The sequence below is a fragment of the Roseateles saccharophilus genome (genome assembly GCF_004342485.1).
GTDB classification, from domain to species: Bacteria; Pseudomonadota; Gammaproteobacteria; order Burkholderiales; family Burkholderiaceae_C; genus Pelomonas; species Pelomonas saccharophila.
Window position 1 is genome coordinate 35,761 of the sequence record NZ_SMBU01000009.1, and the last position, 55,028, is coordinate 90,788.

56 protein-coding genes (1 of these 56 running past the window's edge) are annotated in these 55,028 nt (G+C 69.8%); 32 read left to right on the forward strand and 24 right to left on the reverse strand.

What is annotated here, in order from left to right:
• A partial coding sequence (locus tag EV671_RS09690) for a histone (protein ID WP_132571238.1) occupies positions 1-539 on the forward strand: 539 nt, incomplete at its 5' end.
• A 186-nt stretch (positions 540-725) separates the two neighbouring features.
• On the opposite strand, the gene EV671_RS09695 is transcribed toward EV671_RS09690, so the two are convergent.
• The 12 genes from EV671_RS09695 to EV671_RS09750 form a co-directional block, all read right to left on the reverse strand.
• A complete protein-coding gene (locus EV671_RS09695) occupies positions 726-1,679 on the reverse strand; it encodes a zinc-ribbon and DUF3426 domain-containing protein (RefSeq protein WP_132571110.1) in 954 nt (317 codons plus the stop codon).
• Entirely contained in the window at positions 1,676-2,563 is an 888-nt protein-coding gene (gene prmA, locus EV671_RS09700; protein ID WP_132571239.1) for a 50S ribosomal protein L11 methyltransferase, read from the reverse strand. Before prmA ends, EV671_RS09695 begins: the two co-directional genes overlap by 4 nt.
• A gap of 40 nt (positions 2,564-2,603) precedes the next feature.
• On the reverse strand, positions 2,604-3,953 hold the full coding sequence (gene accC / locus EV671_RS09705) for an acetyl-CoA carboxylase biotin carboxylase subunit (protein WP_132571111.1): 1,350 nt from the start codon (positions 3,951-3,953) through the stop codon (positions 2,604-2,606).
• Positions 3,954-3,962: 9 nt separating this feature from the next.
• Positions 3,963-4,430, reverse strand: coding sequence for an acetyl-CoA carboxylase biotin carboxyl carrier protein (gene accB / locus EV671_RS09710; RefSeq protein WP_132571112.1), 468 nt, complete (start codon positions 4,428-4,430; stop codon positions 3,963-3,965).
• Positions 4,431-4,486: 56 nt separating this feature from the next.
• The gene (aroQ, locus tag EV671_RS09715) at positions 4,487-4,936 is read right to left on the reverse strand and encodes a type II 3-dehydroquinate dehydratase (protein ID WP_132571113.1); all 450 of its coding nucleotides are present in this window, start codon (positions 4,934-4,936) and stop codon (positions 4,487-4,489) included.
• 138 nt (positions 4,937-5,074) lie between these two features.
• Positions 5,075-5,596, reverse strand: a complete 522-nt coding sequence (locus tag EV671_RS09720) for a TlpA family protein disulfide reductase (protein WP_132571114.1) — start codon at positions 5,594-5,596, stop codon at positions 5,075-5,077.
• Entirely contained in the window at positions 5,593-6,120 is a 528-nt protein-coding gene (locus EV671_RS09725) for a hypothetical protein (protein ID WP_132571240.1), read from the reverse strand. Before EV671_RS09725 ends, EV671_RS09720 begins: the two co-directional genes overlap by 4 nt.
• A 295-nt stretch (positions 6,121-6,415) precedes the next feature.
• Positions 6,416-7,129 (reverse strand): monofunctional biosynthetic peptidoglycan transglycosylase, encoded by a 714-nt coding sequence (gene mtgA / locus EV671_RS09730; protein ID WP_132571241.1) that lies wholly within the window; start codon positions 7,127-7,129, stop codon positions 6,416-6,418.
• Complete coding sequence (gene aroE / locus EV671_RS09735) at positions 7,129-7,944, reverse strand: shikimate dehydrogenase (RefSeq protein WP_132571115.1); 816 nt, start codon at positions 7,942-7,944, stop codon at positions 7,129-7,131. The genes mtgA and aroE overlap by 1 nt, the downstream gene beginning before the upstream one ends.
• Before the next feature lie 70 nt (positions 7,945-8,014).
• On the reverse strand, positions 8,015-8,866 hold the full coding sequence (locus tag EV671_RS09740) for an energy transducer TonB (RefSeq protein WP_132571116.1): 852 nt from the start codon (positions 8,864-8,866) through the stop codon (positions 8,015-8,017).
• 1 nt (position 8,867) lies between these two features.
• Positions 8,868-10,904: a ribonuclease catalytic domain-containing protein gene (locus EV671_RS09745; protein ID WP_132571117.1), complete on the reverse strand. Its 2,037-nt coding sequence runs from the start codon at positions 10,902-10,904 to the stop codon at positions 8,868-8,870.
• Positions 10,905-10,921: 17 nt separating this feature from the next.
• A complete protein-coding gene (locus tag EV671_RS09750; protein WP_132571118.1) occupies positions 10,922-11,512 on the reverse strand; it encodes a YqiA/YcfP family alpha/beta fold hydrolase in 591 nt (196 codons plus the stop codon).
• Between the two features lie 121 nt (positions 11,513-11,633).
• On the opposite strand from EV671_RS09750, the gene EV671_RS09755 reads away from it, so the two are divergent.
• Positions 11,634-14,288, forward strand: a complete 2,655-nt coding sequence (locus EV671_RS09755; protein WP_165917520.1) for a zinc-dependent metalloprotease — start codon at positions 11,634-11,636, stop codon at positions 14,286-14,288.
• A 304-nt stretch (positions 14,289-14,592) separates the two neighbouring features.
• The gene (locus EV671_RS09760; protein ID WP_132571120.1) at positions 14,593-15,003 is read left to right on the forward strand and encodes a PaaI family thioesterase; all 411 of its coding nucleotides are present in this window, start codon (positions 14,593-14,595) and stop codon (positions 15,001-15,003) included.
• 56 nt (positions 15,004-15,059) lie between these two features.
• Here EV671_RS09760 and mpl read toward each other — a convergent pair whose 3' ends face one another.
• From mpl to thiD, 3 genes are read right to left on the reverse strand one after another with little or no spacing between them, the layout of a single operon-like run.
• On the reverse strand, positions 15,060-16,427 hold the full coding sequence (gene mpl / locus EV671_RS09765; RefSeq protein WP_132571121.1) for a UDP-N-acetylmuramate:L-alanyl-gamma-D-glutamyl-meso-diaminopimelate ligase: 1,368 nt from the start codon (positions 16,425-16,427) through the stop codon (positions 15,060-15,062).
• Positions 16,428-16,455: 28 nt separating this feature from the next.
• Complete coding sequence (hemL, locus tag EV671_RS09770; RefSeq protein ID WP_132571122.1) at positions 16,456-17,742, reverse strand: glutamate-1-semialdehyde 2,1-aminomutase; 1,287 nt, start codon at positions 17,740-17,742, stop codon at positions 16,456-16,458.
• Positions 17,743-17,761: 19 nt separating this feature from the next.
• The gene (gene thiD / locus EV671_RS09775) at positions 17,762-18,703 is read right to left on the reverse strand and encodes a bifunctional hydroxymethylpyrimidine kinase/phosphomethylpyrimidine kinase (protein WP_132571123.1); all 942 of its coding nucleotides are present in this window, start codon (positions 18,701-18,703) and stop codon (positions 17,762-17,764) included.
• Positions 18,704-18,883: 180 nt separating this feature from the next.
• On the opposite strand from thiD, the gene EV671_RS09780 reads away from it, so the two are divergent.
• The 7 genes from EV671_RS09780 (at position 18,884) to EV671_RS09810 (ending at position 30,109) form a co-directional block, all read left to right on the forward strand.
• Entirely contained in the window at positions 18,884-19,036 is a 153-nt protein-coding gene (locus EV671_RS09780; RefSeq protein WP_132571242.1) for a rubredoxin, read from the forward strand.
• A 48-nt stretch (positions 19,037-19,084) separates the two neighbouring features.
• The gene (locus EV671_RS09785; RefSeq protein WP_132571124.1) at positions 19,085-19,474 is read left to right on the forward strand and encodes a response regulator; all 390 of its coding nucleotides are present in this window, start codon (positions 19,085-19,087) and stop codon (positions 19,472-19,474) included.
• Between the two features lie 26 nt (positions 19,475-19,500).
• Positions 19,501-19,866, forward strand: coding sequence for a response regulator transcription factor (locus EV671_RS09790; RefSeq protein ID WP_132571125.1), 366 nt, complete (start codon positions 19,501-19,503; stop codon positions 19,864-19,866).
• An 83-nt stretch (positions 19,867-19,949) separates the two neighbouring features.
• Positions 19,950-20,480 carry a chemotaxis protein CheW gene (locus EV671_RS09795; RefSeq protein ID WP_132571126.1) on the forward strand — a complete coding sequence of 177 codons (531 nt, stop codon included), beginning with the start codon at positions 19,950-19,952 and terminating at the stop codon, positions 20,478-20,480.
• 72 nt (positions 20,481-20,552) lie between these two features.
• Positions 20,553-22,907, forward strand: coding sequence for a methyl-accepting chemotaxis protein (locus EV671_RS09800; protein WP_132571127.1), 2,355 nt, complete (start codon positions 20,553-20,555; stop codon positions 22,905-22,907).
• 171 nt (positions 22,908-23,078) lie between these two features.
• Positions 23,079-29,060 carry a hybrid sensor histidine kinase/response regulator gene (locus EV671_RS09805; RefSeq protein WP_132571128.1) on the forward strand — a complete coding sequence of 1,994 codons (5,982 nt, stop codon included), beginning with the start codon at positions 23,079-23,081 and terminating at the stop codon, positions 29,058-29,060.
• An 8-nt stretch (positions 29,061-29,068) separates the two neighbouring features.
• Positions 29,069-30,109, forward strand: coding sequence for a GGDEF domain-containing protein (locus EV671_RS09810; RefSeq protein WP_132571129.1), 1,041 nt, complete (start codon positions 29,069-29,071; stop codon positions 30,107-30,109).
• A 31-nt stretch (positions 30,110-30,140) separates the two neighbouring features.
• Here the strand turns inward: EV671_RS09810 and EV671_RS09815 are convergent, their stop codons facing one another.
• The gene (locus EV671_RS09815) at positions 30,141-31,571 is read right to left on the reverse strand and encodes a cryptochrome/photolyase family protein (RefSeq protein WP_132571130.1); all 1,431 of its coding nucleotides are present in this window, start codon (positions 31,569-31,571) and stop codon (positions 30,141-30,143) included.
• Between the two features lie 104 nt (positions 31,572-31,675).
• Between EV671_RS09815 and EV671_RS09820 the strand changes: the two genes are divergently transcribed.
• Genes EV671_RS09820 through EV671_RS09845 form a run of 6 tightly spaced genes read left to right on the forward strand, consistent with a single transcriptional unit; the run spans position 31,676 to position 36,151 of the window.
• On the forward strand, positions 31,676-32,263 hold the full coding sequence (locus EV671_RS09820) for a YqgE/AlgH family protein (protein ID WP_415840429.1): 588 nt from the start codon (positions 31,676-31,678) through the stop codon (positions 32,261-32,263).
• Positions 32,260-32,667, forward strand: coding sequence for a Holliday junction resolvase RuvX (gene ruvX, locus EV671_RS09825; protein ID WP_132571132.1), 408 nt, complete (start codon positions 32,260-32,262; stop codon positions 32,665-32,667). Before EV671_RS09820 ends, ruvX begins: the two co-directional genes overlap by 4 nt.
• Positions 32,664-33,149 carry a bifunctional pyr operon transcriptional regulator/uracil phosphoribosyltransferase PyrR gene (gene pyrR / locus EV671_RS09830; protein WP_132571133.1) on the forward strand — a complete coding sequence of 162 codons (486 nt, stop codon included), beginning with the start codon at positions 32,664-32,666 and terminating at the stop codon, positions 33,147-33,149. The genes ruvX and pyrR overlap by 4 nt, the downstream gene beginning before the upstream one ends.
• Positions 33,149-34,111, forward strand: a complete 963-nt coding sequence (locus tag EV671_RS09835) for an aspartate carbamoyltransferase catalytic subunit (RefSeq protein ID WP_132571134.1) — start codon at positions 33,149-33,151, stop codon at positions 34,109-34,111. The genes pyrR and EV671_RS09835 overlap by 1 nt, the downstream gene beginning before the upstream one ends.
• Positions 34,112-34,115: 4 nt before the next feature.
• Positions 34,116-35,420, forward strand: coding sequence for a dihydroorotase (locus EV671_RS09840; protein ID WP_132571135.1), 1,305 nt, complete (start codon positions 34,116-34,118; stop codon positions 35,418-35,420).
• Entirely contained in the window at positions 35,417-36,151 is a 735-nt protein-coding gene (locus EV671_RS09845; RefSeq protein ID WP_132571136.1) for a lysophospholipid acyltransferase family protein, read from the forward strand. Before EV671_RS09840 ends, EV671_RS09845 begins: the two co-directional genes overlap by 4 nt.
• Here EV671_RS09845 and EV671_RS09850 read toward each other — a convergent pair.
• Together EV671_RS09850 and gpmA are read right to left on the reverse strand one after the other, a co-directional pair.
• Positions 36,132-36,902 carry a hydroxypyruvate isomerase family protein gene (locus EV671_RS09850; RefSeq protein ID WP_243655668.1) on the reverse strand — a complete coding sequence of 257 codons (771 nt, stop codon included), beginning with the start codon at positions 36,900-36,902 and terminating at the stop codon, positions 36,132-36,134. The two genes, EV671_RS09845 and EV671_RS09850, sit on opposite strands and share 20 nt — an antisense overlap.
• Positions 36,903-36,909: 7 nt before the next feature.
• A complete protein-coding gene (gene gpmA / locus EV671_RS09855; protein ID WP_132571138.1) occupies positions 36,910-37,653 on the reverse strand; it encodes a 2,3-diphosphoglycerate-dependent phosphoglycerate mutase in 744 nt (247 codons plus the stop codon).
• Between the two features lie 87 nt (positions 37,654-37,740).
• Between gpmA and EV671_RS09860 the strand changes: the two genes are divergently transcribed.
• From EV671_RS09860 to EV671_RS09875, 4 genes are all read left to right on the forward strand, one after another.
• On the forward strand, positions 37,741-38,151 hold the full coding sequence (locus EV671_RS09860; protein ID WP_132571139.1) for a rhodanese-like domain-containing protein: 411 nt from the start codon (positions 37,741-37,743) through the stop codon (positions 38,149-38,151).
• A gap of 10 nt (positions 38,152-38,161) precedes the next feature.
• Positions 38,162-38,422: a glutaredoxin 3 gene (grxC, locus tag EV671_RS09865; RefSeq protein ID WP_132571140.1), complete on the forward strand. Its 261-nt coding sequence runs from the start codon at positions 38,162-38,164 to the stop codon at positions 38,420-38,422.
• Positions 38,423-38,552: 130 nt separating this feature from the next.
• Complete coding sequence (gene secB, locus EV671_RS09870) at positions 38,553-39,035, forward strand: protein-export chaperone SecB (protein WP_132571141.1); 483 nt, start codon at positions 38,553-38,555, stop codon at positions 39,033-39,035.
• A 76-nt stretch (positions 39,036-39,111) separates the two neighbouring features.
• A complete protein-coding gene (locus tag EV671_RS09875) occupies positions 39,112-40,110 on the forward strand; it encodes an NAD(P)H-dependent glycerol-3-phosphate dehydrogenase (protein ID WP_132571243.1) in 999 nt (332 codons plus the stop codon).
• On the opposite strand, the gene trmL is transcribed toward EV671_RS09875, so the two are convergent.
• Both trmL and EV671_RS09885 read right to left on the reverse strand, forming a co-directional pair.
• The gene (trmL, locus tag EV671_RS09880; RefSeq protein ID WP_132571142.1) at positions 40,111-40,581 is read right to left on the reverse strand and encodes a tRNA (uridine(34)/cytosine(34)/5-carboxymethylaminomethyluridine(34)-2'-O)-methyltransferase TrmL; all 471 of its coding nucleotides are present in this window, start codon (positions 40,579-40,581) and stop codon (positions 40,111-40,113) included. It abuts the gene before it with no gap.
• Between the two features lie 21 nt (positions 40,582-40,602).
• Positions 40,603-41,358: a ComF family protein gene (locus EV671_RS09885; RefSeq protein ID WP_132571143.1), complete on the reverse strand. Its 756-nt coding sequence runs from the start codon at positions 41,356-41,358 to the stop codon at positions 40,603-40,605.
• A gap of 23 nt (positions 41,359-41,381) precedes the next feature.
• Here EV671_RS09885 and EV671_RS09890 point away from each other — a divergent pair, with 23 nt between their 5' ends.
• The 7 genes from EV671_RS09890 (at position 41,382) to EV671_RS09915 (ending at position 47,283) form a co-directional block, all read left to right on the forward strand.
• Complete coding sequence (locus tag EV671_RS09890; RefSeq protein ID WP_132571144.1) at positions 41,382-42,305, forward strand: class I SAM-dependent methyltransferase; 924 nt, start codon at positions 41,382-41,384, stop codon at positions 42,303-42,305.
• A 201-nt stretch (positions 42,306-42,506) separates the two neighbouring features.
• Positions 42,507-43,697, forward strand: a complete 1,191-nt coding sequence (gene coxB, locus EV671_RS09895; protein ID WP_132571145.1) for a cytochrome c oxidase subunit II — start codon at positions 42,507-42,509, stop codon at positions 43,695-43,697.
• A gap of 27 nt (positions 43,698-43,724) precedes the next feature.
• Entirely contained in the window at positions 43,725-45,371 is a 1,647-nt protein-coding gene (ctaD, locus tag EV671_RS09900) for a cytochrome c oxidase subunit I (protein ID WP_132571146.1), read from the forward strand.
• 10 nt (positions 45,372-45,381) lie between these two features.
• Complete coding sequence (locus EV671_RS27345; RefSeq protein WP_243655669.1) at positions 45,382-45,495, forward strand: cytochrome oxidase small assembly protein; 114 nt, start codon at positions 45,382-45,384, stop codon at positions 45,493-45,495.
• A gap of 1 nt (position 45,496) precedes the next feature.
• Positions 45,497-46,111 (forward strand): cytochrome c oxidase assembly protein, encoded by a 615-nt coding sequence (locus tag EV671_RS09905; RefSeq protein ID WP_132571147.1) that lies wholly within the window; start codon positions 45,497-45,499, stop codon positions 46,109-46,111.
• Positions 46,108-46,350 (forward strand): DUF2970 domain-containing protein, encoded by a 243-nt coding sequence (locus tag EV671_RS09910; protein WP_132571148.1) that lies wholly within the window; start codon positions 46,108-46,110, stop codon positions 46,348-46,350. Before EV671_RS09905 ends, EV671_RS09910 begins: the two co-directional genes overlap by 4 nt.
• Before the next feature lie 48 nt (positions 46,351-46,398).
• Positions 46,399-47,283: a cytochrome c oxidase subunit 3 gene (locus tag EV671_RS09915; RefSeq protein ID WP_132571149.1), complete on the forward strand. Its 885-nt coding sequence runs from the start codon at positions 46,399-46,401 to the stop codon at positions 47,281-47,283.
• Positions 47,284-47,340: 57 nt separating this feature from the next.
• On the opposite strand, the gene EV671_RS09920 is transcribed toward EV671_RS09915, so the two are convergent.
• Positions 47,341-47,559 (reverse strand): DUF2909 domain-containing protein, encoded by a 219-nt coding sequence (locus EV671_RS09920; protein ID WP_132571150.1) that lies wholly within the window; start codon positions 47,557-47,559, stop codon positions 47,341-47,343.
• A gap of 30 nt (positions 47,560-47,589) precedes the next feature.
• Between EV671_RS09920 and EV671_RS09925 the strand changes: the two genes are divergently transcribed.
• The 5 genes from EV671_RS09925 to EV671_RS09945 are packed head-to-tail and all read left to right on the forward strand — an operon-like array spanning position 47,590 to position 51,529.
• The gene (locus EV671_RS09925) at positions 47,590-48,294 is read left to right on the forward strand and encodes an SURF1 family protein (protein WP_132571151.1); all 705 of its coding nucleotides are present in this window, start codon (positions 47,590-47,592) and stop codon (positions 48,292-48,294) included.
• The gene (locus EV671_RS09930) at positions 48,251-48,943 is read left to right on the forward strand and encodes an SCO family protein (protein WP_132571152.1); all 693 of its coding nucleotides are present in this window, start codon (positions 48,251-48,253) and stop codon (positions 48,941-48,943) included. The genes EV671_RS09925 and EV671_RS09930 overlap by 44 nt, the downstream gene beginning before the upstream one ends.
• Positions 48,940-50,028, forward strand: a complete 1,089-nt coding sequence (locus EV671_RS09935) for a COX15/CtaA family protein (RefSeq protein ID WP_132571153.1) — start codon at positions 48,940-48,942, stop codon at positions 50,026-50,028. Before EV671_RS09930 ends, EV671_RS09935 begins: the two co-directional genes overlap by 4 nt.
• Positions 50,029-50,030: 2 nt before the next feature.
• Positions 50,031-50,936, forward strand: a complete 906-nt coding sequence (gene cyoE / locus EV671_RS09940; RefSeq protein WP_132571154.1) for a heme o synthase — start codon at positions 50,031-50,033, stop codon at positions 50,934-50,936.
• On the forward strand, positions 50,933-51,529 hold the full coding sequence (locus EV671_RS09945) for an SCO family protein (RefSeq protein WP_132571155.1): 597 nt from the start codon (positions 50,933-50,935) through the stop codon (positions 51,527-51,529). The genes cyoE and EV671_RS09945 overlap by 4 nt, the downstream gene beginning before the upstream one ends.
• Before the next feature lie 133 nt (positions 51,530-51,662).
• On the opposite strand, the gene rpoH is transcribed toward EV671_RS09945, so the two are convergent.
• The 3 genes from rpoH to EV671_RS09960 all read right to left on the reverse strand — a co-directional run.
• The gene (gene rpoH, locus EV671_RS09950; RefSeq protein ID WP_132571156.1) at positions 51,663-52,580 is read right to left on the reverse strand and encodes an RNA polymerase sigma factor RpoH; all 918 of its coding nucleotides are present in this window, start codon (positions 52,578-52,580) and stop codon (positions 51,663-51,665) included.
• A gap of 166 nt (positions 52,581-52,746) precedes the next feature.
• Entirely contained in the window at positions 52,747-53,247 is a 501-nt protein-coding gene (locus EV671_RS09955; protein ID WP_132571157.1) for a chemotaxis protein CheW, read from the reverse strand.
• Positions 53,248-53,278: 31 nt separating this feature from the next.
• Positions 53,279-55,028, reverse strand: the 3' portion of a protein-coding gene (locus tag EV671_RS09960; RefSeq protein ID WP_132571158.1) for a PAS domain S-box protein. It continues 1,451 nt past the right edge of the window; only the last 1,750 of its 3,201 coding nucleotides appear in the window; the start codon falls outside the window, past its right edge; it ends in the stop codon at positions 53,279-53,281.

Below are 55,028 nucleotides of genomic sequence, written 5' to 3' on the forward strand. Positions count from 1 at the left end.
CCGCCGCCAAGAAGGCTGCCCCGGCGAAGAAGGCCGCTCCGGCCAAGAAGGCTGCGCCCGCCAAGAAGGCCGCCGCGACCCCGGTGAAGAAGGCTGCCGTCAAGAAGGCTGCGCCCGCCAAGAAGGCCGCTCCGGCCAAGAAGGCTGCGCCCGCCAAGAAGGCCGCCGCGACCCCGGTGAAGAAGGCTGCCGCCAAGAAGGCTGCCCCGGCGAAGAAGGCCGCTCCGGCCAAGAAGGCTGCGCCCGCCAAGAAGGCCGCCGCGACCCCGGTGAAGAAGGCTGCCGCCAAGAAGGCCGCCCCCGCCAAGAAGGCCGCTGCACCGAAGAAGGCTGCTGCACCGAAGAAGGCCGCTGCGCCCAAGAAGGCTGCCGCCAAGCCCGCTGCGAAGCCTGCCGCCAAGAAGGCCGCCGCGCCCAAGAAGGCCGCCGCCAAGCCTGCCCCTGCGGCCAAGCCTGCCGCTGCTGCGCCCGCTCCCGCGGCCAAGACCGCGCTGAGCCCGCAAGCCGCCTGGCCCTTCCCGACCGGCAACAAGCCCTGAGCGTTTGTCTGAGCGGGCGGCTCGCGCTGCCCGTTCTGCAGTCGCGAAACCCGGCCCGCTCTGCGGTGCCGGGTTTTTTTTCTTGCCCTGCGTTCGGTCGGTCCCGCCTCATGCCAGGCATGCCTGCATGCAGCCTGGCCTTCGGCGGGCGTCGCGAAGTCCTCAAGGACTTCGCCCGGTCCCGCCTCAGGGATAGAAGATGTTGACGCTGTAGCCGCTGACGCGCTGGTTGCCGGTGGTGCTGAAACTGAAGGACAGTGCCTGCTCGGACTCGGCGCCGACCTGCCTGAGCATCGGGCTCAGCGCCTGCGGCCCGAGCACGCGGCGCGAGAAGGGCGTGCCACTCGCATCCGTCAGGCTCAACTCAATCCAGGGCGGCGCCACCTCCACACCCGTCTTGTTGCGCAGCGACAGGTTGAGCCTGTAGCCGCTGTTGCCGATGGGGTTCAGCGATGTCGAATCGATGCTCAGGGCCTCGATGTGTCGCCAGGGCTTGATCTCGCAGCCGAAGCTGCTGCACAGGGCCTGCAGCGGCCCGCGCATCGGCGGGTACAGGGCGGCGATGGCGTCGCGGAAGTGCAGCGTGATCTGCAAGGCCATCAAGGCCGCCAGCAGCAGCGAGGCAAGGGCGAGGGCGACGCGAACGCCCGGTCGGTTCCAGCGCGCATTGCTCTCGGCGCGGCGCATGAACTCGGGCACGACGACGCCTTGCGGCGCGGGCTCGGCAGCCACAGCAGGTGGTGATGCCGGGCCGGGCGCCTCATCTTCGACCCAACGCGGCTCCTGCCGCGTCACGTCCTCTGGCCAGCCGGTGGGCAGCGCGTCGACATGGGGCTCGGGCTCGGGGGGCGGCGTCCAGTCGGGCTCGAACACCGGTGGCGGCGGGGGCGGGGGCGGTGGCGGTTGAGGGGGCGGTGGAGGGGGCGGTGGAGGGGGCGGCGACTCGATGGCCGCTGCCGGCTGTGCGATGCTGGCGGGCCAGGGCGGCGGCGCGTCGCGTTCGATGTCGAACAGCAGTTCACGGGCATCGAAGATCTCGGCGCAACGGCCGCAGCGCACCCAGCCGTCGGAAACGCGCAGCTGGTCTTCGACGATCCTGAAGATCGTGCCGCAGGCGGTGCAGCGCGTCGCGAGGCTCATGCCGGGCGCCGGGCGGTCATCAGGATCCAGCCGTCCTCTTCATCGCTGACCTCCAGCGCCAGCCAGGGCGCGTAGGCGGCCTTCAGGTCGTCCGCCTGGCGCGACAGGATGCCGGCCAGGATCAGGTGGCCGCCCGGCGCGACATGGGCGCTCAGCAGCGGCGCCAGCAGTTTCAGCGGCGTGGCCAGGATGTTGGCGATGACCAGCGGGTATTCGCCCTGCGCGAGCTCGGGCAGGCCGGGATTCAGCGTGACGCCATTGGCTGCCGCGTTGTCGCGCGACGAGGTCACGGCCGCCGGGTCGATGTCGACCGCGTCGATGTTCTTCGCGCCGTGCAGGGCCGCGCCGATGGCGAGGATGCCGGAGCCGCAGCCGTAGTCCAGCACGCGTGGCCAGGCCTGGTTCTGCCTGGCGATCCAGCGCAGGCACATGCGCGTGGTCGGGTGCGTGCCGGTGCCGAAGGCCAGGCCCGGGTCCAGGCGCATGATGCGCTGGGCCTGCGGCGGCGCCTCGTGCCAGCTCGGCACGATCCAGAACTCCGGCGTGATCTCGACCGGCGCGAACTGGCTCTGCGTGAGCCGCACCCAGTCCTGCTCGGGCACGGCCTGGATGGCCTGGACGTGCACGTCTTCGGCCCAGTCCTGGGCCAGGATCAGCGTCGCGGCCTCGGTGGCCTCGGGCTCGCTGGGGAAGAGGGCCTTGACGATGGAGCGGTCCCAGCCGGCCTTGGGAGCCGGCATGCCGGGCTCGCCGAAGAGCGCGTGCTCGGCATCGGTGTCGGCATCGGCGTCCTCGACGGACACCGCGAGGGCATCGATCTCCATCAGCGCGTCGCTGACGATCTCGACATCGGCCTCGCGGCAGACGAGGGCAAGTTCAAACAGATGACTCATGCCTCGTATTGTCCCGCGAGACGCAGCACGTTCAGCGCTTGTGCGCGGCCATCCAGCCTTCGAGGTAGTGGATGGACGTGCCGCCCTCGATGAACTTGGCATCGGCCATCAGCTCGCGGTGCAGCGGGATGTTGGTCTGGATGCCTTCGACCACCGTCTCGCTCAGCGCGATGCGCATGCGGGCCAGGGCCTGCTCGCGCGTGTCGCCGTGCACGATGATCTTGCCGATCATGCTGTCGTAGTTGGGCGGCACGAAGTAGTTCGTGTAGGCATGCGAGTCGACCCGCACGCCGGGGCCGCCGGGCGGGTGCCACATCGTGATGCGGCCCGGCGAGGGCACGAACTTGACTGGGTCTTCCGCGTTGATGCGGCATTCGATCGCGTGGCCGCGCATCTCGATCTGACGCTGCGTGAACGGCAGCTTCTCGCCGGCCGCGATCTTGATCTGCTGCTGCACGATGTCGATGCCGGTCACCAGCTCGGTCACCGGATGCTCGACCTGCACGCGCGTGTTCATCTCGATGAAGTAGAACTCGCCGTTCTCGTACAGGAACTCGAAGGTGCCGGCGCCGCGGTAGCCCATCTTCTTGCAGGCGGCGGCGCAGCGGTCGCCCACCTTCTCGATGGTGCGGCGGGGGATGCCGGGGGCCGGCGCCTCCTCGATGATCTTCTGGTGGCGGCGCTGCATGGAGCAGTCGCGCTCGCCCAGCCAGACGGCGTTCTTGTAGGTGTCGGCGAGGATCTGGATCTCCACATGGCGCGGGTTCTCCAGGAACTTCTCCATGTAGACCTCGGGGTTGCCGAAGGCCGCACCGGCCTCGGCGCGGGTCGTCTGCACCGCGTGCACCAGGGCCGCCTCGGTATGCACGACGCGCATGCCGCGGCCGCCGCCGCCGCCGGCCGCCTTGATGATGACCGGGTAGCCCACCGTGCGGGCGATGCGGATGATCTCCTTCGGGTCTTCGGGCAGGGCGCCCTCGGAGCCCGGCACGCAGGGCACGCCGGCGCGGATCATGGCCTGCTTGGCCGAGACCTTGTCGCCCATCATGCGGATGGACTCAGGGCTGGGGCCGATGAAGGTGAAGCCGCTGCGCTCGACGCGCTCGGCGAAGTCGGCGTTCTCGCTCAGGAAGCCGTAGCCAGGGTGGATGGCCTCGGCATCGGTCACTTCGGCCGTTGCGATGATGGCCGGCATGCTGAGATAGCTCTGGGCCGAGGGCGCGGGGCCGATGCAGACGGCCTCGTCGGCCAGGCGCACGTACTTGGCGTCGCGGTCGGCCTCGGAGTAGACGACGACGGACTTGATGCCGAGTTCACGGCACGCGCGCTGGATGCGCAGCGCAATCTCGCCTCGGTTGGCGATAAGAACCTTCTTGAACATCAGAAGTCCTTATTCGATGACGAACAGCGGCTGACCGAATTCAACAGCCTGGCCGTTCTCGCACAGGATCTTCGTGATCGTGCCGGACTTGTCGGCCTCGATCTCGTTCATGATCTTCATCGCCTCGATGATGCAGATGGCCTCGCCTTCCTTGACCTGTTGGCCGATGTCGGCGAAGGGCTTGGCGTTGGGGCTGGAGGCGCGGTAGAAGGTGCCGACCATGGGCGACTTGACGACATGGCCGGTTTCCACCGGGGCGGCGGCAGCGGCCGGTGCGGCGGCAGCGGCGGCCAGCGGGGCGGCAGCGGTCACGACCGGCATCGCGGGCGCAGCGGCATAGACCGGCTGCATGGCGACGGCGGCGGCCGGGTCGGACTTGACGATGCGGACCTTGCCGTCGGCCTCGGTGATTTCCAGTTCGGAGATGTTCGATTCCGAGACCAGGTCGATCAGGGTTTTGAGCTTGCGCAGGTCCATGGTGGCTCCAGGCTGTTGTTGTTTTGAGGGAAGGAAAAGGAAGACCGGCGACGCGTTCAGGCGCCTGCCGATCCCAACGATTCGAGGGCGTGGCGCAGTGCGAGGCGGTAGCCGTTGGCGCCCAGGCCGCAGATGACGCCGACCGCCAATTCGCTCATATAGCTGTGATGGCGGAAGGCCTCGCGGCGGTGGATGTTCGAGAGGTGGACTTCGATGAAGGGCAGGGCCACGGCCGCCAGCGCGTCGCGGATGGCGACGCTGGTGTGGGTGTAGGCGGCCGGGTTGATGATGATGAAGCGCGTGCCATCGCCACGCGCAGCCTGGATGCGGTCGACCAGGGCACCTTCGTGGTTGCTCTGGAAACTGCTCAGCGTTGCGCCGGCATCTTGGGCGATCGTGCCGAGTTCGGCGTCGATCTGGGCGAGGGTCTGCGCGCCGTAGACCTCGGGCTCGCGGGTTCCGAGCAGGTTGAGGTTGGGGCCATGCAGGACGAGAATTTGCATCAAACGCGTGGCTGGGGACCGGGCCCGGAGACCTAGAGAGCCGCCACTAAATTGAGGAAGGGCGAACTTTACGCGTTTTGGCGCTGATTTCCCGCCGGATAGGGAAATTCTCGGGGGTGGGGCGCTTTGCCGTGCGGGCGCCTAGCTTTTGGCCAGTTGGCGCAGCTCATCGAGGCGGCTGACGCCCAGGCGTCGCCAGCTGATCTCGCCCGTTTCGTCGAAGATGACGGAGAAAGGCAGGCCGCCGGCCGGGTTGCCGAGCTCGCGCACCAGGCCCAGGCCCTGCGGGCCGGCCAACGCGACGGCGAAGTCCAGCGGGGTTTTCTGCAGGAAGGCCTTGACCGGTTCGGCCTGGTCCACTGCCAGGCCGAGAACCTGCCAGCCCCGGCCTTTGGCTTCGCCGTAGAACTGATTGATCTCGGGCAGCTCCTTCACGCAGGGTGCGCACCAAGTGGCCCAGAAGTTCACGAGCAGGGGCTTGCCGCGCCAGCGGGCGACGTCCAGCTCGCTGCCGTCCAGCGCGGGGAAGCGGTGGGCCCAGAAGGCCTGGGCGACGGCCGAGGCCACCGGCGGGTTTGCCCGGCGCCAGGCGAAGGAAGCGCCCAGGGCCGCCGCGCCGACGGCGGCGCCGGCCAGCACGAGGCGGCGTGAGGTGGTGGTCATGCGTCGGAGTCCAGCAGGGTTTGCAGCGCGGCCAGGTCGCCGCGCTCGGTCTTGCCGCGGGCGTCGGGCTTCAGCGCGCCGCGCAGGTCGTCGAAGTCCAGGATGGTCAGGCAGAGTGTGACGCGTTCGCCGAAGGCGGGGCAGGGCGCGTGGAGGATGAGCATGTCCACCGTCCGGCCTTTGCCGGCCGAGGTCTCGGCCACGTCGAAGCTCAGGCCGCGGTCCAGCAGCGCGATCTCGGCGGCCTTGCTGTCGTCGCAGTAGAGCTGCAGATGCAGGTTGGACAGCCTCGTTGCCGTGCCGCGCCAGACGGCGCCGCTCAGGTGGGGGCGGAACTCGGCCAGCCGCGCCATCCACTGCGCTGCGAGCTCGCGCAGCGCGCGCAGCTCGGCCGGCTGGGTGTCGGCGTGGAAGATCGCGATGTGCTCGCGCACGGCGTCTTCGACCTCGTCGTTGCCCGGCAGGGCGGCGCGCTGCAGGCCGAGGTCGCGCGCGGCGCGCTGCTTGGCCGGCCCCCAGTCCATGCCCTCGTCGACGATGAGGCGGGCGGCGGCGGCGGCGATTTCTTGGGTGCTGCTCACGGCAGGCAAATGAGGAAAATCGTGCGCGGCTTTCGGGCCGAGCGCCGGGCCGCCCCAAGCCGGCCCGCTGGGGCGATGTGCGAGTGGGGTATCCCCCGCAAGCATCGCCGTCCCCGCGGGGGCTGAGGCCGGACACAAGGCGCCCAGTGGGCGATTTGTGCCTGCCGAAGAGCTGCGGCGCAAGCCGCGGCGCGGTCTGCAAGACCGGCCAAGGTAATCCTTGGACGAGGGGCTTCAGTCATGGCAGTTCCGCGCTGTTCATGCGGCCGACGATCAGGCCCGCGCGCCCCATGACATAGGGCGAGCCGGGCTGGCGCTCGAAGCGCTTGGGCGCCGGCAGCATCACGGCCAGGCGCGCGGCCTCGAAAGGGCCGAGCCGTGCCGCGTCGACGCGGAAGTAGTGCCGCGCGGCGGCCTGGGCGCCGAACAGGCCTTCGCCCCACTCGACGTTGTTCAGATAGATCTCGAGGATGCGGCGCTTGTCCAGCAGGCCCTCCAGCATCAGCGTGATGACCAGTTCCTGGCCCTTGCGCAGCAGCGTGCGCTCGCCGGACAGGAAGAGGTTCTTGGCCAGTTGCTGCGTGATCGTCGAGCCGCCGACGACCTTGGCCACGCCCTTGCCGCGGGCCTCGACGCGGGCCTGCGCCTTCTCGTTCTTCTTCCAGGCGCCCTTGAGGGCATCCCAGTCGACGCCGCCATGTTCGGCGAAGCCGTCGTCCTCGCTGGCGATGACGGCGCGCTTGAGCGTGGCGGGCAGCTGGGCGTCGTCCACCCACTGCTGGCTCCAGCTGACCTGGTGCTTTTCGCCCAGCAGCCGCACGATCTCGCTGCGCTGGAAGCTGGTGGATTGCGGCGCGACGAAGCGCATCAACAGGATGCGGCCCGCAAACCAGAGCTGCAGGCACAACAGGGCCAGCGCCAGCAGGGCGAGCAGACGGCCGACGTGGCGCATCACAGCGACGCCCTCAGGGCTGCGAGCACCGGCGCGGTGTCGGGGCGCACGCCGCGCCAGAAGAAGAAGGCCTCGGCCGCCTGCTCGACCAGCATGCCGAGGCCGTCGCGCGGCTCCGCACCATGGGCGGCGGCCCAGTCGAGAAAGCCCTGTGCCTTGGGGCCGTACATCATGTCCAGCGCCAGCGTGCCGGGCTTGAGCACGCGGGCGTCGACGGGCGAGGCGGCGCCGGCCAGGCTGGTGCTCGTCGCGTTGATGACCACGTCCTGTGCGGCTGGCGCGTCCGGCAGCGTCGCGGCGCTCAGGGCCACGCCCAGATGGGCATGGCTCGCGACCAGGGCCTCGGCCTTGTCGACGCTGCGGTTCACGATGGTGATCTGCGCCGGCTTCGCAGCGATCAGGCTGCCCAGCACGCCCGCGCCCGCGCCACCCGCGCCGACCAGCAGCACCTTCAGCCCCGCGAGCGGCCGGCCCGCGTTGTGCTGCAGGTCGTTGACCAGGCCGGCACCGTCGGTGTTGTCGGCCGCCCAGCCGTTGGCGTCGAAGCGCAACGTGTTGGCTGCGCCGGCCAGTTCGGCGCGTTCCGTGCGCACGGCGGCCAGCCCGAAGGCCTCGAATTTGAAGGGCACGGTGATGTTGCAGCCCTTGGCACCGCCGGCCGCAAAGGCGCGCAGCGAGGGCTCGAAGCCGTCAAGCGGCGCCAGCAGGCGCTGGTAGACGATGTCCTGGCCGGTCTGCTCGGCAAACATCGCGTGGATGGCTGGCGAGCGGCTGTGCTCGACCGGGTTGCCGACGACGGCGTATCTGTCTTTCATCTTGCACCCTTCGCGCGTCGCGCTGTCCCGCCATGCGGGAGCTGAGCTCCTTCGGGCGGCCGCGCGGCGCTCATTCCTGTCCCGTCAAAGTCGTCTCCAGCCCCTCGTCGCGCGTGAACTTGAAGCGCGACGTGATGACCAGCACCTCCGCGCCGCGCAGCATCTCGTGGCTGAAATTGCCGAAGGGCGAGGCGGCCTGCACGATGGCGATGGCACGGCGGTCCAGCGTCGGGTTGCCGCTGGAGGCCACGATCTCGGTCTCGATGACCCGGCCCCGCTGGTTGACGCTGATGTTCATGACCAGTTCGCCGTAGAGCTTCCTGCCGCGGTACTCGGGGAAGTTGCGCGTGCCGCGCTCCTCGATGCGGCGGCGCAGGCCGTCGTAGTACTGCGCGTAGACGACCTCTCTCACGGCAGGGCTGACGTAGCGCTTGCGCGGCCGGGCGCTCTCGTCGTTGACGCGCTTCTCGATCTCAGCGAGCAGCTCCACGAGCTGGCGGCGCTTCTCAGCCTGGGCGCGCTCGTTCGCGTCGGTCTTCTCACGCTTGGGGTCCGGCGGCGGCAGCAGGGCCAGTTCGCGGCGCACCACGGTCAGCAGTTGCTGCTGCTGCTCCTGCAGCTGCGCGATCTGGGTGTGCTGAGCCTCGGCCGCGTCGCCCGTCTCGTTGTGCCGCGCCGGCGGCAGCGGCGAGGTGGCTCGGCCGGTTTCCATGTTGCCGCCGCCGGCCAGATTGGCCTGGGCCAGTGCCGCGGCCTTGACCGGCGCCTCGTTGGAGCGGGTGTTGACGAGCACGACCTCCAGCGGCGTGTCCTGGAACACGCGGTTGAAGGAGTCGGGCGAGCCCGCGCGCCAGGCCAGCAGCACGCCGTGCACGCCGAGCGAGCACGCGAGCGCGATCTCCAGCGTGTTCGGCTTGCGCATCTCAGTTCGATGGCGCGGGTTCGACCGGTTCGGATTCGTCGACGTCGATGGCCAGCGCAATCGGTGCTGCGGCGGCCTCGAGTTCGTCGTCGTCGCCCTCGGGCTCCTCGGTGGCGGCCACCTCGTCCAGGCGTTCGACCAGCGTCGCGTGCACGTCCAGCGTCATCTCGTCCAGGCCGGTGATGCGCAACTTCACATGGCTGCCGCGCGGCAGGCTCTCGCAGCCCAGGGCCTTGAAGACCAGCGGCAGGTCATCGGCGCGCACCAGGCCTTCCTTCATGACGGTGGCGGTCAGCTCGGTGATGCCGTTCTGGGCCAGGTGGCGCAGCGTCCAGAAACGCTCGATGCCGTTCTGGAAGCCGTTGTAGGCCGCGTAGGCGGACTCGAAGGCCGAGATGATGGAGAAGAGCTGGGCATCCTTGGGCTTGAAGGGCGCCACCAGCGCCGCCGTCTTGCCGTGGCGGGCGGCCGCGATGATCTGCCACTGGTTGGCCAGGTCGACATAGCGGCGCAGCGGCGAGCTGGCCCAGGTGTAGCTGGCCACCCCCATGCCGGCATGCGGCAGGGCCTTGACGCCCATGCGCACCTTGATGCCGGGCGCCAGGCTGGCCTGGCTGCGGTAGATGCCGGGCAGGCCCAGTTCGGCCAGCCAGCCACCCCAGGCGGAGTTGGCCAGGATCATGGCCTCGGCCACGATCAGGTCCAGCGAGCTGCCGCGGGCGCGCACGCTGATCTCGACCGTCTCGTCGCCCTTGGGCGGCTCGTTGCGTTCGCCGGCGAGGCGGAAGTTGTAGTCGGGCCGGTTGAAGTTCTCCGGCTTGCCGCGCACGACCTCGCGCTGTGCCTTCAGCTGCCTGGCCAGGCGCCAGGCAAAGGCGAGCTCGGGCGCGAAGGCGTAGTCCGCCGGGGCCTGGCCCGACAGGCTGGCGTCGGTGACGATGCCGTCCAGCCGGTCGTGGCGCAGGTTGGCGGCGATGTGCACGCGCTCCAGCTTCGTTTCCTTCGCGCGGATTTCCAGCGTCGCCTCGTCCATCGTGAAGTAGATGGACACGGCCGGGCAGTCGCGGCCCTCGATCAGCGTGTAGGCCTGCACGACCTCGTCGGGCAGCATCGTGATCTTCCAGCCTGGCATATAGACCGTGGACAGGCGCTCGCGGGCGACCTTGTCGATGGCCGAGTCCGGCGTGATGGCCAGGCCCGGCGCCGCGATGTGCACGCCGAAGACGACGGTGCCCGTGCCCAGGCCCTGCACGGACAGCGCGTCGTCGATCTCGGTGGTCTGCGAGTCGTCGATGGAGAAGGCCTGCACCGGGCTCAGCGCCAGCTCGTCCTTGATCTCCGGCGCGGTCAGCGCGGGGAAGCCCACGCCCTTGGCGAAGTTCTCGAACAGGAAGCGCTTCCAGTGGAACTGGTAGGCGCTGGTGATGGCGCCCGCCCCCTGCAGCAGGTCCAGCGGCGCCTTGTGCGAACGCTTGGCCGCCTCGACGACGGCCTTGTACTCGGGGCCGTTCTTGTCGGGCTTGAACAGGATCTTGTAGATCTGGTCCTGGATGGGCTGGGGGCAGGCGCCCTGGACCAGCTCCTCGGCCCAGGCTTCGATCTGCAGCGCCTGCTGGCGCTTGCGCTCGATGCCGAGCAGCGCGGCCTTGACCGTCTCCTCGGGGGCCTTCTTGAACTGGCCCTTGCCGGCGCGGCGGAAGTAGTGCGGCGCGTCGAAGAGGCGCAGGAGCGCGGCGGCCTGCTGCACGACGCCGGCCTTGGCGTCGAAATAGTCGCGGGCCAGGTCGGCGAAGCCGAACTCGCCCTCGGGCGCGAACTCCCAGGCCAGGTCCAGGTCGATGTCGTCGGCCAGCGCGCGGGCGTCGGCCAGCAGCACGGCGGGCGCCGGCTGCTCGAACTTCAGCAGCACATTGGCGGCCTTGACCTTGACCCGCTTGCCCGAGTCGAGTTCCACCTGCATCGAGGCATCGGCCTCGCTCATCACACGGCCGGCGAGGAATTTCCCGGCGTCATCGAACAGCGCAAAGGTCACAGACATAGGGTCGTGATTGTCCCTTACGCCAGCAGGTGCGCCGCGACGCCGGGCAGGTGGGCCTCGAAGTCGCTCAAGCCGTGGTCGCTGCCGTCCAGCACCTCGCCGTCGCAGCCGCTGTAGCGGGCCAGCATCTCGCGCCAGTCCAGCAGTTCGTCGCCCTTGGCGATCAGCGCGTAGTAGCGCGCCGGGTTGGCCAGCCGCGCCGGCGGCGCCAGCGCGGCCAGTTCGGCCACATGCCGGGCCGTGAAGTCGAACTTCAGCGTCGGGTCGTGCCAGGCCGTCTGCGGGCCGATGTGGTGCGACAGGTCGCGGGCCGGGTCGACGGCCGGGTTCAGCACGGCCACGCGCCAGCCATGGTGGGCGGGCTGCTCGGCCAGCGAGGTCGCGTAGAAGCCGCCCAGCGAGCTGCCGATGACGGCCGATCCGGAGGCCGGCCAGCCGGCGACGAGTTCGGCCGTTAGGGCCATGGCCTCGCGCGGCGAGGGCGGCAACTGCGGGCAGGCGAAAACGAGGCCGGGTTGCCCGGCTGCCCAGGCGGCCATGCGGCGCGCCTTGGCCGAGTTCGGCGAGGAGCGGAAACCATGCAGATAGAGCAGATACGTGAGGGCCATGACGGAAGTTTTTGCGTGGGGTTTTGTGCGCCGCCGACGGGGGCGGGCGCCGATTGACGCGAGTGTCGCCGCCCGCCACAGTGGCCGCCTTTCGTTTCCCCTGGACACCTCAATGATCCCGATGTCCCGCTCCGCGCTCGCCGTGGCCGCGTTGCTCGCCCTGTCCGCGCTGGCGCAGGCCCAGCCGCCCGCCGCACCCGGCGCTGCCGCGTCGGCGCCCGCGGCCCGCCCGCCCGTCGACCCGACCGCGCCCAAGCCCTTTGCCGACGTCATCAAGGGCGCGAAGGAACAGCCGGGCCTGTTCCCGATCTGGCGCAAGGACGAAAAGGTCTGGATCGAGATCCCGAAGGAGTACTTCAACAAGCCCTTCCTGTTCAGCGTCAACGTCGCCAACGCGGTCGGCGAGCGCGGCCTCTACGCCAGCCAGATGCTGGGCGACGAGCTGGCCGAGTGGCGCCGCGTCGGCAACCATGTGCAGCTGATCGCGCTGAACACCAAGTTCCGCGCCGACAACGCGTCGAGCAAGCTTGCCGTCGAGCAGGCCTTCTCGCCCAGCCTGATCGCGGCCGGCCCGGTGGCCAGCGCCGACCACCCGGACCGCAAGTCCGTGCTGGTGGATGCCAGCGGCCTGCTGCTGAACGACATCCCCGGCTACTCGACGCGCCTGGAGCTGGCCTACCGCCTGCCCTATGCGCCCGACCGCGCCAACTCCTTCATCGAGGCCAGCCGCGCCGACGCCCAGGTCTCCACGCTGACCGCGCGCGTGCATTTCGCGACGGCCCGCATCCCCGCGCCGCCGCTGATCCCGACGCCCGTGCCGATGCCGTCGCCGCCCCAGGCCACGCCCGATCCGCGCTCGATGTTCTTCAGCTTCGTCTACAGCCTCCGTGCGCTGCCCGAGGCGCCCGCGGCCATCCGCCTCGCCGACCCGCGCCTGGGCCATTTCTCCGAGACCTACAGCAACCTCGGCGACGATCTCAAGGCCAACCCGCGCGTGCACATGATCGCCCGCTGGCGCCTGGAGAGGAAGGACCCGGCGGCGGCCCTGTCCGAGCCCGTGCAGCCCATCGTCTACTGGCTGGACAAGAACATCCCGGCCAAGTACCGCGAGTCGGTCAAGGCCGGCATCCTGGAGTGGAACAAGGCCTTCGAGAAGATCGGCTTCAAGGACGCCGTCGTGGTCAGGCAGCAGCCCGACGACGCTGACTGGGACAACATGGATTCGACCCACGCGTCCATCCGCTGGTTCACCGGCGCCGACGTCGGCTTCGCCATCGGCCCGAGCAACCGCGACCCGCGCACCGGCGAGATCCTGGACGCCGACATCGGCATGAGCGACGTCTTCGGCCGTGGCAGCCGCCGCTTCGCCGTGGACGACGTGCTGTCGGGGGGCCAGGCCCAGGCCCTCGGCGCCTGGATGGGCGAGCGCAGCAGCCAGGCCCTGGCCGAGCAGCAGTGCAGCTATATGGCCGACCAGGCCGACGAACTCGGCTTCGCGCTCGACCTGCTGGCCTTGCGCGATGGCATGGACATGAACGGCCCCGAGGCCGAGGCGCTGGCCCAGGCCGTCGTGAAGGACGTCGTCATGCACGAGGTCGGCCACACGCTCGGCCTGAAGCACAACTTCCGTTCGTCCACGACTGTCACCCAGGCCCAGCTCAAGGACAAGGCCTGGACCGAGGCCCACGGCATCTCCAACTCGGTGATGGACTACAACGCCTACAACCTGCCGCTCAAGGGCGAGCCGCGCGCCAGCCTGACGAACACGACGCTGGGTGCCTACGACTACTGGGCCATCGAGTACGCCTACAGGACCCTCCCGGCCGAGCAGGAGGCGGCCGAGCTGGCCAGGATCGCCGCGCGCTCGACCGAGCCGCAGCTGGCCTATGGCGACGACTTCGACCAGGGCGTCGGCGGCCCCTACGACGGCTTCGACCCGCGCACCAACCAGCGCGACCTCGGCGACGACCCGCTGGCCTATGCGAAGAAGCGGCTCAAGCTCAGCCAGGAGCTGTGGGAGCGTGTGCAGGGCCGCCCGGCCTCGGTCGGCGACGACCCGCTGCGCAACCGCCGCTCCGTCTTCGAGAGCTTCCGCCAGCTGGCGCTCACGGCCAACAACGTCAGCAAATACGTGGGCGGCATGTATGCCGAGCGCGTGGTGCCGGGCGTCACGTCGGGGCCGGCCTTCAAGCCGGTGGACAACGCCCAGCAGCGCGAGGCCCTGCGCTTCATCGCCACCGGCCTGCTGTCCAGCGACTCGTTCAGGTTTCGCCCCGAGTTCCTGACCAGCCAGACGCTGGACTACAACGAGTCGGACCGCGGCCTGCCGCTGTCCATCCCGGATGCCGTCGCCGCGCTGCAGGGCCGCGTGCTGGACCGGCTGATGTCGCCCAACACCGCGCGCCGCCTCATCGAGATGGGCGGCTACCTGCCCGAGGCCCAGCGCAAGGGCGCGGTGTCGCTCAGCGAGGTCTACGGCACGCTGCAGGCGGCCATCTTCAGCGAGGTCAAGGCCGGCGCCGAGGTCGACCGCATGCGCCGCAGCCTGCAGCGCGAATACATCAAGCGCCTGCAGGCCCAGCTGAACCGCTCGACCAATGGTGCAACGGTCTATGCCGACGCCTTCTCGATGGCCCGCTGGCACGCGAGTCAGCTCGCCAACGAGCTGCGCGCGGCGGCGGCCAAGCCGGGCCTGTCGGTCGAGACCCGCGCCCATCTGGCGGAGCTGCAGGACATGCTGAACAGCATGCTCAAGGCCTCGCTGGTGAGGAGTTGACCCCTCGCCTGGCCTCGCGTCGCTGAACGCGAGCGAGTCTGGTCGGTCTTGCAGACCGCGCTGCGGCTTGCGCCGCAGCTCTTCGGCAGGCACAAGGCGCTCACTGGGCGCCTTGTGTCCGGCCTCAGCCCTCGCGGGGACGGCGATGTCCGCGGCATCGAACCGCGAACACATCGCCAGCGCGGGCCGGCTTGGGGCGGCCCGGCGCTCGGCCCGCAATCCGAGGGCATGCGCCAGAGCAAGGCCGACTGCGATGCCGGTTTTTTGGTCGCTAGGATCGGCGCAGTTTCAACAGGAGAGATGCATGGCCGATGCGGCGCACTGCAATCAATCGGGAGTCGGCATGCTGCCGGGTCATCTGGGCATCGTCGTCACGCACGTGGGCAATGGCGAGGCGCATGCCGAGCTGGCCGTGCGGCGCGAGCTGATGGCGTCCAACGGCTTCCTGCACGCCGGCAGCGTCGTCACACTGGCCGATACCTGCGCCGGCTACGGCTGCCTGGACAACCTGCCCGAAGGCGCGGTCGGCTTCACGACCGTGGAGCTGAAGTCCAATTTCCTCGGCACCGCCCGCGAGGGCAGCATCGCCTGCGTGGCCAAGGCCGTGCACCTGGGCCGGACGACCCAGGTCTGGGACGCGGTCGTCACGAACCAGGACACGGGCAAGACCATGGCCTTGTTCCGCTGCACGCAGATGGTGCTTTACGGCAAGTGAGCGGCTATCTGGCCAGTGCGGCCAGCAGCCTGTCGTGGATGCCGCTCTTCGGGCCTTCAGGCCCGGGCGGCCAAGCTTTGCAATAGCTTGTCGTGAATGCCGCCAAAGCCGCCATTGCTCATGCACAGCAGATGGTCGCCCGGCTTCGCGGCCTTGACGACGGCTGCCACCAGCGCGTCCACATCCGCGCCGACCACGGCCTGGGCGCCCATCGGCGCCAGCGCTTCCTTGGCGTCCCAGCTCAGCCCCTGCTGATTGCAGAAGGCCAGGTCGGCCTCCTCCAGCGCCCAGGGCAACTGGGCCTTCATCGTGCCCAGCTTCATCGTGTTGGAGCGCGGCTCGAAGATGGCCAGGATGCGTTCGGCCGGCGCGATGCGGCGGCGCAGGCCGTTGATGGTCGTGCGGATGGCCGTGGGATGGTGGGCGAAGTCGTCGTAGACCTTGATGCCGCCCACCTCGCCGCGCAGCTCCATGCGGCGGCGCACGTTCTGGAATTCGGCGAGGGCCGCAGCCGACTGCTCGGGTGACACGCCCACATGCTCGGCCGCCGCGATGGCGGCCAGCGCGTTGAGCTGGTTGTGCTCGCCGATCAGGCCCCACTCCACGCGCGCGACCTTGAGGCTGCCGCGCAGCACGTCGAAGGCCTGCGGTTCGCCGCGGGCGCGCAGCATGCCAGCCTCTTCCTTCTTCGCGCCGAAGCGCTGCAGCCCGCTCCAGCAGCCGCGCGCGATGACGCGCTGCAGCGCCTCCTCGCGGGCGTTGACGACGAGCAGGCCGCTGGCCGGCACCGTGCGCACGAGGTGGTGGAACTGGGTCTCGATGGCGGCCAGGTCCGGAAAGATGTCGGCGTGGTCGTGCTCGAGATTGTTCAGGACGGCCGTGCGCGGCCGGTAGTGCACGAACTTGCTGCGCTTGTCGAAGAAGGCGGTGTCGTACTCGTCGGCTTCAATCACGAAGGCCTTGCCCTCGCCGAGCCGGGCCGACACGCCGAAGTTCTGCGGCACGCCGCCGACCAGGAAGCCGGGCTTCTGACCAGCGTGCTCCAGGATCCAGGCCAGCATGGACGTCGTCGTCGTCTTGCCGTGCGTGCCGGCCACGGCCAGCACATGCCGCCCCTGCAGCACATGCTCGGCCAGCCACTGCGGGCCCGAGACATAGGGCAGGCCGGCGTCGAGGATGGCCTCCATCAGCGGGAAGCGCTCGCCGCGCGTGACGACGTTGCCGATGACGAAGACGTCGGGCTTGAGCGCCAGCTGCTCGGCGCCGAAGCCCTCGATGAGGGCTATGCCCAGCGCTTCGAGCTGGGTGCTCATCGGCGGGTAGCCGTTGGCGTCGCAGCCGGTGACCTTGTGGCCGGCCTCGCGTGCCAGCGCCGCCAGGCCGCCCATGAAGGTGCCGCAGATGCCGAGGATGTGCAGATGCATGTCGGTCCGCCCCAAAGGGCGTGAGAGATCAGCGCAAGGCGGTGCGCGCGGCCGCGAGGGTGGCGTCGATGTCGGCCTGGCTGTGCGCCGCCGAAACGAAACCTGCTTCGTACAAGGCCGGAGCAAGATAGATGCCCGCGTCGAGCATCGCGTGGAAGAAGCGGTTGAAGCGCTCCTTGTCCGTCGTCATGACGGTGGTGTAGTTCTGCGGCAGCTCGGGCAGCAGGAAGAAGCCGAACATGCCGCCTTCGCAGTCGGCGCTGAAGGGCAGGCCGTTCTCGGCCGCCACGGCCTTCAGTCCGTCGACGAGCTGCTGCGTCTTGGCGGACAGGGACTCGAAGAAGCCCGGCTTCTGGATCTCCTTCAGGGTCGCCAGCCCGCAGGCCGTCGCCACCGGGTTGCCGGACAGCGTGCCGGCCTGGTAGACGCCGCCCAGCGGCGCCAGGTGCTGCATGACCTCGCGCTTCGCGCCGAAGGCCGCCAGCGGCATGCCGCCGCCGATGACCTTGCCGAACACCGAGATGTCGGGCGCGAAGCCGGGGATGAGCCTGGCGTAATGGCCCTGGGCCGACGCGAGGCCGACGCGAAAGCCCGTCATCACCTCGTCCAGCACCAGCAGCGCGCCGTGCTGCGTGCACAGGCGGCGCAGCGCGGTCATGAAGGGCAGGGACGCGCGCACGAAGTTCATGTTGCCGGCAATCGGCTCGACGATGACGCAGGCCAGCTCGGCGCCGTGCTCGGCGAAGGCGGCTTCCAGCTGCGCGACGTTGTTGTATTCCAGGACCACCGTGTCCGCCGCCGCGCCGGGCGTGACGCCGGCGCTGGTCGGGTGGCCGAAGGTGGCCAGGCCCGAGCCGGCCTTCACGAGCAGGGCGTCGGTGTGGCCGTGGTAGCAGCCCTCGAACTTGATGAACTTGGGTCGACCGGTGGCGCCGCGAGCGAGCCGGATGGCGCTCATCGTCGCCTCGGTGCCCGAGCTGACGAGGCGGACCTGGTCGATGCTGGGCACGAGGTTCAGGATCTCCTCGGCCAGCTCGATCTCGCGCTCGGTCGGCGCGCCGAAGGAGAAGCCCTCGGTGGCGGCCTTCTGCACGGCCTCGAGCACGGCCGGGTGGCCGTGGCCCAGGATCATCGGCCCCCAGGAGCCGATGTAGTCGATGTAGCGCCGGCCTTCGGCGTCCCAGATGTAGGCGCCCTCGCCGCGGGCGATGAAGCGCGGCGTGCCGCCGACGGCGCGGAAGGCGCGCACGGGGGAGTTCACGCCACCGGGAATGACGCGCGCGGCGCGCTCGAACAACTGCGAATTGGTAACCATCGGAAACGAATGAAGGGGTTCAGTGCATGCGCCGCGGCGACTTCGGCGGCTGCTCGGGCTCGGGTTCGTCGAAGGCGGGCTCGGCACCTTCCTCGTCCGCCGCGGGCAGGGCCCAGAAGAAGCGGTCGGGGATGACATTGCCCATGCCGGGGCGGAAGCCCGCGTCCAGCGACTGGTCGAGGAAGGACAGGGCCTCGCTGACGGCCGAGTGCAGCTCGGCGCCGACCGACAGCAGCGCCGCCAGCGCGGCCGACAGCGTGTCGCCGGCGCCGACGAAGGCGGTCTCGAAGCGCTCGAACTTCTCGCCCGTGATCGGGCCCTGGGAATTGGCCAGCACGTTGTCCACGTACTGGTTGGGCAGCTGGATGCCGGTCACCAGCACATGCTGGGCCCCGGCCTGGGCGGCGGCGACGGCCAGTTCGCGCGCGGAGGGGCTGCGCTCGCTGTCCCAGTCGGGCAGCAGGAAGTCGGTCAGCGTCTTGTGGTTGCCCACCAGCACGGCCGTCTGCGGCAGCACCAGTTCGCGCAGCGCGTCCAGGTATTGCTGCTGCTCGTCTTCGTCGATCCAGGCGACCGAGGGCAGGTAGGTGACCAGGGGCACGTCAGGGTAGTCGCTCAGCACCTCGGCGACCGCGCTGACGCCCTCGGCATTGCCGAGGAAGCCGACCTTCCAGGCGGTGATGGGCACGTCCTCGAGAATGTGGCGGGCCTGCTCGGCCAGCACGTCGGCGTCGAGGTTGTGGTGCTCGAAGACCTCGGCCGTGTCGCGCAGCACGATGGCGGTGACGACGGGCAGGCAGTGGGCGCCCATGGCGGCGATGGTGGACACGTCGCCGGCCAGGCCGCCGGCGCCGGAGGCGTCGCTGGCATTGAAGCTCAGCACGCAGGCCGGCGGCGGGCTCTCCTGCTCGTCTTGGGCTTGATCGACCTCGGGGTCGGCGGGGTGGGATGTTGGGCTCATGGGGGTCGTGGCGGTCGCGGCCAAAGAGCTGCCGCAAAGCGTGGAGTCTGCCGCTAAAAGGGTGCTCCTGAGGCCCTGGGCACAGGCGTTTGCCCTCAGCATTGCGCTCTCGGGCCCTGGCTAGAATGATTCGATTGTAGTGAGCAAACTCTGAGCACCGTGAGCGAACCCAGTACCTGGATGTGCCTGATCTGTGGATGGATCTACGACGAAGCCGCGGGAGATCCCGAGCATGGCATTCCCGCCGGCACCGCCTGGGCGGATGTCGACATGAACTGGGTCTGCCCCGACTGCGGCGCGCGCAAGGAAGATTTCGAGATGGTGCGCATCTGACTCGGCCCACCGGCCCGGCCCCGAGCTGAAGTTCCGAGGAGACAAGGTTTGAACGAGCAAGTTTCCGCAGCGGCGCCGACCCGCATCCTGGTCATCGACGACAGCAACACCATCCGCCGCAGTGCCGAGATCTTCCTGAAGCAGGGCGGGCACGAGGTGGCGCTGGCCGAGGACGGCTTCGATGCGCTGGCCAAGCTGGGCGACTTCCATCCCGATCTGGTCTTCTGCGACATCCTGATGCCGCGCCTGGATGGGTATCAGACCTGCGCCATCATCAAACGCAACCCGCAGTTCTCGGCGGTGCCGGTGATCATGCTTTCGTCGAAGGACGGCCTGTTCGACAAGGCCCGCGGCCGCATGGTGGGTTCGCAGGACTACCTGACCAAGCCCTTCACCAAGGACCAGTTGCTTCAGGCCGTGCTGCAGCACCGGCCCTGACAAGCAGCCATTGAAAGAGAACTGCCATGAGCATCCACAACATCCTGCTGGTTGACGACTCCAAGACCGAGCTGCACGCGCTGTCGGAGATGCTCGTCAAGCGCGGCTACAACGTGCGCACGGCCGAGAACGGCGAAGAGGCGATGAAGCGCCTGGCCGAGGCCAAGCCCGACCTGATCCTGATGGACGTCGTCATGCCCGGCCAGAACGGCTTCCAGCTGACCCGCGCGATCACGCGCGACGAGCGCTATGTCGGCGTGCCCGTCATCATGTGCACGAGCAAGGGCCAGGAGACCGACAAGGTCTGGGGTATGCGCCAGGGTGCCAGCGACTACGTCGTCAAGCCCGTCAAGGCCGAGGAACTGATCGCCAAGATCAAGGCTCTGGGCTGATATGACGAAGCCCCCACGCTCATTCCATTCACTGCCCCCCGAGGGGGTGCTTCAGCGCCTTCGGGCGGCCGGGCGGCGCTGACATGGCGAACCGGACGGCACTCCGTGAATTGCAGCAGCGCCTGGCCGAGCGCATGCAGGCGGCGCGCGAGCAGACGCTGATCGCGACCTGGCTTGCCGTCGAATGTGCCGGCGTCGGGCTGCTGTTTCCGCTGAAGCAGGCCAGCGAGATCTTCGCGCCCGTGCCGATCAAGCCGGTGCCCTATGCCAAGCCCTGGCTGGCCGGCGTTGCCAACCTGCGCGGCGGCCTGTTCACGGTGGTCGACCTGGCCGTCTACCTCGGCCTGCGCGAGCCGGTGCATGGCCGCGGCTTCGCGCCGCAGAGCCGCCTGGTGTCGCTGGGTGCCGACCTGAACCTGAATTGCGCGCTGCTGGTGGACCGGCTCGCCGGCCTGCGCAGCGACGAGCAACTGCCGCTGGCGGCCCAGCAGCCCGCCGGCCCGCTGCCGCGCTTCGCCGGCGCGCTGCGCCGCGACGAGGCCGGGCGTACCTGGCAAGAGATCAATCTCGAAGCATTGTCGCGCCAGGAGAACTTCCTGCATGTCGTCGCCTGATGCGGACCGCATCAAGACTGACAGCCCGCCGCCTGCGTGCGGACATCACGAACATTGAAGGACGAGGGTGAGATGAACCTGCTGGACAAGATCAGGGGAAAGTCCGAAACCGAGGCGCTGGGGCCGACCCCGCCCGAGCCAATGGACACGACCATCGACACGCGCGGTCCGGGCTTCGACACGACGCGCGCCGCGGAGTCGACGCTGGCGGGTGTCGAGGGCATGGCCCACGGCGATGTGCCGACGTCCATCATTTCGCAGGCCCTTCCCACCGATCCGGGCCCGGCCAGCGAGTTCGCGCCCAGCACGATGAGCTTCGCGCCGACGACGCAGGCCGCCGACCCGACCACGGTGCTGGACGGGCAGTCGGCCACCGGTGCCGACAAGCTCGGCGAGCTGTTCGGCCGCCACCGGCAGCGCGTGCTGACCGGCCTCGTCGTGCTCGGCCTGGTCGGCACGGCCGTCTCGGTCAGCCTGGTGCTGGCGAGCTCCAGCCGCAGCGCGGCCCAGGTGCGCGCGGCCGGCCAGGCGCTGATGCATTCGCAGCGCATGGCCAAGTCCGTGTCCGCGGCCCTGGTGGGCAACCCGGCGGCCTTCGGTGAGCTGAGGGAGTCGGTGGGCACGCTCGGCAGCGTCGTCACCAACCTGCGCACCGGCGAGGGCCCGCTGGCCATCGCGCCGGCCGCCGTGCAGCCGACGCTGGAGTCCATCAAGCCCCTGGTCGAGCGCGCCGAGAAGAACGGCAAGGTCGTGCAGTCGCAGGAAAAGATCCTGACCCAGGTCGGCCAGGCGCTGCGCGCCATCAACCGCCAGTCCAGCGACCTGCTGGAGTCCGCCGAGGCTGTGTCGTCGCAGGCGCTGCAGATCGGTTCCTCGGCGGGCGAGGTCTCCGCGGTCGGTCAGCTGGTCATGCTGACGCAGCGTATCGGCAAGAGCGCCAACGAGTTCCTGACGCAGGAAGGCGTCAGCCCCGAGGCCGTGTTCCTGCTGGGCAAGGACCTGAACTCCTTCAAGCTCATTACCGAGGCCCTGATCAGCGGCAGCCCCGAGCTGCGCCTGAACGCCGCGAAGGACCCGCAGCTGAAGGAACGCCTGCAGACCCTGCTGAAGCAGTACGAGCAGACCCGCACCCAGGCTTCGGCCATTCTGGGCAATCTGCAGGGCCTGGTGTCGGCGCGCGAGGCGCAGACGGCCATCCTGAACGACTCCGAGCCGCTGCGCAAAGGCCTGGAGCAGGCCGCTGCCGACCTCGAAAAGTCCGGCGGCGCCGGCTGGGGCCTGATCGCCTTCATGGTGCTGTCGCTGATCGCGCTGGTCGCAGGCGCCATCGGCTTCCTGCGCCTGTTCGTGGCCGACCAGTCCGAACGCGCCGCGCACGCCGAAGCCCAGCGCCGCGAGGCCGAGGCCCAGGAGCAGGAGGCCAAGCGCGTCAACGACGCCAACCAGGCGGCCATTCTGCGGTTGATGAACGAGCTGTCCACGGTCGCTGAAGGTGACCTGACGCAGCAGGCCACGGTGACGGAGGACATCACCGGCGCGATCGCCGACTCGGTGAACTACACGGTGGAGGAGCTGCGCAACCTCGTCGGCCAGGTGCAGACGACGGCGGCCCGCGTGACGGACACGACCGGAGCGGTGGACCAGACCTCCACCGACCTGCTGGCCGCGTCCAAGGAGCAGCTGCACGAGATCCGCGCGACCGGCGAGGCCGTGCTGGGCATGGCGAGCCGAATCACCGACGTGTCCGCGCAGGCGCAGACGACGGCCGAGGTGGCGCGCCAGAGCCGTCAGGCCGCCGAACAGGGCCTGGCCGCGATGCAGAACAACATCGCCGGTATGAACACCATCCGCGACTCCATCCAGGAGACGTCCAAGCGCATCAAGCGCCTGGGCGAGTCCTCGCAGGAGATCGGCGAGATCACGGAGCTGATCTCGGACATTACCGAGCAGACCAACGTGCTGGCCCTGAACGCCGCCATCCAGGCGGCGTCCGCCGGCGAAGCCGGCCGCGGCTTCTCGGTGGTTGCGGAAGAAGTGCAGCGGCTGGCCGAACGCTCCGGCGACGCGACCCGCCGGATTGCCGCCCTGGTCAAGACCATTCAGACCGACACCCACGACGCCGTGGCCGCCATGGAGCGCTCGACGCGCGGTGTGGTGGAAGGTACGCAGCTGTCCGACGCGGCGGGCAAGGCGCTGGAAGACATCGACAGCGTGTCGCGCCAGCTGGACGACCTGATCGTGCGCATCTCCTCGCAGGCCAAGCAGGAGGCCGACCACGCCAACGAGGTCGCGTCCAACATCCAGCACATCTTCGCGGTGACCGAGCAGACTTCCGAGGGCACGCGCTCCACGGCCCAGATGGTGCATGAGCTGTCGCGTTCCGCCGAGGCGCTGCGCGCATCCGTGTCCCGATTCAAGGTCGCCTGATGAAGCGCCCCTCGTCCAGTCTTGCCGCGCTGAACGCGGGCAATCCCGACCGGTCCCCCGAGGGGACGGCGATGCATGCGGCGTTGAGCCGCACGGACATCGCCTGCGGGCCGGCTTGGGGCGGCCCTGCGCCGGTCCGCCGCAATGCAACCGTTTCAGCCGCTCACTGACATGGACAGCTCCTTGCGAGACGCCGAACTCCCGGCCGACCTCAGCCCCCTGGCCTGGGTGCAGGAGGAATTGCGCCGGTCACTGGAATCGGTGCACAAGACCTTGCGCCGCCTCGTGCGCGACGGCGCCGACAACCGGGTCACGGCCTTCGGTGCCGACACCCAGCCCAGCCCGCCGCTGCAGCAGGCCGCGGCCCAGCTGCACCAGGTCAGCGGCGTGCTGTCCCTCGTCGGCCTGCCGGCGGGCGCCAGCGTGCTGCGCGCCGCCGAGGTCGCGGTCGAGCGCCTGGCCCAGCATCCGCTGGAGGTCGAGTCCGGCACCGTCGACATCATCGAGCGCGCCGACTTCGCGCTGCTCGCCTATGTCGCCCGGCTGCTGGCCGGCAACAAGACCTCGCCGCTGGCCCTGTACCCGAGCTACCGCGACCTGCAGCAGCTCAACGGCATCGAACGCATCCACCCCGCCGACCTCTGGCCCTACGAATGGGCCTGGCGCAGCCTGCCGCTGGAGGCCGACGTCGCGCCGCGTTCCCCCGAGGCCGTGCGCGCGCCCTTCGAGGCAGCGCTGCTGCGTCAGATGCGCGAGCCCAGCCCGGCGCATGCCGCCAACCTGTCCGGCCTGTGCGCCGGCCTGGCCGCCGCATTGCCGGCCGGTAACGGCCGCACGCTGTGGCAGCTGGCCGCCGCCGTCTTCGAGGGCCAGGCCCTGAAGCTGCTGGGCAGCGACGCCTACACCAAGCGCCTGGGCTCCAAGCTGCTGCACGAGCTGCGCCTGGTGGGCCAGGGCGAGCAGGACGATCCGCAGCGCGACCGTCTTGCCCAGGACCTGCTGTTCTTCTGCGCGCAGTGCCGCGTCACGCCAGGTGTCGGCCCGCGCCTGACGGCTGTGCACGAGGCCTACCGCCTGACCGACGAGCAGGCCGGCAATTACGAGGATGCCAGCCTTGGCCGTATCGACCCCGCCTGGGTCGCCCAGGCCAAGCGCCGCGTGCTGGCCGCCAAGGACAGCTGGTCCAGCGCCGCCGAGGGCGACCAGCATCGCCTGGCCAGCCTGGACGAGCAGTTCGCCGCCCTCGCCGAATCCTTGACCCGCCTCTTCCCCAGTGGTGAGGTGCTGGCCCAGACGCTGCAGCGCGCCGTCGTCGCGACGCTGCGCTCGCGCACCACGCCCCCGCCGGCCCTGGCGATGGAGGTCGCTACCAGCCTGCTCTATGTCGAGGCCGCGCTGGAAGACGCCGCCTTCGACCAGCCCGAGCAGGCCGACCGCGTGCGTCGCCTGGCGCGCCGTGTCGAGGCCGTCGCCCATGGCCAGCCGGCCGAGCCGCTGGAAGACTGGATGGAGGACCTGTACCGCCGGGTCTCCGACCGCCAGACCCTGGGCAGCGTCGTGCACGAGCTGCGCGCCAGCCTGTCCGAGGTCGAGAGGCAGTGCGACGAATACTTCCGCAATCCGACCCAGCGTGAGCTGCTGATCCCCGTGCCCGGCCAGCTGCAGGCCATGCGCGGCGTGCTCAGCGTGCTGGGCCTGGACCAGGCGGCCCTGGCCACCGTGCGCATGCGTGACGAGGTCGACGGCCTCGCCAATACCGAGATCGACTTCGAGCGCGCCGGCGCCAAGGGCGTCTTCGAGCGCCTGGCCAACAACCTCGGCGCCCTGGGCTTCCAGATCGACATGCTCAGCGTGCAGCCGGCCCTGGCCAAGCGCATGTTCCAGTTCGACGAGAGCACCGGGCGGCTGGACGCCGTCATGGGCCGCCGCGAAGGCGCCGTCGAGCTGCCCGACTTTGTGGCCAGCGGCTTCCAGGCCGACCTCGAACCCGAGGCGGCACCGGCGTTCGCGCACGAGGCGACCCAGCCTCTGCGCGTGGACCTGGGCTCGCTGGAGCTGCCCGACCTCAGCCTGCCCGACGTCGACCTGTCGCAGCCGGTGGCCGCGCCTGTGCCGGCTCCCGTGCCGCCAGTGCCAGCACCCGCTGCGCCAGCCGTCGCCGAGCCCAGCGTGGCCGACGACCCGGAGATGCGCGAGATCTTCCTGGAAGAGGCCGACGAGGTCATCGCTAACGCCCGCGCCGCGCTCGAGGCGCTGCGCTCGGAGCCGGCCGATCACGCCCAGCTCACCATCGTGCGCCGCGCCTTCCACACGCTCAAGGGCAGCGCGCGCATGGTCGGCCTGAACGACTTCGGCGAAGGCGCCTGGGCCTGCGAGCAGCTCTACAACGCCCGGCTCGCCGAGGCCCATCCCCACGCCGATGCGGCGCTGGCAGGCTTCACGGCCGAGGCGCTGGATTATTTCGCCCATTGGCGCGAGCAGATCGCCGGCACCGTGCCCGGCCACAGCCTGCCCGACCCGCTGCGCCGCAGCGCCGATTCGCTGCGCCTGCAGGGCCAGCCGCTGGCGCTGGACTGGCCGGCCGCCGAGGCACCGGCCGAGCCGGTGCAGCCCGCCGAATCCCTGGCCGAGGCCCTGCCGGTGGCCGAGACCGTCGAGGCTGCCGCGCCGCTGGACCTCGGCTTCGCCGACACGCAGCCGCCGCCGGTCGAAGAGGTGGTGCCGCTGGAGCCCGACTTCGTCCTCGAGCTCGCCGCGCCGGCCGCCGCGGCCAGCCCGGCCGAGCCCGCCCGCGCCGAGCCCGTGCTGTCGCTGGACTTCGGCGCCACCGAGCTGCTGCCGGACACCCACGCGCCGACCGAACCCCTGCCGCTGGCGCCGGCCGTCCCGCACGAGGAAGCGCCGCTGCCCAGCCTCGGCGTCGAGCTCGACCTCGGCGAGCTGCCCGAAGTGGCCGAGGTCATCGAGACCCCGGCCCTGCCCGACGACGAGCCGACGCTGCAACTGCACGTGCCGGAGCACGAGCACCTGCACGCGGCCGAGCCTGTTGCCGCGGCTGAAGCGGCGCCGCTGCTCAGCCTGGTCGAGCCGGTGGCGCCGACCGAGCCCGAGCCTGCGCCGGTCGACCCCGACGAGGGCTTCAAGCTCATCGGCCCGCTGCGCATCAGCATCGCGCTGTTCAACATCTTCCTGAACGAGGCCGACGAGCTGTCGCGCCGGCTCTCCATCGAGCTGGCCGAATGGGCGTCCGAGCTCAGCCATCCCGTGCCTGCCAGCAGCGAGGCCCATGCCCACAAGCTGGCCGGCAATGCGGCCACGGTCGGCTACGACGAGCTGTCGGCCCTGGCCCGCGAGCTGGAGCACACGCTGGGCCGCGCCCAGCGCGCCGTGCGCTACGAGGAGGCCGATGCCGAGCTCTTCCTGCGTGCCGCCGACGACATCCGCCGCCTGTTGCATCAGTTCGCCGCCGGCTTCCTGAAGCCGCACGACCCCGAGGTCATCGAGCGCCTGCATGCCTACGAGCCGCAGGAAGAGCCGCTGACCGCCGCGGCGCCGCTGGACGAGCTGTCGCTGCCCGCCGCCGCTCACGGCTTCCTTGCCGAAGAGCCCGCTCTGCCGGCCCACATCGTGGCGGCCGTGCCCGAGCCTGAACCCGAACCCGCGCTTGTGCCCGAGCCGGTCAGCCAGGCCGCCGCGCCCGCCGAGCCGCCCCCTGTGGCCGAACCGGTGGCGCTGCTCGAGGCGGCGGCCGAGGCCGAGCCCGAAGCGGGCCTGCCCGACAACATCGAGCCCGACCTCTACCCGATCTTCGAGGAGGAAGGCCGCGACCTTCTGCAGCATCTGCACGGGGCGCTGCGCGAATGGCTGGCCGAGCCTGCCGACCTGGGCCGCTCCGACGCCTGCATGCGGGCCCTGCACACCTTCAAGGGCGGTGCCCGCCTCGCCGGCGCGATGCGCCTGGGCGAGCAGGCCCACCACCTGGAGTCGTCCATCGAGGCGCTGCTGCGCGCCGGCAGTGCCGACTTCGGCCAGGTCGAGGCCCTGCAGCACGAGGGCGACGCCCTCGAGCATGCCTTCGAGCAGCTCGGCCGCAGCCTGATGGCGCCGGCAGCTGCCGCGCCCGTGGCCGCACCGGTACCGGCGCCCGCCGTGGCCGCCGAACCCAGGCCCGAGCCGCTGGCCCGCTTCGCCACGCCGGCCCCGGTGGCCGACGCGGCGGCAGCCGAGCCGAGCCGCGAGATCGACTGGAGCCGCTTCACCGACACCGCCGAGATCGAGCCCGGCAGCGACAGCCTCGCCATCGGCCAGGCCCAGGTCCGCGTACGCGGCAGCCTGTTGGAGCGCATGGCCACCCAGGCCGGCGAGGTCAGCATCCGCCGTGCGCGGATGGAGTCCGAGCTGACCCAGATGAAGGGCGCCCTGCTCGACCTGGACGACAACCTGGAGCGCCTGCGCGCCCAGCTGCGCGAGCTGGACCTGCAGGCCGAGGCCCAGATGCATGCCCAGCAGGAGCTGGCGCAGCAGGGTGGCCGCGAGTTCGACCCGCTGGAGTTCGACCGCTACACCCGCTTCCAGGAACTGACCCGCATGCTGACCGAGTCGGTCGGCGACGTGGCCACGCTGCAGCGCGCGCTGGGCCGCAGCGTGCAGTCCGGCGAAGACGAGCTGGCCGCGCAGTCGCGGCTGACCCGCGAACTGCAGGACGACCTGCTGCGCACCCGCCTCGTGGAGTTCGACTCCATCGGCGAGCGCATGCACCGTGTCGTGCGCCAGGCCGGCCGCGACACCGGCAAGCAGGTCAGGCTGGAGATCAGCGGCGGCCATACCGAGCTGGACCGCTCGGTGCTGGAGCGCATGTCCGGCGCCTTCGAGCATCTGCTGCGCAACAGCGTCAGCCATGGCATCGAGACGCCCGAGCTGCGCACGGCGGCGGGCAAGGATGCGACCGGCACGCTGCGCATCGAGGTGCGCCAGCACGGCAACGAGGTGCTGCTGAACTTCGCCGACGACGGCGCCGGCCTCAACCTCGCCCGCATCCGCGAGCGCGGCCTGCAGTTGGGCCTGATCGCGCCCGACGCCGAGCCCGACGAGGCCCAGCTCAAGCGCCTGATCTTCGCGCCCGGCTTCTCCACGGCGAGCCAGATCACCGAGCTCAGCGGGCGCGGCATCGGCATGGACGTCGTGCGCGCCGAGGTCGGCACGCTCGGCGGCAGTATCGAGACGGCCTCCATGGCCGGCGAGGGCACCAACTTCCTGCTGCGCCTGCCGCTGACGACGGCGCTGACGCAGATCGTGCTGCTGAAGAGCGGCGACCAGGTCGTCGCCGTGCCGGCGGCGCTGATGGAGTCCGTCCAGCGCGTGCCGGTCGACGCGGTCGAGGCGGCCTATGCCACCGGCAAGCTCAAGCATGGCGGCGCCGAGCTGCCCTTCTATTGGTTGGGCGGCCTGCTCGGCAGCCACGGCCGCGGCCACACGCATGGCAAGCACGCGCCGGTCGTGCTGGTGCGCAGCGCCCAGGCCGCGCTGGCCCTGCACGTCGACGAGGTCATCGGCAACCAGGAAGTCGTCGTCAAGAACCTCGGGGCCCAGCTCAACCGCGTGCCGGGCCTGGCGGGCATCAGCTTGCTGGCCTCGGGCGATGTGGCGCTGATCTACAACGTCGTCGCGCTGGCCGACTGGTACGGCATCGACGCCCAGGCCCGCCTTGCGGCGGCCCATGCGCAGTCGCTGTCGGCCCAGCCGGTCGCGCCGGTGGCCGAGGAGGTCGCGCAGGCGCCGCTGGTGATGGTGGTCGACGATTCGCTGACCGTGCGCCGCGTCACCCAGCGCCTGCTGGAACGCGTCGGCCTGCGCGTGATGCTGGCCAAGGACGGTCTCGATGCGATGGAGAAGCTGGCGGGCGACGAACTGCCGGCCGTGGTGCTGTCGGACATCGAGATGCCGCGCATGGACGGTTTCGACCTGGTGCGCAATATGCGCGCCGACTCGCGCCTGGCCGGCCTGCCGGTCATCATGATCACGTCGCGCATCGCACAGAAGCACCGCGACTACGCGGCCCAGCTCGGCGTCGAGCATTACTTGGGCAAGCCCTATGACGAGGAACACCTGCTGGGCCTGATCCAGCAGTTCACCCGTCACGCGGCGAGGGCCTAGGCGCCGCCATGTCCCAGGTTGTCGACCATCTCGCCGAGCTGACGGGCTTCCGTGACCGCGACGTCATGGACGTCACCCTCGTCATGGCCTTGCGCGACCTGCTGGAGCCGGAGTCGGTGGCCATCTACCGCACCGTCGGCGAGCCGGACCAGGAGCGCTGGCTGACGCGGGCGCATCTGCGTGCCGGCGATGCCGTGGCCTCGGCCGACCCGCTGTGGGCCAAGCCCGAGGCGCTGCCGCTGGTGAGCGCGCATCCGCTGCGGCTGGAGGCCATGCGCAGCCGCAGCGTGACCCAGGTCGCCCAGGGCGGGCAATGGCTCTACCTGTTCCCGATCGCGACCGACCGCGACGTCGTCGGCGTCATCGAGATCCTGTCCACGCGCCGCCTGGGCGCCGGTTCGCAGCGCATGGTCAGCAGCGTGCTGCGGATCTATCACAACTTCCAGGGCCTGCTCGACTACTCCGAGCGCGACACGCTGACCGGCCTGCTGAACCGCAAGACTTTCGACGAGAGCTTCCTGAAGGTGCTCGGCGACATCCCGGCCAAGCATGCGCTGCCTGAGCATGGCGCCGAGGACCGCCGTCACGAGGCGGCCGTGCCGCACTACGTGCTGGGCGTCATCGACATCGACCACTTCAAGTCCGTCAACGATCGCTTCGGCCACCTGATCGGCGACGAGGTGCTGCTGCTGCTGTCGCGGCTGATGCGCGGCTCCTTCCGCTTCCACGACCTGCTCTATCGCTTCGGCGGCGAGGAGTTCGTCGTGCTGATGCGCTGCGACGAGGAGATCCACGCCGGCGAAGCCTTCGAGCGCCTGCGCCTGAACACCGAGCGCTACGCCTTCCCCCAGGTCGGCCGCATCACGGTCAGCATCGGCTTCACCGAGGTGCGGGCCGGCGATGCGCCGGCCGCGGCCTTCGAGCGTGCCGACAAGGCCGTCTACCACGCCAAGGCCCACGGCCGGAACCAGGTGCACAACTACGCGGCCCTGGTGGCCAGCGGCCTGATTCAGGAAATCGCCCAACTGTCCGACATGGAGCTGTTCTGAGCCGGCTGCTTCAGGCTGCCCCGCCGGCCGGCTAGGCCCGTTTCTTCACGACGGCATAGCGCGCCAGTGTGCGTTCGCGCGCCAGCGCATGATTGACGACGGGCTGCGGGTAGTCCATGCCCGGCATCGCCAGCGGCGCGCGCTCCCAGGGCGCGTGGATGGCCTTGGCATCCAGCCCGGCCAGTTCGGGGCAGTAGCGTCGGATGAAGCGACCCTCGGCATCGAACTTCTCGCTCTGCGTGGTCGGGTTGAAGATGCGGAACCAGGGCTGGGCGTCGCAGCCACTGCTGCTCGCCCACTGCCAGCCGCCGTTGTTGGCGGCGAGATCGAAGTCCAGCAACTGCTCGGCGAACCAGGCCTCGCCGCGCCGCCAGTCCAGCCCCAGGTCCTTGCACAGGAAGCTGGCCGTCACCATGCGCAGTCGGTTGTGCATATAGCCGGTCTGGCGCAGCTGGCGCATCGCGGCGTCCACCAGCGGGAAGCCGGTGCGGCCCGCGCACCAGGCCGCGAACAGCGCATCGGCCTGCTCGCCCGTCTCCCATTGGATCGCGTCGTACTCGGGCCGGAAGGCGGCCGTCATCGCGCGTGGGTGGTGGTGCATGAGCTGGTGGTAGAAGTCGCGCCAGATCAGCTCCGACAGCCAGGCCTCGGCGCCGCGTTCGCCGCCCTGCATGCGCTCGTGGGCGAGGCGGGCCAGCCGGCGGATGGAGACGGTGCCGAAGCGCAGGTGCACGCTGAGGTAGCTCGGCCCCTTGGTGGCCGGGAAATCGCGCCTCGCGTGGTATTGGTCGATGCGCTCGAGAAAGTCGGCCAGCAAGGCCTCGGCGCCGCGGCTGCCCTGGCCGACGAAGGCGCTCAGGCCGGCCGGCAGGAAGCCGATGTCCTGTAGTGTGGGCACGCCGTGCGCCAGCGGGCTGGGGGCCAGCGCCGCGGCGTGGCGCTCGACCGGGTAGCTGCCCAGGTAGAAGGCATCCAGCTTGCGCAGCCAGGCGTTCTTGTAGGGCGTGAACACGCCGTAGGGGCCGCCTACGGCCGTCATCAGCTCGCGGCGCTCGAAGACGATGTGATCCTTGAAGCTGTGCAGCGCCACGCCGAGGCCGGCCAGGCGCTGGGCCACGAGGGCGTCGCGCGCCAGCGCCTGGGGCTCGTCGTCATGGTTGCAGAACACCGCCTGCACGCCCAGCTCGGCCGCCAGGCGCGGGATCTCGTCCGTTGCGCTGCCGAGGCGCACGATCAGCGCGCCGCCCCGGGCACGCAGCTCCTCGTCCAGCACCTGCAGCGCGCCGAGGATGAACTCGACGCGCCGGTCCGCGCGAGGCAGGACGTCGAGGATGTCGCGGTCCAGCACGAAGGCGCAGAACACCTGTCGGGCGCCGGTCAGGGCCCGGTACAGCGCGGCCTGGTCGTCCACGCGCAGGTCGCGGCGGAACCAGACGAGTGCGCGGTCGAGATCGGGATTCATGCCCGCAGATTAAGGTCTTTGCGCCTGCCACGAAGCGGCCTGATCCGGCCAAATGCCCACCTCCCAGGCGATCAGGGACCGGAGCGCAAAGAGCCCAGAATAAAATGCCGGCCATGCCCGCCGACCGGATCGTCCTGACCAACCAGTTCCTCATCGCCATGCCCGGCATGGCCGACGAGGCCTTCGCAGGCACGGTGGTCTACCTCTGCGAGCACAACGACAACGGCGCCCTCGGCCTCGTCATCAACAAACCCATCTCGCTGACGCTGGGGAATCTGTTCGAGAAGGTCGAGCTCAGCCCGCCCTCCGACTCGCTGGCCGAGACGCCGGTCTTCTACGGCGGCCCGGTGCAGACCGACCGCGGCTTCGTGTTGCACGAGCCGCTGGACGAGGAGGGCGGCCACTACAACGCCACGCTCGCGGTGCCCGGCGGCCTGGAGATGACGACCAGCCGCGACGTGCTGGAAGCGCTGTCCAACGGCGCCGGCCCGCGCAAGATCCTCGTCACGCTGGGCTACAGCGGCTGGGCCGCCGGCCAGCTCGAGGAGGAAATCGGCCGCAACGGCTGGCTGACGGTGGACGCCTCGCCGGCCATCATCTTCGACACGCCGGTGGAGCAGCGCTACGAGAAGGCCCTGGGCCTGCTGGGTATCGACCCGCGCATGCTCAGCTCGGATGCTGGACACGCATGAGGCCTGACGTGGCCTCCGCCGATCCCGCCCGACTTCATTCCTTTCTCGCTTTTGATTTCGGCCTGCGCCGCATCGGCGTGGCCAGTGGCACGCGCCTGCTCGGCGCGGCCGAGCCGCGCGGCACGATCCGGGGCGGCGACTTCGACGCCATCGCCGCCCTCATCAAGACCTGGCAGCCCGACGCCCTCGTCATCGGCGTGCCGCGCCACCCCGACGGTGCGCCGCACGAGATGACGGCCAAGGCGCAGAACTTCGGCCGCCGCCTGTGCGGGCGCTACCACCTGCCCGTCTTCGAGGTGGACGAGCGCTACACCAGCGTCGAAGCTGAAGCCGAAGGCGCCCATGACGTGGATGCCGCCGCTGCCGCCCTGATCCTGGAACAGTTTTTTAGAGAGCACCCATGAGCGACCTCAAGCTGGATGCCGAGGCCCTGTACCTCGAGCTCAAGAAAGGCGTGCAGCGACTGCTGAGCGCCGACACCGCCCTGGTGGGCATCTGGAGCGGCGGCGCCTGGCTGGCCGAGCGCCTGGCGGCCGATCTCGGCCTGCCCTCCGGCACCATCTCCAGCGCGCTGCACCGCGACGACTTCGGCTCGCGCGGCCTGGCCAAGGCGGACCACACGACGCTGCCCTTCGAGGTCAACGGCCGCGACATCCTGCTGATCGACGACGTGCTCTACACCGGCCGCACGACCCGCGCCGTCCTCAACGAGCTGTTCGACTTCGGCCGCCCGGCGCGCGTGCAGCTCGCCGTGCTGGTGGACCGCGGCGGGCGCGAGCTGCCCATCGAGCCGGCCTTCTCGGCCGCGCGCGTGACGCTGGGCGCCGAACAGAAACTCCGCCTGGCCCGCTCGGAGGCCGGCACCTTCAGCTTCGAGGTGAAGTGATGCTGTCCAAACGAAATCCCCAGCTGAACAAGCATGGCGAGCTGATCCACCTGCTGTCCATCGAGGGCCTGCCGCGCGCGGTCGTCGAGCAGATCCTGGACACCGCCGGCAGCTTCCTGTCCGTCAACGACCGCGAGGTCAAGAAGGTGCCGCTGCTGCGCGGCAAGTCGGTGTTCAACCTGTTCTTCGAGAACAGCACCCGCACCCGCACCACCTTCGAGATCGCCGCCAAGCGCTTGTCGGCCGACGTCATCAACCTCGACATTGCGCGCTCCTCGACGGCCAAGGGCGAGACCCTGCTCGACACGGTCGCCAACCTCAGCGCCATGCATGCCGACATGTTCGTCGTGCGCCACAGCGAGAGCGGTGCGCCCCACCTGATCGCCCAGCACTGCGCGCCCCATGTGCACGTGGTGAACGCCGGCGACGGCCGCCACGCCCACCCGACGCAGGGCCTGCTGGACATGTACACGATCCGGCACTTCAAGAAGGACTTCCGCAACCTGACGGTGGCCATCGTCGGCGACATCGTGCACTCGCGCGTGGCCCGCAGCGACATCCATGCGCTGAACATCCTGGGCGTGCCCGAGATTCGCGCGGTCGGCCCCAAGACCCTGGTGCCCGGCGACCTGCGCGACATGGGCGTGCGCGTCTGCCACGACATGGCCGAGGGCGTGCGTGACGCCGACGTCGTCATCATGCTGCGCCTGCAGAACGAGCGCATGAATGGCGGCATGCTGCCCAGCAGCGGCGAGTTCTTCAAGCATTTCGGCCTGACGCCCGACAAGCTGGCCCTGGCCAAGCCCGATGCCATCGTCATGCACCCGGGGCCCATCAACCGCGGCGTGGAGATCGCGTCCGAGGTGGCCGACGGCAAGAGCAGCGTGATCCTGCCCCAGGTCACCTTCGGCATCGCGGTGCGCATGGCCGTCATGGCCATCCTGGCCGGCAACGAGGCTTGAGAACATGAAGATCCTGATCAAAGGCGGCCGGCTGATCGACCCGGCATCCAATCTTGACCGCATCGGCGATCTCGCCGTCGCCAACGGCCGCATCGTCAAGCTCGGCGATGTCGGCGAGTTCGCCGCGGAGCGCACCGTCGATGCCACCGGCCTCGTCGTTGCCCCCGGCCTCGTCGACCTCTGCGCGCGGCTGCGCGAGCCCGGCCACGAGCACGAAGGGCTGCTGGAGAGCGAGCTCGCCGCGGCGGCAGCCGGCGGCGTGACCAGCCTGGTCTGCCCGCCCGACACCGACCCGGTGCTGGACGAGCCCGGCCTCGTCGAGATGCTGAAGTTCCGCGCTCGCAAGCTGAGCCGCTGCCGGCTCTTCCCGCTCGGCGCGTTGACCCGCAACCTCGAAGGCAAGGCGCTGACCGAGATGGCCGAGCTGACCGAGGCCGGCTGCATCGGCTTCTCGCAGGCCGAGGTGGCGATCAAGGACACCGTCGTGCTCAGCCGCGCGCTGCAGTACGCCGCCACCTATGGCTACACCGTCTGGCTGCGCCCGCAGGACGCCTGGCTCGGCGGCGGCGTGGCGGCCAGCGGTTCGGTCGCGACGCGACTGGGCCTGTCCGGCGTGCCGGCCGCGGCCGAGACGATTGCACTGCACACCATCTTCGAGCTGGTGCGCGCCACCGGCGCGCGCGTGCACATCTGCCGCCTCTCCAGCGCCGCCGGCGTGGAGCTGGTGCGTGCGGCCAAGCGCGATGGCCTGCCGGTCACGGCCGACGTGTCTATCAACTCCCTGCACCTCAGTGACGTCGACATCGGCTACTTCGATTCTGCGATGCGGCTGACGCCGCCGCTGCGCCAGGGCCGCGACCGCGACGCGCTGCGCGCCGGCCTGGCCGATGGCGCCATCGACGCGCTGGTGTCCGACCATATGCCCGTCACCGTCGACGAGAAGGCCGTGCCCTTCGCCGAGGCCACGCCGGGCGCGACCGGCCTGGAGCTGCTGCTGAGTCTGGCGCTGCGCTGGGCTCGCGATGCCGAGCTGCCGCTGGCGCGCGCGCTGGCCGTCGTCACCGCCGAGCCGGTGCGGGTGCTGGGCGCCGCGCTGGGCTCGCTGTCGGCCAGCGCCGGCCGCCTGGTGGAGGGCGGTGTCGCCGACGTCTGCGTGTTCGACGCCGGTGCCAGCTGGGCCGTCACGCCGGAACTGCTGGCCAGCCAGGGCAAGCACACGCCCTTCGAGTTCTCGCGCAGCGGCTTCGAGCTGCCGGCGCGCGTGCGCACGACGCTGGTCGCCGGGCATATCGCCTACGAGGCTGAATGAAGCAGGCGCTGGTCGCCAGCTGGCGCCTCTTGCGCCTGGTGCCCCATGTGCTGCATGGCCTCTGGCTCGTCAGGCGCCGCTTCGAGCTGCTGACGGCGGCCGAGAAGCACCAGCTCATCCAGTGGTGGTCGCTGAAGACGTTGGCCATCCTCGGCATCGAGTTGAAGGCCGCGGGCGCGGCCCTGCCGGACGGCCATCTGCTGGTGGCCAACCACGTCTCCTGGCTGGACATCGCGGCCGTGCATGCCGTGCTGCCGCAGGCGCGCTTCGTGTCCAAGTCCGACGTGAGGCACTGGCCGCTGGTCGGCGCTCTGGTCGAGGGGGCTGGCACGCTGTTCATCGAGCGCAGCAGCAAGCGTGACGCGCTGCGGGTCGTGCACCAGACGGCGGCGGCCCTGCGGGCGGGCGACTGCGTGGCCGTCTTCCCCGAGGGCACGACCGGCGCCGGCCCCGCGCTGCTGCCCTTTCACGCCAACCTGCTGCAGGCCGCGGTGTCCACCGAGGCGCCGGTGCTGCCGGTCGTGCTGCGCTGGCACGAGCCGGGCGAGCGCTTCAGCAGCGCGGCGCAGTTCATCGGCGACACGACGCTGGCGCAGAGCCTTTGGCGCATCGCGTCGGCGCGGGGCCTGGGCATAGACCTGCAGATCCTGTCGACGGTGACGCCCGATGGCCGGGACCGGCGCGCGCTGGGCGACTCCCTGCGCGAGACGATCAGCCTGAGGCTGGGCTGAGCCAGGACAGGCCGGTCGAGGTGCTGCCGCGCGGCCGGTATTCGAGGCCGACGGCGCCCGGCCAGCCGCGCGCGCCCAGCAGCGCCAGCTCGGCCGAATACTCCTGCGCGCCGGGCTCGTGCCGGCCATCCACGCCCGCGACCTGCACATGGCCGAGCAGGCCGAGGTCCAGCGTGCGCGCCAGGTGGCTCAAGGATTCGCCGCCTTCCGTGACGCGGCAGTGGTAGAGGTCGAGCTGCAGCAGCACGCGCGGCGAGGCCAGCGTGGCGAGCAGGGCCAGTGCCTGGGCCTGGCGGTGCAGGAAATAGCCGGGCATGTCGCGGCGGTTGATGGGCTCGACGGTCAGCACCAGGCCCGCGGGCGCCTGGTTCGCGGCCCAGGCCAGGTTGGCCAGCCAGGCCGCGCGGGTCTCGGGGCCGTCGTCGGCCAGGCCCGACATCAGGTGCAGGCGCGGCGCACCCAGGCGCGCTGCCAGCGCCATGCCGCGCAACGCCGCCGCGCGGAACTCGGCCTCGCGGCCAGGCAGGGCCATCAGGCCGCGCTCGCCCGCGGCCCAGTCGCCGGCCGGCGCATTGATGAGGGCGACGCGCAGGCCCGCCAGCCGCTCGGCCAGGGCCGCTTCGTCCTGCAGATGCGGCTGCAGCATCTCGACGGCCTGGAAGCCGTCCGCCCGTGCCGCGTCGACGCGGTCGAGATAGGCCAGCTCCGGGTAGAGCCAGTCGAGATTGGCGGCGAAGCGGGCCGGGATCAACGGGCGCTCAGGCCTTGCCCTGGGCGGCCACCGCGGCGGCGGCCTTGGCTGCGGCCTCGGCGTCGCCGAGGTAGTAGCTCTTGATGGGCTTGAGGTCGGCGTCCAGCTCATAGACGAGCGGGATGCCGTTGGGGATGTTGACGCCGACTATTGCCGAGTCCGCGATGTTGTCGAGGTACTTCACCAGCGCACGGATGCTGTTGCCGTGCGCGGCGATCAGCACGCGCTCGCCGCCCTTGATGGCCGGCGCGACGGTGTCGTTCCAGAACGGCAGCACGCGGGCGACGGTGTCCTTCAGGCATTCGGTCAGCGGCACGTCGGCCTCGTCCAGGCCGCGGTAGCGGCGGTCGCTGCGTTCGCTGCGCGGGTCGGTCGCTTCGAGCGCCGGCGGCGGCGTGTCGTAGCTGCGGCGCCAGATCAGCACCTGCTCGTCGCCATACTGCTTGGCCATGTCGGCCTTGTTCAGGCCCTGCAGCGCGCCGTAGTGGCGCTCGTTCAGGCGCCAGGCGTGTCGCACCGGCAGCCAGGTGCGGTCCATCTGGTCCAGGCAGTGCCACAGCGTCCAGACGGCGCGCTTCAGGACCGAGGTGTAGGCGATGTCGAAGTCGTAGCCGGCTTCTTTCAGCAGCCGGCCGGCCGTCTTGGCCTGCTCGACGCCGGTGGGCGTCAGGTCCACATCGGTCCAGCCGGTGAAGCGGTTTTCCAGGTTCCAGGTCGATTCGCCGTGGCGGATGAGGACGAGCTTGTACATGGGGCAGGGCGCACAGGTGGTGGAAGGCGGGGGATTATCGGACGCGGCGATAATCACCGGCTTCGTTGAATCTCACGGGATGCTTGCTTGAACTTCCTGCTCCAGAACTGGTATTTGGTCGTCGCCGCCCTTGTCTCCGGCGGCATGCTGCTGTGGCCCCTGCTGGTGTCGGGCTCGCAGGGCTCGGCCATCAGCACCGCCGAGGCGGTGCAGCTCATCAATCGCGAGAAGGGCGTGTTGATCGATGTCAGCGAGCCCGAGGAGTTCGCCAAGGCCCATGCGGCCGGTGCGCGCAACATCCCCTTCGGCCAGATCGAGGGCCACAAGTCGCTGCCGTCCAACAAGGCCCTGCCGCTGGTGCTGGTGTGCCCGTCGGGCGCGCGCGCCGGCCGTGCCGCGGGCATGCTGCGCAAGCTGGGCTACGAGAAGGCCCAGGCGCTGGCCGGTGGCCTGAAGGCCTGGCGCGAAGCCAGCCTGCCGGTCGAGAAGACCGCCTGAGGGGACGACGATGGCGACCGTCAAGATGTACACGACCCTGGTCTGCCCCTACTGCGTGCGCGCCAAGGCACTGCTGAAGCAGCGCGGCGTCGAGCAGATCGACGAGGTGCGTGTCGATCTGGACCCGGCCGAGCGTGCGGCGATGATGAGCCGGACCGGCCGCCGCACCGTGCCGCAGATCTTCATCGGCGACACCCATGTCGGCGGCTGCGACGACCTCGTCGCGCTGGACCAGAAGGGCGGCCTGATGCCGCTGCTGCAGGCCGCCTGAGCACGCTTCGGGCGACCGCCCCGATTTCAAGGCCGGGCAAGCCCCACCGGGCTGTCACGGCCGAGCGCAGATAATGCGCCGCCGCCCGCAGCAAGCCGCTCGCGGGCTTCTTGTTTGAAAGAACTGCCCCATGGCCGACGAGCTCCAAACCGCCCAAACCGCCGACAGCGGCACGCCCGTGTTCCAGATCCAGCGCATGTACCTGAAGGATCTGTCGCTGGAGCAGCCCAATGCGCCGCAGATCCTGCTCGAGCAGCAGCAGCCCCAGGTCGACATCAACCTGACCCTGTCGGCCGAGAGCGTCACCGACGGCATCTACGAGGTCTGCGTGACCGCGACGGTCAACACCAAGGTCGGCGACAAGACGCTGTTCCTGGTCGAGGCCAAGCAGGCCGGCATCTTCGAGATCCGCAATGTGCCGCAGGACCAGGTCGAGGGCATCCTCGGCATCGTCTGCCCGCAGATGGTCTACCCCTATCTGCGCGCCATCGTGTCCGACGTCTGCACCCGCGCCGGCTTCCCGCCCGTGCTGCTGACCGAGGTGAACTTCCAGGCCATGTTCGAGGCCCAGCAGGCCCAGCGCGCGGCCCAGGGCGGCCAGGCCGTCAACTGAAGCGACTCGCCTCGGCAACGACGCCCCGCCTCGAGCGGGGCGTTTGCTTTGGGGGACACTTCTCCGCATGACGACGATGAAGATCAGCGTGCTCGGCGCCGGGGCCTGGGGCACGGCGCTGGCAGTGCAGGCCGCCCATGCCGGCCATGACGTGAGCCTGTGGGGGCGGGACGTCGCGGCCGTCGACGCGATGCGCGCGACCCGCCGCAACACGGCCTATCTGCCCGACAGCGAACTGCCCGCGGCGCTGGCTCTGACGGCCGATCGCGACGCCGCCATCGCCCACGCAGCCAACGGCCTGAGCATCGTCGCGACACCGATGTCCGGCCTGCGCGAGACGCTCGCCGCCCTGCCGCCGACGCAGCGCGTGCTGTGGCTGTGCAAGGGCTTCGAGGCCGGCACGGGCCGTCTCGGCCACGAGATCGCGCGCGAGCTGCAGCCCGCGATGCGGGTGGGTGTGCTGTCCGGCCCGAGCTTCGCGCAGGAGGTCGCCGCCGGCCGGCCGACGGCCCTGGTCGCGGCCAGCGAGGACGCCGGCCTGGCCCGCGCGGCCGTCGAGGCCTTCCACGGCGAGCGGCTGCGCGTCTACACCTCCAGCGACCCGGTGGGCGTCGAGGTCGGCGGCGCGGTGAAGAACGTGATGGCCATCGCCGTCGGCGTCTGCGACGGCCTCAGCGGCTCGGCGCCCGATGCGCCCGGCTTGAATGCGCGCGCCGCGCTGATTACGCGCGGCCTGGCCGAGATGCTGCGCCTGGGCCTGGCCCTGGGCGCGAAGGCCGAGACCTTCATGGGCCTGTCGGGCCTGGGCGACCTCGTGCTGACGGCCACCGGCGACCTGTCGCGCAACCGCCGCGTCGGCCTGCTGCTGGCCCAGGGCCTGGGCGTGCCGGAGATCCTCGCCCAGCTCGGCCATGTGGCCGAGGGTGTCTACAGCGCGCCGACCGTGCTGGCGCGCGCCCGCGGCGCCGGCGTCGAGATGCCGATCACCGAGGCTATGGTGGCGCTGCTGGACGGCCGGCTGCGCGCCGGCGAGGCGGTCGAGCGGCTGATGAGCCGCGACGCGCGCGCCGAGTAGTCAGACGCTGCCGGCGTAGCCGTTCTGCCGCCAGGCCTCGAACACGGCCACGGCGACCGCATTGCTGAGGTTGAGGCTGCGCTGGCCCTCGCGCATCGGCAGGCGCACGCGCTGCTGTGCCGCGAAACCGTCGCGCAATGCCGGTGGCAGGCCGGCCGTCTCGCTGCCGAAGACCAGCCAGTCGCCCGCCTGCCAGGCCACCTCGCCGAAAGGGCGGCTGCCGCGCGTCGTGAACGCGAACATGCGTGCCGGGTCGGGCGATTCGGCGGCGAGGAAGGCGGCCCAGTCGGCATGGCGCTGCACGCGGGCGTACTCGTGATAGTCCAGGCCGGCGCGCTGCAGCAGCCGGTCCTCCATCGAGAAGCCCAGCGGCTCGATCAGGTGCAGGGCGCAGCCGGTGTTGGCCGCGAGCCGGATCACATTACCCGTGTTGGGCGGGATTTCGGGGTGGACAAGGACGATCTGGAACATGGGCGGGATTGTCCCCGCGGCTCAATCCTCGTCCGGCGCCGGCGTGCGCGCGATGACCCAGGCCTGCACGCTCATCACGCCGGCCTGCAGCAGCACGCGGGCCAGCTCGAACAGCGTGGCGCCGCTGGTCATCACGTCGTCCAGCAGGGCCACGTTGCTGCCGCGCAGCACGCCGGCGCGCAGCGGTTCGACGGCGAAGACGCCGCGCACATTGGCGGCGCGGGCTTCCAGCTTGAGGCCGGCCTGGGCGGCGTTTTGGCGTACGCGCAGCAGCATCTCGGGCTCGCAGCGCAGGCCGCGCCGCCTTGCCAGCGCCTTGGCCAGCTCATGCGACTGGTTGTAGCCGCGCTCGCGCAGCCGCCCGGGGGACAGGGGCACGGGCAGCAGCCAGTCGGGCTCGACGACCTCCGCCGCGTTCAGCGCCGAGTTCAGTCGCTCCAGCAGGCTCTCGCGCAGGTCCAGGGCCTGGTGGTATTTGAAGTGCTGCAGCAGGCCGTCCCAGGGGAAGCGGTAGTCCAGCGCGGCCACCGCGCGGTCCAGTGGCGGCGGCTCGGTCAGGCAGCGCCCGCACTGCGGCTGCGGGCGACCCATCAGCTCGGGCGGCAGCCGGGCCGCGCAGGTCCAGCAGCGCGGCTGGGGGCGGGCGTAGAGGCCGAGGCAGCTTTCGCAGATGGTCCGGTGGCTCCAGCTGCGGCAGACCGAGCACTGCCCGGTGCAGCGCATCAGCACCTTCTCGACCAGTGCGGGCTTGGCGGCCGCCAGGGAGCGTTCGGGCATCGGCTCAATATACTGACCGGCCCATGAGTGAGCCGGTATCGACCCCTAGTTCAAACAAGGGGTCGCGCCCCCAGGACATCGACCCCGCCGCGTCGCGCCATCAGGCGCGGCGCCTGGCCGCCGCGGCCGAGCCGCCCTGGCTGCACGCCGAGGTCGCGCGACGCATGGCCGAGCGCCTGCCCTTCATCAAGCTGCAGCCCGCGCGCGTATTGGACGCCGCGCCCGCCCTGGGCGCGAGCGCGGAGCTGCTGCGCCAGGCCTATCCCGGCGCCGAGATGCTGTGGCACGAGGCCGATCCGGCGCTGGCCGAGCGTGCCGCCCGGGCCCGGCCCCAGGGCTGGTGGCAGAAGCTGCGCGGCGCGTCGTCCGGCCGTGTCGATGCGCTGCCGGCCCGGCCAGAGGTCGAACTGCTCTGGTCCAACATGGCGCTGCACGCCGGCGCCGACCTTCCGGCCCTGCTGGCCGGCTGGCAGGCCAGCCTGGCGGTGGGCGGCTTCGTCATGTTTTCCTGTCTGGGGCCGGACAGCTTCCGCGAGTTGCGTCCGCTCTACACCCGCCGTGGCTGGGGCCGGCCGGCGCCGGACTGGTGGGACATGCACGACGTCGGTGACCTGGTGCTGAAGGCCGGCTTTGCCGATCCGGTCATGGACCAGGAACGGCTGACGCTGACCTGGGCCAGCCCCCAGGCCTTGCTGGCCGACCTGCGCGCATTGGGTGGCAATCTGGCGCCGGCGCGCTTCGCCGGCCTGCGCGGCGGTGTCTGGCGGCAGCAGTTGCTGGCCGAACTGGAGACGCTGCGCGATGCCGACGGCCGGCTGGCGCTGACGGTGGAACTGGTCTACGGCCATGCCTTCAAGGCCGCGCCGCGGTTGACGGTGGCGGCGCAGACCGAAGTGTCGGTGGACGCGATGCGCGCGCAACTGCGCAAGGCACGGCCCGGAGCCTGAGTCCGCGGCCTGCGGCGGAGCGCCGTCCTAGGTGATTCCGAGGGGCTGGCCCGGGCCAGGGCCATGGGATCGCTGGGCTAAACTTTCGGGCCGCGAAGCAAGCCTAGGGCAAAACCCGAGGTCGCCCCTTGAGCGGCGTCAAATTCGGCCTTTCTGGCGGATTGCAAGCCCCGCTCCTCAAAGAACCAAGTGACGACAACCATGACGATGATGAACGCACGAGTGCATAGCGCCTCACGCGGCTGGGCCCAGCGGGCCGCCGTGGCGGCGACGGCGGCCCTGGCTACGGGTTCGGCCCTCGCGGTGAACGATCTCAAGGGCGGCCCTGGCGTCAATCAGCTCAACCTGCCCGAGCCGGTGACGCGCATCGCGGCGGATCAGATCTGGCTGCACAACTTCATGCTGATCATCTGCCTGGCGATCTTCATCGCCGTGTTCGGCGTGATGTTCTATTCCATCTTCAAGCATCGCAAGTCCAAGGGCGCGGTGTCGGCCAACTTCCACGAGAGCGTGGCGGTCGAGATCGCCTGGACCGTCGTGCCCTTCCTGATCGTCATCGGCATGGCCCTGCCGGCCACCAAGGTCGTCGTCGCGATGAAGGACACGACCAATGCCGACCTGACTATCAAAGCCACCGGCTACCAGTGGAAATGGGGCTACGACTACCTGAAGGGCGAGGGCGAGGGCATCGGCTTCCTGGCGACGCTGGACGCCGAGCAGCGCGAACAGTCCAACTCCGGCCATCCCGAAAAGGTCGACAACTACCTGCTGAAGGTGGACAACCCCGTCGTCGTGCCCGTGGACAAGAAGGTCCGCATCATCACGACGGCCAACGACGTCATCCACTCCTGGATGATCCCGGCCTTCGGCGTGAAGCAGGATGCCATCCCCGGCTTCGTGCGGGACACCTGGTTCCGTGCCGAGAAGGTCGGCGACTACTATGGCCAGTGCGCCGAGCTCTGCGGCAAGGAGCACGCCTACATGCCCATCCACGTCAAGGTGGTGTCCGCCGAGGACTACACCAAGTGGGTCGACGGCAAGAAGAAGGAAATGGCCGCCAAGGCCGATGACCCGAGCAAGGTCTGGGAGCAGGCCGCGCTGATCGCCCGCGGCGAGAAGGTCTATGCCAACAACTGCGCCGTCTGCCACAAGCCCGACGGCAAGGGCGCCGGTCCGATCAAGCCGCTCGACGCCTCGCCCGTCGTGACCGCCGAGGACAAGCTGGCCCAGGTCGCCGTCGTGCTGAGCGGCCGCATGGACAAGGGCATGCCCTCCTGGAAGCAGCTCAGCGACACCGAGATCGCCGCCGTCGTGACCTACACGAAGAACAGCTGGTCCAACAAGACGGGCCAGACGGTGCAGCCGTCCGAAGTCGTCGCCGCCCGCAAGTAAACCGAACGCCGAATCAGAGGAAATCACATGAGTGCAGTTCTCCCCCCCCACGGCGTTCATGGTGGCCATGACGGCGACCACGCCCACGACGACCATCATGACCACCACGCACCCACCGGCTGGCGCCGCTGGGTGTTCGCGACCAACCACAAGGACATCGGCACGCTCTACCTGCTGTTCAGCTTCACGATGCTGATGATCGGCGGCATCCTGGCCTTGTGCATCCGTGCCGAGCTGTTCCAGCCCGGCCTGCAGTTCTTCAACCCCGAACTCTTCAACCAGTTCACGACCATGCACGGTCTGATCATGGTGTTCGGCGCGATCATGCCGGCCTTCGTCGGCTTCGCGAACTGGATGATCCCGCTGCAGATCGGCGCCAGCGACATGGCCTTCGCGCGGATGAACAACTTCAGCTTCTGGCTGCTGATCCCGGCGGCCATCATGCTGGTGGCGAGCTTCTTCATGCCCGGCGGCGCGCCCGCAGCGGGCTGGACGCTGTACGCGCCGCTGACGCTGCAGATGGGCCCGTCGATGGACGCCGGCATCTTCGCGATGCACATCATGGGCGCCTCGTCCATCATGGGCTCGATCAACATCATCGTGACCATCCTCAACATGCGCGCCCCCGGCATGACGCTGATGAAGATGCCGATGTTCGCCTGGACCTGGCTGATCACGGCCTATCTGCTAATCGCGGTCATGCCCGTGCTGGCCGGCGCCATCACGATGACGCTGACCGATCGCCATTTCGGCACCAGCTTCTTCAATCCGGCGGGCGGCGGCGACCCGGTGATGTACCAGCACATCTTCTGGTTCTTCGGCCACCCCGAGGTCTACATCATGATCCTGCCGGCCTTCGGCATCATCAGCCAGATCGTGCCGGCCTTCGCCCGCAAGCGCCTGTTCGGCTATGCGTCGATGGTCTACGCGACGGCCTCCATCGCCATCCTGTCCTTCATCGTCTGGGCCCACCACATGTTCGCCACCGGCATGCCGGTGACGGGCCAGCTCTTCTTCATGTACGCGACCATGCTGATCGCGGTGCCCACCGGCGTGAAGATCTTCAACTGGCTGGCGACGATGTGGCGCGGCTCGATGACCTTCGAGACGCCGATGCTGTGGGCCGTGGGCTTCATCTTCGTGTTCACGATGGGCGGCTTCACCGGCCTGATCTGCGCGATGGCGCCGATCGACATCCAGATCCAGGACACCTACTACGTCGTCGCCCACTTCCACTACGTGCTGGTGGCCGGCTCGCTGTTCGCGCTGTTCGCCGGCGTCTACTACTGGGGTCCGAAGTGGACCGGCGTGATGTATTCGGAGACGCGCGGCAAGATCCACTTCTGGGGCTCGCTGATCTTCTTCAACCTGACCTTCTTCCCGATGCACTTTCTCGGCCTGGCCGGCATGCCGCGTCGCTATGCCGACTACCCGATGCAGTTCGCCGACTTCAACATGGTGGCGTCCATCGGTGCCTTCGGCTTCGGCTTCATGCAGGTCTACTTCTTCCTGGCTGTCGTCGTGCCGATGATGCGCGGCAAGGGTGAGAAGGCCCCGCAGAAGCCTTGGGAAGCCGCCGAAGGCCTGGAATGGGAAGTGCCGTCGCCGGCGCCCTTCCACACCTTCGAGGAGCCGCCCAAGCTGAACGCTTCGGCCACCAAGATCGTCGGCTGAGGACTGCGCAATGACACCCGAGCAGCGCAAGGCCAACCGCCGACTGGCGTTGATCCTGTTCACCGTGGCCTTCGCCTTCGGCATCGGCTTCATGGTGAAGATGACGCTGTTCGCCCACCACTGACATGCCGTTCCGCTCCTTCGCCGCCGCCCTGCATCGCGACAACCGCCACCTCTTCGTCAAGCTGGCGGTGGTGGCGGCGCTGATGTTCGGCTTCGGTTATGCGATGGTTCCGCTCTACAAGGCCATCTGCAATGCGCTCGGCATCAACGTGCTGTCGCTGGCGGAGAAGCAGACCCTGCTGGCCGAGAAGGGCGAGGCCAACGGCAACGGCCAGATCGACTACAGCCGCAGCATCACGGTCGAGTTCGACACCAATGCGCGCGGCCCCTGGGACTTCAAGCCCGCCGTGCGCCACCTGACCGTGCATCCGGGCGAACTGACCCAGGTCATGTACGAGTTCAAGAACGTGCAGGACCGCACGATGGCTGCCCAGGCCATCCCGAGCTATGCGCCCATGCAGGCAGCGGCGCATTTCAACAAGCTCGAATGCTTCTGCTTCAACGAATACACGTTGAAGCCGGGCGAAAGCAAGCAGTGGCCGGTCGTCTTCGTCATCGACCCCAAGCTGCCCAAGGACGTGAAGACCATCACGTTGTCCTACACCTTCTTCGAGGTGGCCGGCAAGGGCGGGGTCAAGCTGGGCGAGGCTCCACGGGGCGCGGGAGCCGCACTGTGAACGAGCCGGGCCAGGATCTGAAGGACGCCGTGAACCGCAAGGCCTCGCTGGCACAGACGATCTCGGCCGTGGCCTGGAGTTTTTTCGGCGTGCGCCGGGGCCGGGACCATGAGAAAGACATGGCCAGGCTCAACCCGGTGCATGTGGTGATTGCGGGCCTGCTCGGCGCAGCCCTGTTTGTGTTGATGCTGGTGCTGCTGGTCCGCTGGGTCATCGGCAGCGGCGTGGCCGGGTCCTGAGCGCCCCGGCGCAGATCAGTCAGAACGAGCGAGAACTAGGAGAACGACATGTCGGCAGCGACCACCTCGGGCAAGGCCCCGTACTACTTCGTCCCGGCGCCCTCCCGGCATCCGGTGATGGCCGCGATCGGCCTGTTCTTCGTCATCCTGGGCGCCGGCCAGTGGGTCAACGACCACCACTGGGGCATGTACTCGCTGTTCGGCGGCCTGGCGCTGTGGGCATTCGTGCTGCAGCAGTGGTTCCGCCAGGCCATCGGCGAGAGCGAGGGCGGCCTCTACAGCGACCGCATCGACCTCTCCTTCCGCTGGAGCATGGGCTGGTTCATCTTCTCGGAGGTGATGTTCTTCGCCGCCTTCTTCGGCGCTCTGTACTGGGCCCGCGTGTTCTCCGTGCCGTCGCTGGGCAGCATCGAGAACGCGCTGCTGTGGCCCGACTTCAAGGCCATCTGGCCCAGTTCCGCGCCCGGTTTCACCGGTGCGCCGGCCGGCACGGTCGAGGCCTTCAGCACGATGGGCCCCTGGCCCATCCCGACGCTGAACACCGCGCTGCTGCTGACCTCGGGCGTCACGCTGACCATCGCCCACCATGCGCTGATCGCCGGCAACCGCGCCCGCACCATCGCCTTCATGTGGCTCACGGTGCTGCTGGGCGCGACCTTCCTCGGCTTCCAGGCCTTCGAATACCACCATGCCTACACGGAGCTCAACCTCAAGCTCAGCTCCGGCGTCTACGGCTCGACCTTCTTCATGCTGACCGGCTTCCACGGCTTCCACGTCTGCGTGGGCGCGCTGATGCTGCTGTTCATCACCATCCGCCTGATGAAGGGGCACTTCACGCCCGAGCGCCACTTCGGCTTCGAGGGCGCGGCTTGGTACTGGCACTTCGTCGACGTCGTCTGGCTCGGCCTCTACGTCATCGTCTACTGGTTGTGACGCGACCCGCCCCGCAATAACAAAGCGCCGCAGTCGCGGCGCTTTTTCGTTGCCGCTTCAGGACTTCAACGGCAGGCCGGTCGGGTGGATCCAGCCCAGCTTCCAGCACAGCAGGATGATCAGGAACAGCGCCACCGACACGCCGACCCGCACCGCCAGCGCCCGCGCCATATTCGGGCCGCGCCCGCTGCGGCTGCCGTTGCGCAGCATGAAGAAGCCCGCTGCCGCCAGCGCGCCGAGGATGCCGATGAAGGCGATCAAGATCACGAATTTCATGACCGCAAATTATCCGCTCGGGGTTGTCGCATGACGCGCCGTGGCTGGCTGGTTCTGGCGGCGGCGCTGCTGGGCGCCGCGCTGACCGCGCGGCTGGGCATCTGGCAGCTGGACCGTGCCGCGCAGAAGAATGCGTTGCAGGTCGCCGACGAGGCCGAGGCTGCTCGCCCGGCCCTCGGCAATGCGGAACTCGGCAGCGACCGGCAGTTGCACCGGCGCGTCGTGCTGCGGGGCAACTGGGTCGCCGAGCGCAGCGTCTGGCTCGACAACCGGTCGATGGACGCCCGCGCCGGCTTCTTCGTCGTGACGCCGCTGCGCCTGGCCGGGCGCAGCGAGGCCATCCTCGTGCAGCGCGGCTGGGCGCCGCGCGATCCTGTCGAACGCACCCGGTTGCCGCCGCTGGCCACGCCGACGGAAGAGGTCGAGGTGCAGGGCCGCCTGGCCGCCTCGCCGTCGCGGCTTTTCGAGCTCGGCACCGGCTCGGCCGGGCCGATCCGGCAAAATCTCGATGCTGCGGCCTTCGCCGTCGAATCCGGCCTCGTGCTGCTGCCGCTCACCGTCGTGCAGACCGCGCCAGCCGGCGCCGACGACGGCTTGCTGCGCCACTGGCCGGCGCCCGACCTAGGTCTGCAAAAGCACTATGGCTACGCCTTTCAATGGTTCGCGCTCTGCGCGCTGATCGTCGGTCTCTATGTCTGGTTCCAACTCATCCGCCCCCGGCTCCACAAGTCCTGAACCGCTGAGCTTCGCGGTGCACAGCCTGCCCGACCCGCGCGTCGCCACCCGGCAGCGCGCCGGCCGCTGGAAGATGCTGCTGGTGCTGGCGCTGTGCGCGGCGCCGGTCGTCGGCTCCTACTTCACCTTCTACGTCATCAAGCCGCACGGCTCGGCCTATGGCGAGCTGATCACACCGGCCGTCGAGATGCCGGCCGACCTGCCGCTGAGCGACCTGCAGGGCCATGCCGTCGCGGCCGAGTCGCTGCGCGGCCAGTGGTTGCTGGCGGTCGTGCAGCCCGCGGCCTGCGATGCCGCCTGTGAACGCCAGTTCTATGTGCAGCGCCAGTTGCGCGAGATGCTGGGCAAGGAGCGCGACCGCGTCGACAAGCTCTGGCTCATCCCGGACGACGCCCAGCCACGCGCCGAACTGCTGGCCGCGCTGTCGCAGAAGGGCGCCGAGGTGACCGTGCTGCGCGTGCCTCGCGAGCGCCTGGCCGCCTGGCTCAAGCCGGCCGCGGGCAAGACCCTGGCCGACCATTTCTATGTCGTCGACCCGATGGGGCGCTGGATGCTGCGCGCGCCGGGCGAGCCCGAGCCCAAGAAGTTCAAGGCCGACCTCGACAGGTTGCTGCGCGCGAGTGCGGGCTGGGACCAGGCCGGCCGATGAACGAGTTGTTGTTGCCGCTGGGCCAGGTCGCCGCCATCGGTGGCGCGGTCGCGCTGGGTCCGCTGATCTGGTGGCGCCAGCGCTCGCGCGCGGGCACGCCCACCGCCCGGCTGCGGGCGCTGACGCTGCTGGCCCTGTTCCTGACCTTCGACCTCATCGTCTTCGGCGCGTTCACGCGCCTGACCGACTCCGGCCTGGGCTGCCCGGACTGGCCCGGCTGCTACAGCGCCGCCAGCCCGGTCGGCGCGCATGGGCATATCGAGGCGGCGCAGGCGGCCATGCCTACCGGCCCGGTCACGCACACCAAGGCCTGGATCGAGATGCTGCACCGCTACCTCGCCAGCGCCGTGGGCCTGCTCATCCTCACGCTGGCCGTGTTGAGCTGGCGCCTGAAGCGCCAGGATGGCGAGGCCGCACCCTCGCCGTGGTGGCCGACGGCCTCGCTGGCCTGGGTCTGCGTGGTCGGCGCGTTCGGGCGGCTCACCGTCACGATGAAGCTCTTCCCGATCATCGTCACGGGTCATCTGCTGCTGGCCATCGGCCTGCTGATGCTGATGGCCTGGCAGCGCGAGGGCTACGAGCCACGCCCGCTGGCCGCGCCGGCGTGGCTGCGCGGCGCCGTCGCCGGCCTGCTGCTGCTGGTTCTCGCCCAGGTGGCGCTCGGCGGCTGGGTCAGCACCAACTACGCGGTGCTGGCCTGCGACGAGTTCCCCAGCTGCCACGGCGGCCAGTGGTGGCCACATCTGGACTTCGCCCAGGGCTTCCAGCTCTGGCGTGAACTCGGCCAGCGAGCCGACGGCGGCTACCTCGGCTTCGAGGCGCTGGCGGCCATCCACATGGCCCATCGCATCGGCGCGGCCCTTGTCTTCGCGGCCGTCATCGCCATGGTCCTCGCGTTGCGCCGGCATGCGCCGGCCTGGTCGCGTTGGCTGCTGGCTGCCGCCGGCTGGCAGCTGGCCACAGGCCTGTCCAATGTCGTGCTCGATTGGCCCATCGCCGCCGCCCTGGCCCACACCGGCGGTGCCGCCGTGCTGCTGGCCCTGCTCATCACCTTGCTTGCGCGCCTCTCGAAGGCGCAGCCCTGACCATGGCTTCCACGTCCACCGCCAGTGCCCTGGTGCACAGCCCGCGCTGGCAGCAGTTCTACCAGCTGACCAAGCCGCGCGTCGTCCAGCTCATCGTCTTCTGCGCCGCCATCGGCATGGCCCTGGCCGTGCCCGGCCTGCCGTCGGCTAGCCAAGCCCTGACCATGCTCGTGGCGGTAGCCGGCATCTGGCTGGTCGCCGGCGCGGCGGCCGCCTTCAACTGCCTCATCGAGGACGGCATCGACGCCCGCATGAAGCGCACGGCCTGGCGCGCCACCGCCAAGGGCGAGCTGAGCCGCACCCAGACCCTGGCCTTCTCGGCCCTGCTGTGCAGCATCGGCATGGCCGTCCTGGGCGTTTATGTGAACCTGCTGACGATGTGGCTGACCTTCGCCACCTTCGTCGGCTATGCGGTCATCTACACCGTCATCCTGAAGCCGATGACACCGCAGAACATCGTCATCGGCGGCGCCTCGGGCGCGATGCCGCCCGTGCTGGGCTGGGCCGCGCTGCGCGGCGACCTCGGCCCCGAGCCCTGGCTGCTCTGCCTGATCATCTTCCTGTGGACGCCGCCGCACTTCTGGGCGCTGGCCCTGTACCGCGCCGAGGACTACGCCCGCGCCGGCCTGCCCATGCTGCCCGTCACCCACGGCAGCGACTACACGCGGCTGCAGATCCTGCTCTATACCTGGGTGCTGTTCGCGGCCACGCTGCTGCCCTTCCTGACCGGCATGAGCGGCTGGTTCTACCTGGTTTGCGCGGTCGCGCTGGGCCTGGGCTTCTGCGGCTATGCCTTTCGCCTCTGGCGCTCGTATTCGGAGATGCTCGCGCGGCGGACCTTCTGGTTCTCCATCTGGCATCTGTCGCTGCTCTTCGCAGCCTTGCTGATCGACCATTACCTGCCATGAGCACTCGCCGTTTCGCCCTTGCCGCGCTGGCCGCGCTCGCCCTCGCCGGCTGCCAGAAGGCCGACCCCGACCGGCCCGCCTTCAAGGGCATCGATCTGACCGGCGCCGAATACGCCCGCGGCCTGAACCTGACCGACCAGGACGGCCGAGCGCGGTCGCTGGCGGATTTCAAGGGCAAGGTGCTGGTGGTCTTCTTCGGCTACACCCAGTGCCCCGACGTCTGCCCGACGACGATGGCCGAGGTGGCCGAGGTCAAGCGCAGCCTGGGCGCCGACGGCGACAAGGTGCAGGGCATCTTCGTCACCATCGACCCCGAGCGCGACACGGCCGCGCTGCTGAAGGCCTATCTCGCGAGCTTCGACCCCAGCTTCGTCGGCCTGCGCGGCAGCGAGGAACAGACCCAGGCCGCGGCGAAGGAGTTCAAGGTCTTCTTCGCCAAGGTGCCGGGCAAGACGCCCGAGACCTACACGATGGACCACACGGCCGCGAGCTTCATCTTCGACACCGAGGGCCGCGTGCGTGTCTACGCCCGCTACGGCGCCGGCGCCCAGCCACTGGCCGACGACATCAAGCTGCTGCTGGCCGGGAAATAGCCCACCCCCTACCGGCTTCGCCGGCCCCCTCAAGGGGGCGCACCCGAAGGACCGGCGGAGCCGGATCCTTGGGTGCCGCTGGATGAACAAAGCCCCGGCGTGCCGGGGCTTTGTGCTGGAAGCAGGCCGAATCTCAGGCTGTTTCGGTCAGGGCCTTCTTCATCTTCTTCATCGCGGCCACCTCGATCTGGCGGATGCGCTCGGCCGACACGCCGTACTCGGCTGCCAGCTCGTGCAGTGTCATGCCGCCCGAGGTGTCGTCGTTCACCTTCAGCCAGCGCTCCTCGACGATGCGGCGGCTGCGCGGGTCCAGCACTTCGAGGGCGCGCTGGATGCCGTCGCCGGCGAGCGCGTCGCGCGAGCGGGCCTCGATGACGCGGGTCGGCTCATGACTGTCGTCGGCCAGGTAGGCAATGGGGGCGAAGCTCTCGCCGTCGTCGTCGGTCTGCGGCTCCAGGGCCACGTCGCCGCCCGACATGCGGGTCTCCATCTCCAGCACTTCCTCGCGCTTCACGTTCAGCTCGCGGGCCACATGGGCGACCTCGGCCTCGGTCAGCGTGTTGCGGTGCGTGGCGGCATCGTCCTGGCCGGCCTTGAGCTGGTGCTTCATCGAGCGCAGGTTGAAGAACAGCTTGCGCTGGGCCTTGGTCGTCGCGACCTTGACCATGCGCCAGTTCTTCAGGATGTACTCGTGGATCTCGGCCTTGATCCAGTGCATCGCATAGCTGACCAGGCGCACGCCCTGGTCCGGGTCGAAGCGCTTGACGGCCTTCATCAGGCCGACATTGCCTTCCTGGATCAGGTCGCCCTGGGGCAGGCCGTAGCCGACGTACTGGCGCGAGATGGACACCACCAGGCGCAGATGCGACAGCACCATGCGGCCGGCGGCTTCAAGGTCGCCGTGCTCGCGCAGGCGGCGCGCGGCCGAGCTTTCCTCCTCGGCCGTCAGCAACGGCAGGCGGTTGACGGCAGAGATGTAGGCGTCCAGATTGCCCAGCGAGGGCACCAGGGCCCAGGGGTCGCGGACGGCAATGGCGGAAGAGGCAGACATCGTGTCGAATCCTTCGAAACCGCCGCGTGGATTGCGGCGGCGATGGAATATTAGCACTCTGCTTTGTCGAGTGCTAAGTCTGATGAGGCTGCCGCCGGAATGCAGTGTTTCTGCAGTTGAAACAGTGTGCGACTGCTAACTTCAGGCCTCCCGGCCGGCAGAGTCTTCAGTCGACGAGGCCGAAATCGGGGCTTTTGATCATGGCTTCGATGTCCAGCAGGATCAGCATGCGGTCGCCGATCTTGCCCAGGCCGGTGATGAAGCGGGCGTCCATGGCCGCCGGTACCTCGGGGCGGGCCTTGATCTCGTCAGCGCTCAGTTCCAGCACGTCGGACACCGAGTCGACGACGATGCCCACCACGCGGCCGGCCACGTTCAGCACGATGACGACGGTGAAGGCGTTGTATTCGCCCGCCTGCCCCAGGCGCAGCCGCAGGTCCAGGATGGGCACGATGACGCCGCGCAGGTTGACCACGCCCTTGATGTAGGCCGGCGCGTTGGCGACCCGTGTAGGGGCCTCGTAGGAGCGGATCTCCTGCACGCGCAGGATGTCCAGGCCGTATTCCTCCTCGCTGATGCGGAAGGTCAGGAACTGGCGGCCTTCGGTGTGGGACAGGGCCTGCACGGCCTGGGCGCCGGTGCTGGGAACGAGGTCGGTGGAGCTCATCGGACGCTGCGCGGGGGGAAGGAGGAAAGCCTCATTCTGCCCGCTCCGAGGCGGCCGGCCCCGCCAACAATTCGTCGACCAGGGCCAGCAGTTCGCGCACGTCCAGCGGCTTGGTCAGGTAGTGGCGGGCGCCGGCCGTGCGGGCCAGCGCGATCTGCTCCGGCTGGGCGTTGGCCGAGACGACGACGACGGGCGGCGCCGTGTGGCCCAGCTCGCGCAGCCGGCCGAGCACGGTCTGGCCGTCGCCGTCGGGCAGCTGCCAGTCCAGCAGCAGCAGGGCGGGCGGGCGCTCGCGCAGCGCACGCACACCGGCCTCGACCGTCGTCGCGACTTCCAGCTCCAGGCCCGGGCGCTGTTCGAGGATGCCGCGCATGACCTCGGCGTTCAGCGGGTTGTCCTCGATATAGAGCAGGCGCCGGTGCGGACCGGCCCGGGGGGCGGCCGGCTCGTCGGGCCGGCCCTCAAGGGCGGCCGGCGTGGCCGCGCCCGCGGCGGGCAGCCTCAGCACGAAGCAGGCGCCCTGGCCCTGGCCGGGGGCCGGGGCCTCGGCGCGCAGGCTGCCGCCCATCATCTCGGCCAGGCGCAGGCTGATGACCAGGCCGATGCCTGTGCCCGGCAAGCCGCTGTGCTCGCGGCCCAGGCGATTGAAGGGCTGAAAGAGGGCGGCGCGCTGCGCCTCGCTGAGGCCCAGGCCGGTGTCGCGCACGGCGACCTCCACCCAGCCCGGCTCGGGCGCGCTGGCCTGGATGCTGATGCTGCCGCCGGGCCGGTTGTACTTGACGGCGTTGCTGAGCAGGTTGGTCAGGATCTGCGTGACCCGCGTCGGGTCGCCCTGCAGCTGCACGGCGCCCGGGTCGATGCGCTGGCTGAGCGCCAGCCCGCGCTCGGTCGCACTGTGCTGCACCAGGGCCAGCGCGCGCGCCAGCAGCGGCGGCAGCTCCAGCACGGCCGGCTCCAGGCGCAGCGAGCCGGCCTCGATGCGTGACAGGTCCAGCGTGTCGTTGATCATCTCCAGCAGGTGCCAGCCGGCCTGGGCGATCTGTTGGGCCCGGCCGCGCTGGGCGGGCGCGAGCGGCTCGGCCGCGTCCATCTGCATCAGCTGCGTGAAGCCGAGGATGGCGTTCATCGGCGTGCGCAGCTCATGGCTCATGCGCGACAGGAAATCGTTCTTGGCCTGGTTGGCCGCCTCGGCCGCCTCGCGCGCGCGGTCCAACTCCTCCATGCGCAGCTGGTCGGTGATGTCCTCGACGACGCCGACGAGCCGGTGCGGCCGGCCGTCGGGGCCGCGCAGCAGGCTGACGAGCACACGGGCGTGGGCGATGCTGCCGTCCGGCCGGACATAGCGCTTGTTGCGGCGGTAGAAGGGGATCTCGCCGCGCAGCATGCGGTTGGCCAGGCGGATGTCCTCGCGGCGGTCGTCCTCGTGGGTCACGTCGATGGAGCGGCGCCCCATCAGCGACTCGGCCGGGTAGCCGACCAGCTTGCAGAAGTGGCTGTTGACTTCCTGGAAGCCGCCGTTCAGGTCGGTGAAGGCGATGCCGATGGGCGCCGTCTCGAAGATGCTGCGAAAGCGCTCCTCGCTCTGGCGCAGCGCCTGCTCGCCGAGCGTGCGGTTGCCGATCTCGCGCTCGAGCGCCGCTGTGCGCTCCCTTACCTGGGCCTCGACATGCTGGGTGCGGCCCGACATCAGCAGCAGCAGCGCGCCGACCATGGCGGTGGACATCAGGCCCACCAGCGCAAAGGCCCAGCTGCGGCCAGGCTCCTGCACGAGGCCCGGCAGG

Coding starts and splice junctions, on each gene's coding strand:
- EV671_RS09695 (WP_132571110.1), bottom strand. CDS start 1,679: ATGAGCCTCGCGACGCGCTGCACCGCCTGCGGCACGATCTTCAGGATC.
- accC (WP_132571111.1), bottom strand. CDS start 3,953: ATGTTCAAGAAGGTTCTTATCGCCAACCGAGGCGAGATTGCGCTGCGC.
- accB (WP_132571112.1), bottom strand. CDS start 4,430: ATGGACCTGCGCAAGCTCAAAACCCTGATCGACCTGGTCTCGGAATCG.
- EV671_RS09720 (WP_132571114.1), bottom strand. CDS start 5,596: ATGACCACCACCTCACGCCGCCTCGTGCTGGCCGGCGCCGCCGTCGGC.
- EV671_RS09725 (WP_132571240.1), bottom strand. CDS start 6,120: ATGGACTGGGGGCCGGCCAAGCAGCGCGCCGCGCGCGACCTCGGCCTG.
- mtgA (WP_132571241.1), bottom strand. CDS start 7,129: ATGCGCCACGTCGGCCGTCTGCTCGCCCTGCTGGCGCTGGCCCTGTTG.
- aroE (WP_132571115.1), bottom strand. CDS start 7,944: ATGAAAGACAGATACGCCGTCGTCGGCAACCCGGTCGAGCACAGCCGC.
- EV671_RS09740 (WP_132571116.1), bottom strand. CDS start 8,866: ATGCGCAAGCCGAACACGCTGGAGATCGCGCTCGCGTGCTCGCTCGGC.
- EV671_RS09745 (WP_132571117.1), bottom strand. CDS start 10,904: ATGTCTGTGACCTTTGCGCTGTTCGATGACGCCGGGAAATTCCTCGCC.
- EV671_RS09750 (WP_132571118.1), bottom strand. CDS start 11,512: ATGGCCCTCACGTATCTGCTCTATCTGCATGGTTTCCGCTCCTCGCCG.
- EV671_RS09755 (WP_165917520.1), top strand. CDS start 11,634: ATGTCCCGCTCCGCGCTCGCCGTGGCCGCGTTGCTCGCCCTGTCCGCG.
- EV671_RS09760 (WP_132571120.1), top strand. CDS start 14,593: ATGGCCGATGCGGCGCACTGCAATCAATCGGGAGTCGGCATGCTGCCG.
- mpl (WP_132571121.1), bottom strand. CDS start 16,427: ATGCATCTGCACATCCTCGGCATCTGCGGCACCTTCATGGGCGGCCTG.
- hemL (WP_132571122.1), bottom strand. CDS start 17,742: ATGGTTACCAATTCGCAGTTGTTCGAGCGCGCCGCGCGCGTCATTCCC.
- thiD (WP_132571123.1), bottom strand. CDS start 18,703: ATGAGCCCAACATCCCACCCCGCCGACCCCGAGGTCGATCAAGCCCAA.
- EV671_RS09780 (WP_132571242.1), top strand. CDS start 18,884: ATGTGCCTGATCTGTGGATGGATCTACGACGAAGCCGCGGGAGATCCC.
- EV671_RS09790 (WP_132571125.1), top strand. CDS start 19,501: ATGAGCATCCACAACATCCTGCTGGTTGACGACTCCAAGACCGAGCTG.
- EV671_RS09795 (WP_132571126.1), top strand. CDS start 19,950: ATGGCGAACCGGACGGCACTCCGTGAATTGCAGCAGCGCCTGGCCGAG.
- EV671_RS09800 (WP_132571127.1), top strand. CDS start 20,553: ATGAACCTGCTGGACAAGATCAGGGGAAAGTCCGAAACCGAGGCGCTG.
- EV671_RS09805 (WP_132571128.1), top strand. CDS start 23,079: ATGGACAGCTCCTTGCGAGACGCCGAACTCCCGGCCGACCTCAGCCCC.
- EV671_RS09810 (WP_132571129.1), top strand. CDS start 29,069: ATGTCCCAGGTTGTCGACCATCTCGCCGAGCTGACGGGCTTCCGTGAC.
- EV671_RS09815 (WP_132571130.1), bottom strand. CDS start 31,571: ATGAATCCCGATCTCGACCGCGCACTCGTCTGGTTCCGCCGCGACCTG.
- EV671_RS09820 (WP_415840429.1), top strand. CDS start 31,676: ATGCCGGCCATGCCCGCCGACCGGATCGTCCTGACCAACCAGTTCCTC.
- ruvX (WP_132571132.1), top strand. CDS start 32,260: ATGAGGCCTGACGTGGCCTCCGCCGATCCCGCCCGACTTCATTCCTTT.
- pyrR (WP_132571133.1), top strand. CDS start 32,664: ATGAGCGACCTCAAGCTGGATGCCGAGGCCCTGTACCTCGAGCTCAAG.
- EV671_RS09835 (WP_132571134.1), top strand. CDS start 33,149: ATGCTGTCCAAACGAAATCCCCAGCTGAACAAGCATGGCGAGCTGATC.
- EV671_RS09840 (WP_132571135.1), top strand. CDS start 34,116: ATGAAGATCCTGATCAAAGGCGGCCGGCTGATCGACCCGGCATCCAAT.
- EV671_RS09845 (WP_132571136.1), top strand. CDS start 35,417: ATGAAGCAGGCGCTGGTCGCCAGCTGGCGCCTCTTGCGCCTGGTGCCC.
- gpmA (WP_132571138.1), bottom strand. CDS start 37,653: ATGTACAAGCTCGTCCTCATCCGCCACGGCGAATCGACCTGGAACCTG.
- grxC (WP_132571140.1), top strand. CDS start 38,162: ATGGCGACCGTCAAGATGTACACGACCCTGGTCTGCCCCTACTGCGTG.
- secB (WP_132571141.1), top strand. CDS start 38,553: ATGGCCGACGAGCTCCAAACCGCCCAAACCGCCGACAGCGGCACGCCC.
- EV671_RS09875 (WP_132571243.1), top strand. CDS start 39,112: ATGAAGATCAGCGTGCTCGGCGCCGGGGCCTGGGGCACGGCGCTGGCA.
- trmL (WP_132571142.1), bottom strand. CDS start 40,581: ATGTTCCAGATCGTCCTTGTCCACCCCGAAATCCCGCCCAACACGGGT.
- EV671_RS09885 (WP_132571143.1), bottom strand. CDS start 41,358: ATGCCCGAACGCTCCCTGGCGGCCGCCAAGCCCGCACTGGTCGAGAAG.
- EV671_RS09890 (WP_132571144.1), top strand. CDS start 41,382: ATGAGTGAGCCGGTATCGACCCCTAGTTCAAACAAGGGGTCGCGCCCC.
- coxB (WP_132571145.1), top strand. CDS start 42,507: ATGACGATGATGAACGCACGAGTGCATAGCGCCTCACGCGGCTGGGCC.
- ctaD (WP_132571146.1), top strand. CDS start 43,725: ATGAGTGCAGTTCTCCCCCCCCACGGCGTTCATGGTGGCCATGACGGC.
- EV671_RS27345 (WP_243655669.1), top strand. CDS start 45,382: ATGACACCCGAGCAGCGCAAGGCCAACCGCCGACTGGCGTTGATCCTG.
- EV671_RS09905 (WP_132571147.1), top strand. CDS start 45,497: ATGCCGTTCCGCTCCTTCGCCGCCGCCCTGCATCGCGACAACCGCCAC.
- EV671_RS09915 (WP_132571149.1), top strand. CDS start 46,399: ATGTCGGCAGCGACCACCTCGGGCAAGGCCCCGTACTACTTCGTCCCG.
- EV671_RS09920 (WP_132571150.1), bottom strand. CDS start 47,559: ATGAAATTCGTGATCTTGATCGCCTTCATCGGCATCCTCGGCGCGCTG.
- EV671_RS09925 (WP_132571151.1), top strand. CDS start 47,590: ATGACGCGCCGTGGCTGGCTGGTTCTGGCGGCGGCGCTGCTGGGCGCC.
- EV671_RS09930 (WP_132571152.1), top strand. CDS start 48,251: ATGTCTGGTTCCAACTCATCCGCCCCCGGCTCCACAAGTCCTGAACCG.
- EV671_RS09935 (WP_132571153.1), top strand. CDS start 48,940: ATGAACGAGTTGTTGTTGCCGCTGGGCCAGGTCGCCGCCATCGGTGGC.
- cyoE (WP_132571154.1), top strand. CDS start 50,031: ATGGCTTCCACGTCCACCGCCAGTGCCCTGGTGCACAGCCCGCGCTGG.
- EV671_RS09945 (WP_132571155.1), top strand. CDS start 50,933: ATGAGCACTCGCCGTTTCGCCCTTGCCGCGCTGGCCGCGCTCGCCCTC.
- rpoH (WP_132571156.1), bottom strand. CDS start 52,580: ATGTCTGCCTCTTCCGCCATTGCCGTCCGCGACCCCTGGGCCCTGGTG.
- EV671_RS09955 (WP_132571157.1), bottom strand. CDS start 53,247: ATGAGCTCCACCGACCTCGTTCCCAGCACCGGCGCCCAGGCCGTGCAG.